Genomic DNA, 57,671 nt, shown 5'->3' on the forward strand with positions numbered 1-57,671 from the left:
TCAAGTCATAATCTTCATTTTTGACTTTTTCAACTCCTTGCAAACCATCTTCTGCTTCTTCAACTTTATACGAATCATTTTCTTCGGAAAGTATTTTTACTAATACTCTTCGAATTGCTGCTTCGTCTTCTATAATAAGGATTTTACTCATTCTTTTTTAGGTTAGAAGTTTATGAGGTTATAAGTTTAAGAGGGTTTCGAAAACTTTTAAACTCCTAAACAATAAACTTTTAAACTTACTTTAATATTTCAACCATTTAAATAATTCTTTCCAACTTGGTTTTTTCCCGTACATTAAAATACCAACTCGGTAGATTTTTGCGGCAAACCAGACTACAAAGATAAACGTTCCGTACAATAAAACGATAGAAAGTGCTAATTGCCATAATGGCACTCCAAATGGAATACGCATTAACATTACAATTGGCGAAGTTAACGGAATTAAAGAAAATACAACTGCTACCGTTCCGTGTGGATCATTCATTACGGTTAAAAACCCAACATAAACTGCCAACATTAACGGCATGATGATTGGCATTAAAAATTGTTGAGAATCGGTTTCAGAATCAACTGCGGCTCCAATAGCTGCATAAAATGAACTGTATAAAAAGTAACCTCCAATAAAGAAAATTACAAATGAAACCACAATAGTTAGAACTGGAATTTCAGCAATATAAAGTTGAAGCTTATCAACAAAACTCATTGCTACCTCAGCTTGTTCTGCTGAAACTTGAGCGGTAGTGACAGCTTCTTGTTGACCACCTAAAACTGCGGATAAGGAGAACATTAAAATAACTCCGAGTACAATCCAAATTAAGAATTGTAAAATTCCTGCTAATGAAGTTCCGATGATTTTTCCCATCATCAATTGGAAAGGTTTTACCGAAGAAATAATAATTTCAATAATACGATTTGTTTTTTCTTCGATAACACTTCGCATTACCATATTTCCGTAAATGATGATGAACATCATGATTAAATATCCGAAAGCAAAACCAATTCCGATTTTGATTTCATTTAAGAATTTCAATCCGTTTTCACCTGAAAACTTTGCAAATTGTACTTCCGATTTAATTTTAGCTTTTTCAATTTTTTCAGCATCAAAACCTAATTTTTTCAGATTTTCTTTGTTTAATTTGGTATCGATAACTTTTTGCAAATTCATAAGAAAATCCATTTTTGGACTATCATCTGAAATGTAGGTTGTTTTAGTGGCCAATTCTTCTACATTTTGAACTTCTGGCACATAAATTAATCCTTCAAAAGCGTTGCTTGCCGAATCTTTTGCCTTATCATAAGACAAATTGGAAAGATTCACATATTTAATATCTTCTGAATTTTTGAAATCGTTGACAAATATATTGGCTCTGTCGTGAACTCCAATTGTTTTAATATCGCCTTTATTTACACTTGATAAATACGCAATTAAAAACGTCATTCCCACAATCAATAACGGACCTAAAAAAGTCATTACGATAAATGATTTATTGCGCACTTTTGCAATAAATTCTCTCTTGATAATTAAAGATAATACGCTCATGATTATTGACTTACGGTTTGAATGAATATATCGTTAACAGTTGGGATTTTTTCCATAAAATGAGTCACTTGACCAAATTGTGTTAAAATGGAAATTAATTCATTTGAAGAATGATTTTCTAAATGAACTTCTAATTTCAAATCATCATTTAACGACTTGAAGTTGGTTTGACCAATGGTAAATTTCTGAGTTAAACTTACCATTAAACCTTCAATATTATTCGTTAAAATTCCAACTTGATAAATATTAGTACGATGTTGACGTTTTACATCATCTAATTTTCCTTCGATAAGCTTGTTAGACTTGTGAATCAATGCAATATAGTCGCACATTTCTTCTACCGATTCCATTCGGTGCGTAGAAAAAATTACCGAAGTTCCTTTTTTATTCAATTCGATGATTTCGTCTTTAATTAAATTCGCATTCACTGGGTCAAAACCAGAAAAAGGTTCGTCTAAAATCAACAACTTAGGTTGGTGTAAAACTGTTACAATAAACTGAATTTTTTGCGCCATACCTTTAGAAAGTTCTTGGATTTTCTTATCCCACCAACCTTGAATTTCGAACTTTTCAAACCAATATTTTAATTGTTTTTTTGCTTCTGCTTCGGGCATACCTTTTAATTGTGCCAGATACAAACATTGTTCACCCACTTTCATGGTTTTATACAAACCACGTTCTTCTGGCATATAACCAATATGCTTTACATGATCTGGATTTAACTTTTCGCCATCTAAAAAAACAACACCACTATCAGGCATAGTAATTTGGTTGATAATACGAATTAAAGATGTTTTTCCAGCACCATTTGGCCCTAAAAGTCCATAAATACTACCTTTTGGAACTTGAAGTGAAACATTATTTAAAGCGGTGTAATCACCATATTGTTTCACTACATTTTGTACTTCAAGAATATTGCTCATATATAAAAAGTAAGATTTTGTGTTGTTAGTAAGTAGTAAATATACGGATTTTGTTACAAAAAAAACCCACCCTTTATTGCTAAAGGATGGGAAAAATTGCTATGAAAAAGAAAAACTCACTTCCCTAAGAAAGTGAGTTTCAAATGTATTAATATTTATTTAATTATGAAAACATATCTTTAACTTTTTCAAAAAAAGATTTATCCGACTTTTCTGGTTTGGGGATAAAGTTTTCATCTGTAAGCATTTTCTCAAAAAACTGTTTTTGTTCTTTATTTAACGTTTTTGGTGTCCAAACATTAACGTGAACGAGCAAATCTCCATTACCATAAGAATTTAGACTTGGAATTCCTTTTCCTTTTAAACGAAGAATTTTACCTGATTGAATTCCTTCTTCTAATTTAATCCGAACTTTTCCAGAAACGGTATCAATTTCTTTAGAAACTCCTAATGCTGCTTCTGCAAAACTGATGTATAAATCGTAATGTAAGTTTTCGCCTTCACGTTTTAAAGATTCGTGTTCGATTTCTTCAATAGCTACAATTAAATCTCCTGGAATACTGTTTGTACCTGGTGCTTCATTACCTTTTCCAGCCACTTTTAATTGCATTCCATCCACTACTCCAGCTGGGATTTTGATTGAAACTGTATCGTCTTCTAACAACATACCTTGAGCATCTGCTCCAGCAGGTTTTTGATCTAAAATTTGACCAGAACCGCTACACACATGACACGTAGTTGCCGTTTGCATTCGACCTAAAATCGTATTGGCTACTTTCATAATTTGTCCTGAACCATTACAAGTTGGACATGTTCTGTAAGTAACACCTTTAGCTTGAACTTTACGTTTAACTTTTACTTTCTTTTCAACTCCATTTGCAATCTCTTCTAAAGTCAATTTTACTTTGATTCGAAGATTACTTCCTTTAACACGGCGTTGGCCACCGCCACCAAAACCACCTCCAAAGCCAGAGAAACCTCCACCTCCAAAAGCACCTCCGAAAATATCACCAAACTGGCTGAAGATATCATCCATATTCATGTGATGACCTCCACCAAAACCACCATTTTCAAATGCTTGATGCCCATATTGATCATAGCGAGCCTTTTTGTCAGGGTCGCTCAATACTTCATATGCCTCAGCTGCCAATTTGAAATTTTCTTCAGCTTCTTTGTTACCAGGATTTTTATCTGGGTGAAATTCGATTGCTTTCTTGCGGTACGCTTTCTTAATTTCCTCAGGTGTAGCACTTTTAGTGATGCCTAATATTTCGTAAAAATCTTTTTTCATTATAACTTTGATTAAAATTAGACGCGATAAATCGCATCTGTACAGTAAAAATTATTGTCCGATTACAACCTTTGGAAAACGGATGATTTTATCACCTAATTTGTAACCCTTTTCAATTACATCAACGATTTTACCTTTTAAATCTTCTGATGGAGCTGGAATTTGAGTAATTGCCTCAGCAAAATCAGCATCAAAGGCATCACCAACTTTTACTTCTACTTCTTCTAATCCTTTAGAAACTAAAGTTGATTTTAATTTATCATGAATCAATTGAACTCCTGTTAATAAAGCTTCTTCCTGTGTTTTAGAAATTTGAGCCCACGCTCTATCAAAATCATCTAAAACGGGCAACATAGCTTGTAAAACCTCTTGATTAGCCGTTCTAAATAAATCAATTCGTTCTTTAGCAGTACGCTTTTTATAATTTTCAAATTCAGCAAAAAGTCTTAAAAATTTATCTTTTTCTTTCGCTAATTCTTCTTGTAATTGCTCTTCAACTGTTAGTTCAGGAGCATTAATCTCTTGATTTTCTGAAACATTCTCAGTGTTGATATTTTCCTTTTCGATGTTTTCAGTACTTTCTTGACTCATATTTTTAAAAATTTTTTTAAACATTTTTACTTTAGTAAATGTGATTGCAAATGTATTGCCAAAAGTTATAAAATGTCAAATTGTCAGCAAATTTATTAAAAGTTAAATTTTAGCAACTTTTTAAGAAAGTATAAAGAACTTAAAAACTAAGTTTGTATAAACCAAAAAAATAAAAACATGAAAAAAAGTATTTTAAGTTTATTAGTTTTGGCTAGCATTTCAATGAATGTGGCTTGTAAAGGAGACAAAAATGAAGCTGGAGAAGCTGGAGAAGTTGCAACAGCATCTGCAGAAAGTACAACTTATGTTGTTGACACAAAAACTTCTGTTATCGAATGGATTGGTTCTAAACCAGCAGGTAAACACAACGGAACAATCAATCTAAAATCGGGAGAAATTGCAGTGAAAAACGACAGCATTCAGAGCGGAAAATTTATAATCGATATGAATTCGATTGTCGTAACCGATTTAAAAGCAGGTGACGGAAAAGAAGATTTAGAAGCGCATTTGAAAGGAACTGGCGATAAAGAAGGAGAAGATCATTTCTTCAACGTAGGTAAATTTCCAGAAGGAATATTCGAAATTACTTCTATAACTTCTGAAAACGGAAAAGCTACTGTAAATGGGAACTTAACTTTAAAAGGAGTTACTAAACCAGTTAAATTTCCTGCAACTGTTAATTACGAAGGAAATAACATGACATTAACTACTGATTCTTTCCAAATCAATAGAACGCATTGGAATGTAAATTACGCTTCTAAATCTATCTTTGATGATTTAAAAGATAAGTTTGTTAATGATGAAATTGAATTGGTTGTGAAATTGAAAGCAACAAAACAATAAAAAAAGAAACCGCCACAAAAATGGCGGTTTTTATTTTAGTAAATCATTCAAAGCTTTGTCAAGAGATGCAAACTTAAATTGAAAATTCAAATCGAGTAATTTTCTACAACTTACATGTTGACTAGAGAATAAAATTTGGTGCATTTCGCCTAACATTATTTTCATAACAAATTGAGGAATATTAGGTAAAAACAAGGGCTTGTTTAATGTTTTAGCAATTGCTTTGGTTAGTTCAGAATTTGTAACGGGGTAAGGTGCAACACCATTGTAAATCCCCTCTAGCTGATTTTGTATTGCAAATTGAAAAATAGCTACCAAGTCTTTAATATGAATCCATGATTGATATTGTTTACCCGAACCAAAAGCAGCACCAACACTCATTTTTATTGGTTTTACCATTTCTTGGAGTGCTCCACCATTTTTAGCTAAAACGATTCCAATTCTAATTTTAGCTACTTTAATATGTAGTTTTTCAAATTGATTCACTTCATCTTCCCATTGTTGTACCACATTACCTAAAAAGGTATCATCTACTTGTAAATCGGTTTCATGATAAATGTAGTTTAAATCGTCAGGGTAAATACCAATAGCCGATGCAGAAACAATATGTTTTACTTGGTGCGAATTTTTCTGAAGAGTTTTGTAAAGCAATCGTGTGGAAAGTACTCTACTTTCAATAATTTCTTGTTTATATGCAGGCGTCCATTTTTTTGCAACACTTGCACCAGCTAAATGAACTATTACATCAACATTTGTTAAAGCATTTGTGTCGATTTCAGCTTTTTTTGGATTCCAATAAAAGCCTTTGTAATTATTCTGTAAAACTAATTTTGATTTTGAAGTAGACAAATAATGAACCGTATATCCATTTTGAAGCAATAAATTAACCAATTCATGTCCAACCAAACCTGTAGCTCCTGTAATTAATACTGTCATTTTCTTTTTCCTTTTTCTCAAATTTACCATCAATAAATTAAGTATGAAAGCAAATTAACTTATGTTTAGGATTAGTTTTAAGTTGGGAGTTAGGAGAAGAAAAGTTAAATCTAGTAATCTAAACTCATTACTCTAACCTCTAACTTTAATTGTCCATTGAAATTGCATTTCAGAAACTTGCTCGTCTTTTTCGTTCTTTCCTATTGAAGTTAACCAAATAGTTTGTCCTTCATGTGTATCGATAGCTTTCTGAATGGTATCTTTTATTAAGTTTCCTTGATTACAAGTAAAAATAATTCTTCCTGTAGCCTTTTTTGTAAAGATGCTTTTATTTTGAGCTACTAACATCGAAATACTTTTGCCGCTTTGTTTGATTTGCAACATGACTAAAGCTCCAGTAGTAAACTCTGCAGCCATAGCTTGCACCGCAAAATACATGGAGTTAAAAGGATTTTGATTGAACCAACGATGCTTTACAGTAACCTCACAAACTTCTGATGAAATTGATTTTACTCTTACCCCACTCCAAAAAGCAGAAGGCAATTTAAAAAACATAAAAGCATTTAATTTTGATGGTGTAAACTGCATATTGTATTGATTTTGTTGTAAAAATACAAAAAATACTATGCATTCCTATTATTTTTTTATTTGTTAATTTTTTGTTAAAAATTAGTACTATGCGTAACATAATACCTGTTTTTAGACTTATCTTTGTATAAGAAAATAATAGGTAATCTAATTTTCAATCATCAAATCAATCAATGCGAAAGCAAAATGAATCAAAAAATGAACAGTCTAATTAAAAAAAACAAGTGGAATTATGAACATTGAAAACACTAAAGCACAAATGCGAAAAGGTGTTTTAGAATTTTGTATCTTATCTGTCTTAAAAGAAAAAGATGCATACACTTCTGAAATATTGGATACGCTAAAGAATGCTAAATTATTAGTTGTGGAAGGCACAGTTTACCCACTTCTAACCAGATTAAAAAACGATGGATTATTAAATTATCGTTGGGAAGAATCAACATCGGGACCACCAAGAAAATATTACGGTTTAACCGATGAAGGCAAAGAATTTTTACAAGAATTAAATGGCACCTGGAAAGAATTATCAGATGCAGTAAATATAATAACAAGTCAAAACTAAAGGTCATGAACAAAACAATAAGTATAAATTTAGGAGGTTTTTTCTTTCACATTGACGAAGATGCCTATCAAAAATTATCGCGTTATTTTGATGCGGTGAAACGTTCACTTTCGCCTGATGGAAGAGACGAAATAATGAAAGATATCGAAAGTCGCATTGCGGAACTTTTTCAAGAACGTTTAAAAAACGAAAAACAAGTTGTAGGATTAAGCGAAATTGAAGATGTAATTGCCATTATGGGACAACCAGAAGATTATAAAATTGATGATGAAAAATCAACTTATCAATCTAGTTCATCATCTTCTACCAATTTTTATTATCCTACAAAAAGATTATATCGTGATAAAGAAAATGGAATGATTGGTGGTGTAATGGCAGGATTAGGTCATTATTTAGGAATTGATGCATTATGGTTACGAATCATTATGGTGATTTTATTCTTCGGGTTTGGAACAGGTTTATTTGTTTACATCGTATTATGGATTTTGGTACCAGAAGCAGTTACTACAACTCAAAAATTAGAAATGAAGGGAGAACCGATAACCATTTCCAACATCGAAAAAAAAGTAAAGGAAGGTTTTGACGATATTGCTTCTAAATTTAGTAATATCGATCATGAGAAAATCGCTAACACAGCTAAATCAGGTGCTACTAGAATTGGTTCAACCATTGAAGAAGTTATCACAACTATTTTTAAGGTATTTGCAAAATTAATAGGCTCTTTCATCATATTTTTCTCAGGAATTGCATTGTTAGCTATCATTATAACGAGTATCATCATGATATTTTCATCAACAATGCCAGAGAACTATATTTTAAATCATATTAATACACCTATTGGTTTAGAAACTCCGCTTTGGGTTCAAGGTATTTTATTATTGCTAGGTTTTGGAATTCCATTATTTTTCTTACTGATTTTAGGATTAAAACTAATGGTAAACAATTTGAAATCAATAGGTAATTATGTTAAATATAGTTTGTTAGCCGTTTGGATTATTGCTATTGGAATTATTATTTCATTAGGAATTAACGAAGCTTCTCAATTAGCATTTGATGGAAAATCGGTTCAAAAAGAAGTAATTGCAATTGGTTCGACAGATACTTTAAAGATTAAATTCAAAAACAATGATTTTTATTCGAAAAGCAATTATAGAAATCATGATTTCAAGATAACACAAGATGAAAACGATAATGAAATTATTTATTCCAATAATGTTAGTATTGAAATTAAGTATACAGATGAAGCAACTCCATATATGTTAATTGAAAAAATTGCTAACGGAAAATCGACTTTACAAGCTAAAAAAAGAGCAGAAAAAATAAAATATAATTACAAGATTGAAGGAAATACAATTATCCTAGACAATTATTTATTAACTGCTGTAGAAAATAAATTTAGAGGTCAAGAAGTGGAAATCTATTTGTACTTACCAAAAGGAACTCTCTTTCAAACCGACGAAAGCTATAGCAATTATGACAGAAGTTATTATGATTTTTTCGATGAAAATGAATACGATACAAACAATCCAGTTTATAGAGTTGATGCTGATAAAGTAAGATGTTTGAATTGCGCATCATCTGAAAACAATGAAATAAGTGTTGAAATTAAGACTAATGACACATCTGCTTCTATTTATTATGACGAGAATGGAGTTTTAGTAAAGAAAAATGTAACTACCAATAAAGATAGCATTCTAAATAAAATAATTCAGGATGAGATTAATAAATCTAAAAAGAAATAACATGAAAACAACACTAAAACTAGTTGCTCTTTTATTTACTCTCATTTTAACTTCTTGTAATGCCAATTTAAATTTAGGTGATGGTATAGATGGAAGCGGAAATATAATCACTGAAAAAAGAAATATTGCAACACCTTTTACGAAAATTGTAGCAAGTTCAGGAATAGAAGTAATCTTAGAGCAAGGAACACCTACTGAAGTGGAAGTAAAAGTAGATGACAACCTAATGGAATACATTGTAACTAGAGTTGAAAACGGAACTTTGATTGTAAAAATTGATAGAAATATCAACACCATGGAAAGCGCAATTGTTCGTGTAAAAACAAATACCATTGAAGGTTTAGAATCATCTAGTGGTGCTAGTATTAAAACAATTAATAAGTTGAGCGGAACAATCATAGCATTAAAAACCAGTAGCGGAAGTACAATTAATGCTGATGTAGAATACGAAAAAGTAAGCTGTGAATCAACAAGTGGAAGCGAAATTAAAGTAAGCGGAAAAGCTTTAACACTAGATACCAAATCGTCAAGCGGAAGCGAAATTGACGCTAAAGATTTAGCCGCTAACGAAATATTTGCCCAATCAACTAGCGGAAGTAGCACGACTGTAAATCCAATTGTATTATTAAACGCAAAAGCATCAAGCGGTAGTTCTATTGACTACGTAAAAGAACCTAAAAAAGTTGTTAAAGAAGAATCTTCTGGAGGAAGTATTTCTAAAAACTAATTGATTTAACAAATAATTAGTATATAATTAACAGCTTTATTTTGAACGTTTTATAAATTTACACTTATTATTACAACTAAAACCCAACGATTATGATCAAGTTAATCATACACCTTGCAGAATTGGTTTTTACCTTTATAGTAAACATCATAGAGTCTATTATATAATAACAAAGCATCAGTTCAAACTGGTGCTTTGTTGTTTTTTTACGATTTGAAATCAAAGGAAATTTATTATTTTCTTATTCTGAAAAAATAAATTTGGAACAAATTTTGTGTATGTTTGTGATATCAAAACATCATAAAAATGACAAAAAAAATATCGTTTCTATTTACACTTTTATTTCTTGCTAGTTTTGCTGTAGCTCAAAAAAAAGAGAAAATTAAAGGTTCAAAAATTGTAACCGTTTCGGTTAAAGAAATCCCTACTTTTGAAAACATTGAGATTAACGATAATTTCGAAGTCTTTCTTGTAAAAGGAGAAAAAGCCTCATTAGAAATTGAAGCAGACGACAATCTTCATGAAATAATTAACTACGAAGTTGCTGGCGGTACTTTAAGAGTTACCTCATTGAGAGAAGCATCTGGAGCAAAGAAATTTGCATTGCGAATTAACTACACATCAGATTTAAAATTAATTACTGCAAAAAACGAAAGTTCTATCAAAGCTCTTGCTGATTTAGAACTTGAAAATGTTACCATAAAAAATTACGACAATTCTAAATCCTTTCTAAATGTCAAAGCCAATTATTTTGCTTTGGTTTTGAATGATAAGTCTGAGGCAGAAATTAATGTTAAAGCAGATAATACTTCGTTAGAACTAAGTAAAAATGCAGAATTAAAAGCATTAGTTACTTCTCCAGAATTTAAACTGGATATGTACCAAAAAAGTAAAGCCGAAATAGAAGGAAATGTTAACAATGCTAAAATAAGAATTGATAATTATGCTGCTTTAACAGCAAAAAAATTAGTAATTTCTACTTTAGACATAGTGTGTGAAAGTTATTCAAAATGTTTTATCAATGTTGCCAACTCCCTAACACTAGCAGCTTCTGGTAAAACCGAAATTGAATTATTAGGTGAACCAAAAATTCAAATTAATAAGTTTACTAATAATACTACTTTATATAAGAAAGAAAAATAATTTTTAATAATAATGAAAGGGATAGATTTTACTTCTATCCCTTTTTGTTTATATACAATTTAAAATTACGCTTTACCAGCCGCAATTAAATTCAATGCTGAACCCGCTATAAACCATCCTATTTGACTTTCATTATACGTATGATTTGCCATAATGATATCTTTAGAACCATCTGCATGAACAAATTCTAATGTTAGCGGTTTCCCTGGAGCAAACTCAGTTAGATCTAAGAAATTAATTGTGTCGTCTTCTTGAATTTTATCATAATCTGCTTCATTGGCAAAAGTTAAAGCTAACATTCCTTGTTTCTTCAAATTAGTTTCGTGAATACGCGCAAATGATTTTACTAAAACTGCTTTTACACCTAAATATCTTGGTTCCATAGCTGCATGCTCACGTGATGAACCTTCTCCATAATTATGATCTCCCACAACTATCGATGGAATTCCGGCTGCTTTGTAAGCCCTTTGTACCTTCGGCACTTCGTCATAAGCTCCAGTCAATTGGTTTTTAACCGAATTTGCTTTATTATTGAAAGCATTTTCAGCACCAATCAACATGTTGTTCGAAATATTATCCAAATGTCCGCGGAAACGCAACCATGGTCCAGCCATCGAAATGTGGTCGGTTGTACATTTTCCGAACGCTTTAATTAGCAATTTTGCTCCTGTAATATTTTTTCCGTCCCAAGCTGGGAATGGATCCAACAATTGTAAACGATCAGATGTTGGAGAAACCACGACTTCCACAGAAGAACCGTCTTCAGCTGGCGCCTGAAAACCAGGATCTTTAACATCAAAACCTTTAGTTGGTAATTCATCTCCAAAAGGCGGATTCAATTTTACAGCTTCTCCTTTATCATTAATTAAAGTATCGGTTATTGGATTAAAATCTAAACGACCTGAAATTGCTAAAGCCGCTACCATTTCAGGAGAAGTTACAAAAGCGTGTGTATTTGGATTTCCATCAGCTCTTTTTGAAAAGTTTCGGTTGAACGAATGCACGATGGTATTTTTTTCTTGTTTGTCCGCTCCTTCTCTATCCCATTGTCCGATACAAGGTCCGCAAGCATTAGTAAATACTTTAGTTCCCATTTTTTCGAAATCGGCAATGATTCCGTCTCGTTCAATCGTATATCGAATTTGTTCTGAACCTGGATTAATTCCAAATTCTGCTTTCGGCGAAATTCCGTGAGCAACTGCTTGTCTTACAATCGAAGCAGCACGCGACATATCTTCGTAAGACGAATTGGTACAAGAACCAATTAATCCCCATTCTACTTTTATTGGCCAACCGTTAGCTTCTGCTTCTGCTTTCATTTTTGAAACTGGTGTTCCTCTATCTGGAGTAAATGGTCCGTTAATATGTGGTTCTAATTCTGACAAATTAATTTCAATGAGTTGATCAAAATATTTTTCTGGATTGGCATAAACTTCGGCATCAGCAGTTAAGTAAGAAGCTACTTTATCAGCTGCATTTACCACATCTTGACGACCAGTTGCTGCTAAATAGCGTCGCATCGAATCATCGTAACCAAATGTTGAAGTGGTCGCTCCAATTTCAGCACCCATGTTACAAATGGTTCCTTTTCCGGTACACGACATCGATTCGGCACCTTCACCGAAATATTCAACAATAGCGCCAGTTCCTCCTTTTACGGTTAAAATATCTGCTACTTTTAAGATTACGTCTTTAGGTGCAGTCCAACCGTTTAATTTACCTGTTAATTTTACTCCAATTAATTTTGGAAATTTTAATTCCCAAGACATGCCTGACATCACATCAACCGCATCTGCACCACCAACTCCAATGGCTAACATTCCCAAACCACCAGCATTTACGGTGTGTGAATCGGTTCCAATCATCATTCCGCCAGGAAAAGCGTAATTTTCTAGTACAATTTGATGTATAATTCCCGAACCCGGTTTCCAAAAACCAATTCCATATTTATTAGAAACAGAGGATAAGAAATCGAAAACCTCTTTTGATTGTTTATTAGCGAAAGCCAAATCAATTTCTGCACCTGATTTTGCTTGAATTAAATGGTCACAATGTACAGTTGTTGGAACAGCTACTGTTTTCTTTCCAGCATGCATGAATTGTAGCAAAGCCATTTGTGCTGTAGCATCCTGACAAGCCACTCTATCGGGAGCAAAATCAACATAATCTTTACCTCTTGTAAAGGCTTGCGTTGGCATTCCTTCCCACAAGTGCGAATACAAAATCTTCTCAGATAAAGTCAAAGGTCGCCCCACCAAATCACGAGCTTTATCCACTCGCTCTGCCATAGTAGCGTAGACTTTTTCAATCATTTCAATATCAAATGCCATAGTAATTTATTTTGTTTGTTATTTAATCCTACTAATTTACAAAAAAATAGACATATAAAAACAAAAAAAGCCCAAGTTAAAACTTGAGCTCTTAGATTTGATATTTAGGTTTACTTATCCTACTAACAATTTGTGTGATGGAGCAAACTTAGTTAAGTTAATGCCTTCTACTGCTTGTTTGTATTCTTCAATTGAAGGTGTTCTTCCTAAAATTGTTGATAAAACAACTACTGGAGTAGATGATAATAGCGATTCTCCTTTTTTCTCTGCAGAATCTTCTACAACACGACCTTGGAACAAACGAGTTGATGTTGCCATTACCGTATCTCCTTTAGACGCTTTTTCTTGGTTCCCCATACAAAGGTTACAACCTGGACGCTCTAAATACAACATGTTTTCATATTCGGTACGAGCAACAGCTTTTGGCGCATTATCATCAAATTCGAAACCTGAATATTTTTGTAATACTTCCCAATCACCTTCAGCTTTTAATTCGTCAACAATGTTGTAAGTTGGAGGCGCAACTACTAAAGGCGCTTTAAATTCGACTTTCCCTTGTTGTTTCTCAATATTTTTCAACATTTGAGCTAAGATTTTCATATCGCCTTTGTGAACCATACAAGAACCAATGAATCCTAAATCTACTTTTTTATCACCTCCGTAGAAAGAAAGTGGACGAATGGTATCGTGTGTATAACGTTTTGAAACGTCTTTATTGTTGACATCTGGGTCAGCAATCATTGGCTCCGCAATTTGATCTAAATCTACTACCACTTCAGCATAATATTTTGCATTTGCATCTGGACGTAAAGCTGGTTTTTCACCTGAACGGATTTCTGCAATACGTTGGTTTGCTTTATCGATTAATCCTTGAAGCACACGGTTTTTGTTATCCATGCCTTTGTCAATCATGATTTGGATTCTTCCTTTTGCAATTTCTAAAGATTCGATCAACGTTTCATCTTCAGAAATACAAATAGAAGCTTTTGCTTTCATTTCAGCAGTCCAGTCTGTAAATGTGAAGGCTTGGTCAGCCGTTAATGTTCCAATGTGAACTTCGATAATTCTTCCTTGGAATACATTTTCTCCGCCAAATTGATGTAACATTTGCGCTTGTGTAGCGTGAACCACATCACGGAAATCCATATAATCTGGCATGCTTCCTTTGAAAGTCACTTTTACCGATTGTGGAATTGGCATAGAAGCTTCTCCAGTTGCTAAGGCTAGAGCCACAGTTCCTGAATCCGCACCAAAAGCTACCCCTTTAGACATACGTGTATGAGAATCACCTCCAATAATGATAGCCCATTCATCAACAGTAATATCATTTAATACTTTGTGAATAACGTCTGTCATGGCATGGTAAACACCTTTAGGATCACGAGCTGTAATTAATCCGAAATCGTTCATGAATTTCATTAATTTCGGGATGTTAGCTTGTGCTTTTTTATCCCAAACCGATGCTGTATGACAACCAGATTGGTACGCTGCATCAACAATTGGAGAAATCACAGTAGCGGCCATCGATTCTAATTCTTGAGCCGTCATCAAACCAGTAGTATCTTGCGAACCAACAATGTTTACGGTAACACGAACATCAGAACCAGCGTGTAATACTTGTTTAGAAATAGTTCCAACAGCATTTTTGTTGAAGATTTTCTCCACTGCTGTTAATCCTTGACCTTCAATGTGAATCTCTTTTGAAGGAGCATATACTAGAGGCGCATCGATTCCTAAAGTTTTAGCAGCAAATGTTTGTAGTTTTTTACCAAAAACGATAGCATAAGAACCACCTGCTTTGATAAATTCCATTTTTTGTGGTGTGAATGATCTTGAAATATCAATCAACTCTTTGTCACCGTTATATAATTTTTTAGTTTTTGTATTGATAGTTAAAACCGTTCCAGTAGCAACTGAATATACTTGTTCTAAAATTGGTTCCCCATTTTCATCACGAACTAATTCACCGTTTGCATCTGTTTTTTTAACCCAGTTTTTCAAATCGATTCCAATTCCACCAGTTACGTCAACTGTAGTTAAGAAAATTGGAGAAATTCCGTTAGTTCCACCTACGATTGGGGCAAAATTTACGAATGGAACATAAGGACTAGCTTGTTTTCCTGTCCAAAGCGCCACGTTATTTACACCCGACATACGAGAAGAACCAACTCCCATTGTTCCTTTTTCAGCAATCAACATTACTGATTTATCTGGATGTTGTGCTTGTAAGGCTTTAATTTCCTCTTGCGCTTGAGGCGTAATCATACATTTTCCGTGTAATTCACGATCAGAACGCGAGTGCGCTTGATTACCTGGAGATAATAAATCGGTAGAAATATCACCTTCCCCAGCGATGAAAGTTACTACTTTAATTTCTTCTGGAACTTCTGGAAGTTTTGTGAAAAATTCAGCATTTGCATAACTTTCTAAAATATTTTTTGCAACTGCATTACCTTTTTCAAAAGCTTCTTTAATTCGAGCCATATCAGCATCGTATAAGAAAACTTGTGTTTTTAAAACTTCAGCTGCTTGAGTTGCAATATTGGAATCATTTCCTAAAGCTAAATCTAACAAAACCTCAATTGATGGCCCACCTTTCATGTGAGACAACAATTCAAAAGCAAAAGTTGGAGTAATTTCAGCTACTGCTTCTTGACCCAAAATAATCTCTTTTAAGAATTTTGCTTTAGCACCAGCTGCAGGAGTGGTTCCTGGCAAAGTATTATAAATAAAAAACTTCAAACAATCTTCTCTGTTGGTGTTGTTTGTATCTTTGATTTGAGCAATGATTTCGTTTAATAAATCAGCACTATCAATTGGTTTTGGATGTAATCCTTGACCTTTTCTTTCTTCGATTTCTTTAATGTATTCGTTATAAAGATTCATTTCAGCAGCTAATGCCATACTATAAATAAGTTAATTAGTGTTTGTTGTATTTTTTTTGTGGCACAAAATTAATAAATCTTAATCAAATTTAAAAATTTTTAATAAAAAGCCTAAATAAAAGAATTATTATTTATAAAGATTCTATTTTAGTATTTATTTTTCAATAAAATAGAGTAAAATGAAAATATATTGAATAATTCGTAATTTAAAATCAAAGTTTTATTAAATTATCAAAAAACGATATCCAATTTTAAAAGAGTATCAAAACGAAGCGACAGAATCATCTTTTATCTCTCCAATTCAGGATTGGTTTTTCATAAAATCTGTACAAAATGTAAGACAATAAAAAAGTTATGACAAGGTAAATAAAAGTAAAAAAGTGATGTTCTGCTGTAGACATCTGTGAAGTATCCATAAAAACCTTCAACAATTGAAGTATAATACTATAATGAAGCAAATAAATAGAATAGGAAATTTTACTAATTAATTCGATTGGGTACAAAATTGCACTAGTATAGGTTTTCCATTCGGAAAAAAAAGGAAGTAAAAATGCAAAAGCGATTGAAGTAATAGGTAAATACAAAACGTTCCAGAAAAACGGATTTTTTTCGATTGTCAAATTCAACGGAAGAATTCCGAACATTAAAAAAAATAAAATTCCAAGTCCTATGAAAGCAAAAACAGTTTTTGAATTCTTCCAAAACTCACTAAAATTCAATGAAATCCAAGCGAATAAAACTCCGATCAAAATAGCATCAATCCTATAAATTAAAACTGATTTTAAATTCAAATTCCATTCTGATATATTCGAAATGTTAAATTGAGAATGATAATAAAATTTATTCATCCAGAAAACTAAAATCAAAGCTACTATTACCAATAAAAATAATTTCGATTTATTTTTTACTTTAATTAATCCCACAAAAAACAATGAAAACGGCAGCAGCAAATAGGTATATTCCTCAATTGACAAACTCCAAGATTCTGGAAAAAAAGCGGGAGATTTTGAATTGAAATTTTGTAAAAAAACAAAATAACTTTCCAAATTTTCAATTGAAAAACCAAGAAAAAAAGCAATTCCGATATTAACAAGCAAAACAAAATAATAATTGGGCAATGTTCGAAACCAGCGCCTTTTTAAAAAATGAAAAACTGATTTTAAAGTATAATTTTCATTTATAAATGATTTATACAGAATTGAACCAATCAAAAATCCACTTAAAACGAAGAAAAGTTCTACGCCCCAAAAACCAAAAAGTTCGAACAATGTTGGGATAAATGAATTACTTTTTGGATAAATCCAAAGCACATGGGAACAAACTACCATTATAATAGCTGTAGCTCGTAATACATCTAAACCGAAGATTCTTTGTTTTAAATTGGGTTCCAAATTGCTTTATTGAATGACTAAAGTAATAAAAAAAAGCTGTTTAAAACAGCTTTTTAATAATATCATCTTCCGAAATTCCTTCGGCGTCGGCTTTATAATTTTTTACGATTCTGTGACGAAGAATTCCAACGGCAACCGCTTTTACATCTTCGATATCAGGAGAAAATTTTCCATTAAAAGCAGCGTTAGTTTTGGCTGCTAAAATTAAGTTTTGGGAAGCTCTTGGTCCTGCACCCCAGTCGATATACGTTTTTACAAATTCGTTTGAAAGTGGGTTATCTGGACGAGTTTTACTTACTAAAGAAACCGCGTATTCAATAACATTGTCAGCTACGGGTAACTTACGAATTACATTCTGAAAATCGATAATTTCTTGAGCTGTAAATAAAGCATTTACTACAGGTTTAAAATCAGACGTTGTTGCTTTTACTACATTTACTTCTTCTTCAAAACTTGGATAATCTAATTTTACGGCAAACATAAAACGATCTAACTGCGCTTCTGGCAACGGATATGTTCCTTCTTGCTCAATTGGGTTTTGCGTTGCTAATACAAAATAAGGTAAATCTAATTTATAATGATGTCCGGCAACCGTTACTGCACGCTCTTGCATTGCTTCTAATAATGCAGCTTGTGTTTTAGGTGGCGTTCTATTGATTTCGTCTGCCAAGATAATATTAGAGAAAATAGGTCCTTTAATAAACTTAAAATGACGATTTTCATCCAAGATTTCACTTCCCAAAATATCAGAAGGCATTAAATCAGGTGTGAACTGAATTCGTTTGAAATTTAACCCTAAAGCTTGCGAAATGGTATTTACCATCAAAGTTTTTGCTAATCCGGGAACACCAATAAGCAAAGCATGTCCACCAGAAAAAATACTCATTACAATTTGATGTACTACTTCATCTTGACCTACAATGACTTTTGCAATTTCTTGTTTTAATGCTTTTTGTCTTTGAACTAATTCCTGAATGGCTGCTACGTCTGACATATTAAAATTTGAATTTAGAATTCAGAAAAGTGAATAAAATTAATAATGTACTAAAATAAGAAAAAAACTCATAAAAAACCCTCTGAAAACTCAAAGGGTAAGTTAATTATTTTTTTAACCAATTGTTTGTGAAATCACAATCTTTATAATCATCTGAAATCTTAATATAGGTTTCTTTGATTTTTTCTTCGCTCCATTTTGCAATTTCTTTAATTTGCTTGTCTCTTAACGCTAATTCTTTGATTTTTAAATAATCTTTTGCAAAATCGGCTTCGTGCTCTTCCGTTCTGTTATTCACAGTGATGATTTTATAAAATTTCCCACCACCACTTTTGTCTTCATCTAAAATAGGCAAAGAAATTTCTCCATCTTTTAATGATGAAACTTGAGCATATAATGCTGGATCCATTTTGGTTAATTCAAAACGAGGCTCCATCGTTCTAGGATTCAACAACACTCCTCCATTATTCTTCGTTTCTTTTTCATCTGATGAGGATTTTGCAGCGTCAGCAAATGTGATTTCTTTATTTAAAATTTTTGCTCTTATAGCTTCAATTTTTGCTTTTGCATCTTTCATTGCTTGATTAGATACTTTTGGAGAAATTAAAATGTGTCTTAATTCTACCTCTTGCCCTCTAATTTTGTCAACCATAATAATATGATATCCAAACTCTGTTTCAAATGGCTCAGAAATTTCACCTTCTCCTAAACTAAAAGCTACTTCTTTAAACTCTTTTACAAAAGAAGTTTTTCGATTGATTTTATAATAACCTCCGTTTGAACTTGATCCTGGATCTTCAGAAAATAAAACAGCTTTACTAAAAAAGCTTGAACCATTTAATACATCACGACGAATTTCATTAAGTTTCTCTACTACTCTTTTTCTTTCCTCATCTGTGATAACAGGTTTTACTACGATTTGAGCTACTTCCATTTCGGCACCAAAGGTTGGAATTTCATCTTTTGGAATATTCTTGAAAAAGTTTCTTACCTCTTCTGGAGTAATTGTAACATTGTCTACAATTTTCTTTTGCATTTGAGAAGTAAGCTTATTCATCTTGATAATTTCAAAGAAGTAAGACTTAAATTCTTCTACATTTTTCTTCTTGTAAAACTTAACTACTTTATCTAATGATCCCACTTGTTGCACCATAGCATCAATTTGCTCATTCATAAAACTGTTCACTTCAGCATCTGTTACTACAATACTATCTTGAATAGCATGGTGTGCATACAACTTATCTTCTAATTGTTTTCCAAATAATTCGCAACGAGTAATGTTTTTTGTATTTATTCCTTGTGCTCTTAACTGAATAATTTCTAAATCGATATCAGAGTCTAATACTACATAATCTCCTACTACACCAATCACTCCATCCACTTTTTCTCTTTTCGACTGAGCAAAAACAGTTGTGGATACTAAAATGAAAAGGGAAAAAAGGATTTTTTTATTTATAAATTTCATACTTGTTGTCTTTGATGGCGTCATTCGTAATCTCTTTTTCTATTGTATTTATTAAATCTAACTTTCTATTATTAATGATAATTTGTTTTATTGTGGGTTTTAAAAATTCTAATGGCGTTGGGCTATCTTTTGGTAAAACATTATTTACTTTAACTAACCAAATCGTTGTAGAATCAGGATATTGAAAATTCATTCCACTTGAAATATATTTTTGCTTATTCTCTAAATTGATAAACGGAATTTTCTCATAAACCTGATTGATATCTACCCATATAGAATCATTAAAAGCATAACTTTTGAATTGAACTGCAAGCTGTTCTAACTCTTTTCTATCTTTTTTGGTAAAGGAACTAAACTTTGATTTAATTTTTGCAAATTTTGGATTTTCTTTAACTAAATTAATGTAACGCAACTTGACTAATTCTGATGAATTTTTGAAATATTGTTTATTCTTAGCATAATATTCTTCAATTTGCCCATCTGTTACTACCGTGTCTATTTGTCTGACTACCAAACTTTCAATATAAGCTTTCGTATATAGATCTACCTTATACTGATCAATTAGCATATTAAATTCTGCTACTTTATCTTTTCCAATATTACGCTCAGCAGCTTCAAACAATAATTTTTGAGTTGCCCATCTGTCTATAAAAGATTTTACAATAGCAATACTATCTTTTTTAGAAGTACCCTTAGGTACTAAATCAACTATGTCATCTTGGAATAAATAATTTTCACCTAAACGCGCAATAGCTTTTGGTTTCTTTGGCGCTCTAAAATAATCGCACGAAAGAACCATTGTGGAAATAAAAAATATTGTTATCCAATACTTCATATTATTTAACTAATTGCTGTTTTACTTTTGCAAAAACGTCATTATTTACGCTGATTTGGAATTCTTTTTTTAATTCATCTACCCAATTATTCTCTAGGTATTGTTGGTAATCGCTAATAACTTTCCCTTTACAATCGATAAACTCTTTTGGTCCCGCTTCTTTCGTATCTTTAACATTAACCACAAAATAGTATTTATCTTTATTAACAATTGAAGTTACGCCTGGTTTAACATTTGAATATTGAGACAAAACATCATAATCTTCTTCATACAAACCTGATTTTGCCATAACATTGACTTTCCCATCTTTATTTAACTTCTCTTTAATATAATCTATAGACTTACCTTTTTTAAGAAAATTTTGTGCTTTTTCAATAGTTACTTTATCTGTTGATGATAAAATATCTACATTATATCTTTTTTTCCATTGATATTTATCAAGGTTTGCTCTGTGATAGCTCATTAAACCAGTTGTATCTGATTTTGCTCTGTTCCAAATTTCTTTTTCCATCAAATCAAATAACAACAAACCATCGCGATATTCATCCATAACATAACGGAATTCTGGAAATTCGTTTTCTAAATTCTCATTGTAGTAACCAATCAATTGCTCATCGGTAAATTTCTCAAACAATTCATCTACTAATTTAGTTAATGGCTTTGTTTTGATATTAGATTTTTGTTGCGAATACACAAAATTTAAAAATACAAGAGTTGAAACTTTATAAGTTTTATTAATCGTTAAAATGGTTATATTACCATCTTTTGTATTAGCAGGTACTTCCCACGTTTGAGAATAAAATGCATCGGTTACAACTTTTTTTACTTGTGCCAATGCTTTTGCATCTTTAGCAATAGTATATTTATTTCTAAGTTTTTTGGCTAATGAATTGGTAATTAGTAAAGAACGCTCATCTTTTCTGATTTTATCTTCTAATTCTGCTTTCATATCATCTAACGAACGTACAGGATGTTTATCAATTAACTTTACAATATGCCATCCAAATTGCGATTGAAAAGGTGCTGAAATATCATCTTTCTTAACCAAACTAAAAGCTACATTTTCAAACTCTTCAGAACTTAATTGACCTGACCCAAAACGTTGTAAAACTCCACCTTTTGAAGCTGATGATTTATCTTCAGAAAATTGTTGTGCTAAACTTTCAAAACTTTCTCCTTGTTGAATTTTTTTATAAATATCATCAATTGTTGCTTTGGCTTTTTCATTTTGAGCAGCATCTGAAACATTTGGTTTAACAATCATAATGTGTGCCACTGTAACTTCTCCTCTATTTTGTCTCTTATCTACCACTTTTACTAGGTGATATCCAAAACGCGTACGGAATGGTTTTGAAACCTGACCCACTTTAGTTTTATAGGCTGCATTTTCAAATGGATACACCATTCTAAAAGCAGAAAAATAACCTAAATCACCATTATTTTCTTTTACTGATGGATCTTCCGAAGTTTGTTGTGCTATCGCAATAAAATCTTCTCCGCTATCCAATCTTTTTTTAATTTCGATAATTCTGTTGTACGCCTTTAAAGTATCCTGAGGTGATGCCCCTTCATCCACCAATATTAAAATATGAGAAGCTCTTACTTCTTGTTGCAATCTATCATAAGCTTCACGAACCAACTCATTTGTAACCTTAGAATCGTTTAAATAATTTTTTGACAATTGATTTCTGTATGATTTCAATTCGTTTTGGTAAGTAGTACCATACTGCAAACCTAATTTGTTTGCTTTTTCAACTTTTAATTTATAACCTAAAAATAATTCCAAATACTTGTCTAAATCTTTCTGAGAATCATCTTTAACCAAATCTAAATTTTTATTATAAACTCTTGTAAATTCATCAGTGTAATACGGATGATTGTCAATCGTAAATAAAACTTCTTTTGTTTGGGCAAACAAAAATGATTGAACAAGTAAAAAAACAAAAATAAGTAGGCGATTAATTTTCATATTAATTTATACATTTTAAGTTGTAATCGACAAAAATAACAATTCATCACTATTCCACAACATTTATAAACGACTATTAACAGAAAATTCTACAAAAAAAGTTACTTTTGCACAAAATTTTGAATAATGAGTTTTAAAGAAGAAATAGCAAGAAGACGAACTTTTGGAATTATCTCCCATCCTGATGCCGGAAAAACAACTTTAACTGAAAAATTATTGTTGTTTGGAGGTGCTATTCAAGAGGCTGGAGCTGTAAAAAGTAACAAAATTAAAAAAGGAGCTACTTCCGATTTCATGGAGATTGAAAGGCAAAGAGGAATTTCGGTAGCGACTTCTGTCTTGGCTTTTAACTACAAAAACAAAAAAATCAATATTTTAGATACACCAGGTCACAAAGACTTTGCAGAAGATACCTTTAGAACTTTAACCGCTGTGGATAGTGTTATTGTGGTTATCGACGTTGCAAAAGGGGTTGAGGAACAAACCGAAAAATTAGTGGAAGTTTGTAGAATGCGAAACATTCCAATGATTGTTTTCATTAATAAATTAGACCGTGAAGGTAAAGATGCCTTTGATTTAATGGACGAAGTGGAGAAAAAATTAAAACTTCGCGTTACGCCATTAAGCTTTCCAATTGGAATGGGATACGATTTTCAAGGAATTTACAATATTTGGGAAAAGAACATCAATCTTTTTGAAGGCGATAGCCGTAAAAACATTGAAGAAACAATTGCATTTAACGACATCAACAGTCCGGAACTAGAAGGAATTATTGGAGAAAAACCTGCAAATCGATTAAGAGAAGAATTAGAATTAATTGACGAAGTATATCCTCCATTTGATAGAGAGGAATATTTAGCTGGAGATTTACAACCGGTTTTCTTTGGTTCTGCTTTGAATAATTTTGGAGTTCGTGAATTATTAGATTGTTTCATTGAAATTGCTCCAACACCTAGAGCAAAAGAATCAGACACTAGATTAGTTCAACCAGACGAAACAAAATTCAGTGGATTTGTATTTAAAATCCACGCCAACATGGATCCAAAACACCGCGATCGTTTGGCTTTCATTAAAATTGTTTCGGGAACATTTGAAAAAAACAAACCGTATTTGCATGTACGACACGGAAAAAACATGAAATTCTCGAGTCCTAATGCGTTTTTTGCGGAGAAAAAAGAGATTGTTGATATTTCCTATCCTGGAGATATCGTAGGATTACATGATACTGGTAACTTTAAAATTGGCGACACTTTAACCGAAGGCGAAGTAATGAATTTCCAAGGAATTCCGAGTTTCTCACCAGAACATTTCAGATATATTAACAACGCCGATCCACTAAAATCAAAACAATTAGAAAAAGGAATTGACCAATTAATGGACGAAGGTGTAGCCCAATTATTTACATTAGAAATGAACGGAAGAAAAGTAATTGGAACTGTAGGAGCACTTCAATACGAAGTTATTCAATACCGCTTAGAGCATGAATATGGTGCGAAATGTACATATGAAAATTTCCCTGCTTTTAAAGCGTGTTGGGTAAAACCACAAGATCCTAAAAACGAAGAATTTGCAGAATTCAAACGTGTGAAACAAAAGTTTTTAGGTCATGATAAATATGGTCAATTAGTGTTCTTAGCCGATAGTGATTTCTCTATTCAAATGACACAACAGAAATATCCAACAGTAGAATTATTCTTTACTTCGGATTATCAGAAGAGATAAAAGAAAAGCCATTTCAAACGAAATGGCTTTTTTATCATATTTTATCGAAATTTATTCTTACATATTAAGTACTTACATATTTCATCTTTATTTCTTAAAATAATCTTTTCACTTTCTAAACTTTCTAACGTATAGTGTGACAAATTATTATCAGACCGATATTTTATTATTTCTTTTAAAAACAAATCTATTACTTCTTTCTCTTGAAATGTGAGTTCATTTGGACTGAGATTAGTTATTCCTAGAATCCAAATATCAGTATATTCTTGTTTAAATTTGTATAGACTTGATAATTCATTTGAAAACTTTAAAAACAAATCATTATTTGTTAACACAACCAAAGTTGGTCTAGAAATACTATAGCTTGAATTTACAAATTGAAATGTTGAATATTCAACTTCATTATGTTTAAGAGAAAAATTAGAAATTTGAATATTGACATTTTGTCCAAAGAAAATTTGAACCTTAAATAAGATTAAAAGAAAAATGATTTTTCTCATTAGTATAAATTTTTCCGATTTTTCGTTGAAATAAATTACTTACTCCTAATATACAAATTTTAATAAAAAAGACCTGAAAAATTTCAGGTCTCTAATTATTTATTCTTTTATTATCTATTTCTCTTCTGCTCTCTTGCTAACAAAGTGTTTTTTAACAACATTGCAATGGTCATAGGTCCAACTCCTCCTGGAACTGGTGTTATGTAGGATGCTTTTTTAGAAACATTTTCAAAATCTACGTCGCCTACAATTCTATATCCTTTTTCAGTAGTTTCGTCTTCAACTCTTGTGATTCCTACGTCGATTACCACTACATCGTCCTTTACCATTTCTGCTTTTAGGAAATTTGGAACACCTAGTGCAGAAATAATAATATCGGCTTGTGAAGTAATTTGGTTGATATTTTTAGAATGACTGTGAGTAACTGTTACCGTTGAATTCCCAGGAAAACCTTTTCTTCCCATTAAAATCCCCATAGGACGACCAACAATGTGACTTCTTCCGATAACTACGGTGTGTTTACCATCAGTTGGCACATTATAACGTTCTAATAATTCTAAAATACCAAAAGGTGTTGCTGGAATAAAAGTTGACATATCCAACGCCATTTTTCCAAAGTTTTCAGGATGGAAACCATCTACATCTTTACTTGGATCAATAGCTTCAATGATTTTTTGGGTATCGATTTGTTTTGGCAACGGCAACTGAACAATGAATCCGTCAATATCATCATTTTCATTCAGTTCTTTGATTTTTTTCAACAATTCAATTTCTGTTGTTGTACTTGGCATTTTAATCAAAGTGGATTCAAAACCTACGCGCTCACATGATTTTACTTTGCTTCCTACATAAGTCAAACTCGCTCCATCGTTACCCACAATAATGGCAGCTAAATGTGGTACTTTTTCCCCTTTTGCTTTCATTTGAGCTACCTCAGCAGCGATTTCATTTTTAATATCTTCCGATACTTTTTTTCCGTCTAATAATTGCATTTGTTTTTTGTTTGTTGTGTTGTTTTTATATGCTATAAAAAAGACGCGATGAATCGCGTCTTTACAGTTTATCTCATGCCTTTCATTCCACCCATGGCTTTCATAAGGTTTTTACCTGCACCACCTTGCATCATTTTCATCATTTTGCTCATTTGGTCAAATTGCTTCATTAATTGGTTTACTTCTTCAATTTTTCTACCCGAACCTTTCGCAATTCTCGTTTTACGTTTCACATCAATAATAGATGGTTTGCTTCTTTCTGCAGGCGTCATCGAGTGAATGATAGCTTCAATATGTTTGAAAGCATCGTCTTGAATTTCTACATCTTTTAATGCTTTTCCAGCGCCAGGAATCATTCCAACAAGGTCTTTCATATTACCCATTTTCTTGATTTGCTGGATTTGCGCTAAGAAATCGTCAAAACCAAATTCGTTTTTAGCGATTTTCTTCTGTAATTTTCGTGCTTCTTCTTCGTCGTATTGTTCTTGTGCTCTTTCTACTAAGGAAACAACGTCTCCCATTCCTAAGATTCTATCTGCCATACGAGAAGGATAGAACACATCGATAGCTTCCATTTTTTCACCTGTACCGATGAACTTAATTGGTTTATTTACTACCGATTTAATCGAAATGGCAGCTCCACCACGCGTATCACCATCTAACTTCGTTAAGATAACTCCATCAAAATTCAATCGATCGTTGAACGCTTTTGCTGTATTTACTGCATCTTGTCCGGTCATTGCATCTACCACAAATAACGTTTCTTGTGGTTGAATTGCTTTGTGAACATTCGCAATTTCGTTCATCATTTCTTCATCCACAGCCAAACGACCAGCGGTATCGATAATGACTACGTTGAAACCGTTTGCTTTTGCATGCTTGATAGCGTTTTGAGCAATTTCAACAGGATTTTTATTTTCAGGTTCTGAATATACTTCAACCCCAATTTGTCCACCCACTACGTGCAACTGATTAATTGCGGCAGGACGATAGATATCACAAGCAACCAATAAAGGTTTTTTACTTTTTTTAGTCTTTAAAAAGTTGGCTAATTTTCCAGAAAAAGTAGTTTTACCAGAACCTTGTAAACCCGACATTAAGATTACAGAAGGATTTCCAGATAAATTAACTCCAGCGGCATCACCACCCATTAATTCGGTTAATTCGTCTTTAACGATTTTAACCATTAATTGTCCTGGTTGCAATGTAGTTAATACGTTTTCACCAATAGCTTTCTCCTTTACTCTTGTGGTAAAATCTTTAGCAATCTTGAAGTTTACGTCGGCATCTAATAAAGCTCTACGAACTTCTTTAAGAGTATCGGCAACGTTAACATCGGTAATTTTACCGTGTCCTTTTAATATATGAAACGCTTTATCTAACTTATCGCTTAAATTATCAAACATAATGCTGTTTTTGTTTAATGAGGTGCAAAGATAAGATAAAGTTATAAAGTTGCAAAGCAAGAAAATGGGTTTGTTTTAAATATAAAAAACCAGCTCTAAAAGCTGGTTTAATAAATATTTTTAAGCAAATTAATTTTTTTCAAAAGTCAAATAATCTGTACCACCATTTCCTCCGCTCACATCAACTAACTCAATTTTAGTTGCAGTATAACTTACTATATCCCAATCATCTGACAAATCATCCACAAAAGAAGCTGGAGCAGGCGTTGTAAACAAAATATTAAAATCTAAATCACTATCTGGACTATCATCAGTACTATTATCTGCTGTTACCGACCAAGCACCTGTAAAAGTTGTAGTATTAGCAGCTGTTAATACACCATTTGGCCCGAATGTAAAAATATAATTTGAATAATTTGTAGTTTCATTTACACCTGAATCTTCATATAACGTAATTCGCCATGTGCCTTGACTTACTATATTAATAACTGAAGAAGGATCTGCAACATTATTATTGTTATCATCATCATCGCTACACATAGAAGCCACATTTATCACAAAAACTAATGATAAAATAGAGATTAATTTAAACTTTTTCATAATTAAGGTTTTTATTTAAAAACGCTAAATTATAAAAAATAGTACTTATTAATCTTGAATCTTAAATACTTTTCTTAAAATATCTTCCATTAAACACCATTTGGTAATGGAGGATTGCAATAAATTAACTCCCACAAATAAGGTAAACCAATACCAATTTTCGTTTACATACATCCCTAAAAGAACACTTAAAATAATAAAAGTTCCGGCTACTGCTCTTACAATTCTATTTATCATGATTTCTATTTTTAATTATATTTTTCTACCGAAAAAACGGCTAAATGAACTTTTGAATTAGATTCTTGTTTTTTATTAAATGCTGTTACTTCTTCAAATAAAGCATCTAGATTATGTTGCAAGATAAAGGCGTAAAACATTACGGAATCCGTTTCATTCATTTCTGAACCAAACCAATTATTCTCTACACTTTCTTCAGAAGCATCTCTAAAACCTTTTACATCTCGGTAAGAATACGATTTTACTTTGGCTTCTTTTAGCATCTTTTTGACATCTTTTTCAAACTCTGCTATTGCGGTGATTAATACTAATTTCATATTTTGGCCCCACCTAACCTCCCCAATGGGGAGGAAACTATCGAGGTAAGTTTTTTTATGATTAAACATTTTTATTATTTATTATTCTCCCATTTTTTGCGTTCGGTGATGTAGTAAATCAAAGGAACAACTATTAATGTTAATAAGGTAGAAACAATGGCACCTGCTACTAACGAAATCGCTAACCCTTGGAAAATTGGATCAAACAAGATGATGGATGCTCCAATAACTACTGCTCCTGTCGTTAATAAAATTGGGGTTGTTCTAACGGCTCCAGCTTCAATAATAGCTTGCTTCATTGGAATACCATCATTCAATCGGATTTCGATAAAGTCAATTAATAATACTGAATTCCGAACCATAACTCCTGCCAAAGCAATCATTCCGATAAATGAAGTTGCGGTGAAAAACGCTCCTAAAACCCAATGTCCTAATACAATTCCAACTAATGATAAAGGAATCGCAACCATCATTACAATTGGTGTTTTGAAATTTTGGAACCAACCTACAATCAACATATAAATAATAATGATTACCACTAAGAAAGCCGCTCCTAAATCACGAAACACTTCTAATGTAATTTGCCATTCTCCATCCCATTTTACCGTAAAATCACTTTCATCTGAAGGAGAATCCATATACAATTCGTTTACTTTATAACCTTTTGGTAATTGCATTTTTTCTAACTTCTCATTCATTCCCAAAATAGCATAAACCGGACTTTCTAGTGCTCCCGCCATATCGGCTAGAACATAAATTACGCGTTTTTGGTCTTTTCTGTAAATCGTATTTTGTAATGTATCAGTTCTAACTTTTACCAAATCACTTACAGGAACTACATTACCACGACTTCCTTTGATTTTCAAATTTTGAATATCTTGAATCGAAGTTTTGTCTTTGTCTTCTAATGAAAGAGTAATACCTACTGGATTATTTGAACGCTCATCATACAAGTTAGAAACTGGCATTTCTCTTAATAAATAGGTCAAATTACCAACAACTTGTTGAGGGGCGATTCCGTTTAACATGGCTTTTTCTCTATCCACCTCCAATTTGTATTCTACCTGTGGCGCTTCTACCATCCAATCGGTATCTACTACATCAGTAGTAGTTTCTAAAATGGTTTTTACTTGATTTGCTACTTTGATTTGCTCTTCGTAGTTTGGTCCGTAAACCTCAGCAACTAAAGTTGATAATACGGGTGGTCCTGGTGGGACTTCAACAATCTTAACATTCGCTCCATATTTGTTTGCAATTTTTTGCACTTCTGGACGCACTACTTTTGCAATATCATGACTTTGTAAATCTCTATCTTCTTTGTGTAATAAATTCACTTGAATGTCCGCCATATTGCTTCCGCCACGCATATCGTAATGACGAACTAAACCATTGAAAGTTATAGGAGCAGAAGCGCCAATATAATTTTGGTAATCCACTACTTCAGGAACTGTTGAAAGATATTGCGCAATTTCTTTTGTAACCGCTGCCGTTCTTTCTAAAGTAGTTCCTTCTGGCATATCAATTACCACTTGGAATTCGTTTTTGTTATCAAAAGGCAACATTTTTACCGCTACTGATTTCGTAAAGAACATCAACACGGAACCTAATAAAAGTACAATCGTAACGATGAACATTAGATTACGTTTCTTCGAATTATCTAAAAGCGGTTGCTCCACTCTTTTATAGATTTTATAAATCCAAGAAGTCTCTAACCCTTGTTCTTCTTTATGTTCTTGCTCGTCTTTTTCGTGTAATAAATGATATCCCAAATAAGGTGTTACAGTCAAAGCTACAAACAATGACAACATCATGGCAATAGAAGCACCAATAGGCATCGGACTCATGTATGGTCCCATCATTCCGGATACGAAAGCCATTGGTAAGATAGCTGCAATTACTGTAAGCGTTGCTAAAATCGTTGGGTTACCCACTTCGTTAATCGCATAAATCGCAGCTTGTTTAAAGGGTAGTCGTTTCATTTTGAAATGACGGTGCATGTTTTCGGCAATAATGATACTGTCGTCCACAACAATACCTACTACGAATACCAAAGCGAAAAGCGTGATTCGGTTTAAGGTATATCCTAATAAATAGTAACTAAATAAAGTTAAAGCGAAGGTTAAAGGAACTGAGAAGAAAACCACTAATCCACCTCTCCAGCCCATAGCTAACATTACCAAAACCGTTACCGCAATGATTGCAACACCTAAGTGTAATAATAACTCACCTACTTTGTGCGATGCAGTTTCTCCATAATTTCTAGAAACCTCAACGTGTACATCTTCCGGGATAATATTTTTCTTTAAAGTTTCAACTCTCTCTAATATTTTCTCTGAAATCTGCATCGCATCGGCACCTTTAACTTTTGCTACCGAAATAGTAACAGCAGGATATTCCGAATTAAATTTTGAGAATTTTTCATTCGCTTTCCCGTATCCAAAAGAAACATAATTCTTAGGTGTTTGTGGTCCGTCTTGAATAGATGCGACTTGTTTTAAGTAAACTGGCATGTTGTTATTTACACCTACTACCAAGTTTTCTACATCTTCTGAAGTAGATAAAAACTTACCTGTTGTAACTAAATACTCCGTGTCATTTTGAACAAAACTTCCTGATTGTGAACTTCCGTTATTAGCCTGAATCATTTGCATAATGCTCAATGCATCCACACCATTTTCAGCCATTTTATCCTTATCTAAAACTACTTTTAGTTCGCGGGTTCTTCCACCAATTTCTTTCGTAATAGCAACGTCTTTTACTTTTTCAATTTCCGAAGTAACTTCTTCCGCAATTTGACGTAATTGGAAATCATCATATTTTTCACTCCAAAGCGTTAATCCCAACATTGGAACATCGTCAATCGAACGCGTTTTTACGATGGGTTGCATTACTCCTTCTGGGAACATAGTACGATTTTTCATCAATTCGTCGTATAATTTTACATACGAATCTTCGCTGTTTTCGCCTACATAAAATTGCACTACCAACATCGAATAGCCATTCATCGCCATACTGTGAATATGCTCAACACCTTTGATATTTCCAATGATTTTTTCTAATGGTTTTACTACTCTACTTTCAATCTCAGACGGACTTGCGCCAGGATACATGACCATAACATCGGCCATAGGAACGTTAATTTGCGGTTCTTCTTCCCTAGGAATTAAGAACGAACTGTAAGTACCAATAATCATCAAAGCCACCATTAATAAAATGGTTAGTTTTGAGTTGATAAAAAAATTGGCTATTTTACCTGATATACCTTCTTGCATGATTTTAGCCCCCTTACCCCCAAAGGGGCAAATTGTTGGGGTGAAATTAAATTAAACATTATTTTACTGTGAGTTATTCAACTCAAACTTTGCCTACGTATTTTCTCCTCCCCTTTGGGGAGGTTGGGTGGGGCTTACTGAACACTAACCTTAGCTCCGTTGAATAATTTTCCTTCTGCAGAAACAATATATTGCTCATCAGTTGATAATCCTGATAACACTTCTACTTGATCTCCGTATGTTTTTCCAATTCGTAACCATCTTAAAATAGCGAAATTACCACTTCCAATAGTATAAATTCCTGTCAATTGACCTTGTTTTACTAAAGCGCTTTCTGGTATTAGAACCACATCTGATTTTACAGTAGTTGTTTCTTTTTTAGCCGTTGGAAATTGCACATTTACAAACATTCCAGATAAAATTTCTTTATCCATTTTATCCAAAGTCACTTTTACCAAATATTGCCCACCTGTATTTTTTGCAGACAAACTCACTTCAGACACTTTTCCAGTAACTTCTTTATTTAATGATTTCACATTGATTTTTACTGGCATTCCGTTTTTTACATTGGAAATATCACTTTCTGAAACCATTGCCGTTACTTGTAATTTTGAAGCGCCTTCTATACTTACTAAAGGCATTCCTGGATTGGCCATATCACCTTCTTTTACGAATGTATTGGTTACCGTTCCTGAAAATGGAGCTGTAATGTTGGAATAAGAAAACTGCGCCATCACTTCATTTCGTATTTGTTTGGCGGCTTCTAAACCTGCTTTTGCCATTTCGTAGCGTGCTGTCATATCGTCCAATTCTTTTTGCGAAGCCGATTGTTGTGCAAATAAATTCACAAAACGATCATAATCTTTTTTCGCATTGTTGTACGCTGCGGTAGCTTGTGTTATAGAAGCGTCAACTTGTGCTTTTTTCGCTTGTAAATCGGTGTTATTGATGCTTACCAAAAGTTGTCCAGCCGAAACATTTTGTCCCACTTTTACATTTACTTTGGTTACATAACCCATCATTCTAGTGCTTAGATTCGCACTATTCTCTGATTCAATTTTCCCACTTGCTGTTATGTATGGATTATTAGAATTATCTGAATTTCCAGCAACTTTTACTGAAATTGCAGGTAAATCAGCAATATTTTCTTTTTTATCACTTCCACAAGAAGTTAAGATTAGTGATGATAAAGTGATGATTGTTATTATTTTTTTCATGTTGTTATTTTTATTTTTTATTTTTTGGAACTCTGATTTAAGAAATTTGAGAAATCTAAAAATCTGATTTAATTATACTTTGTCTTAATTCTTAATACTTAAATCTTAATTCTTACTTGGTTAAAAATTGTAAGTATTGTTTAGTAAAGTTATATTCGAAAACGGCATGCAAATGTTCTAATTCTTTTTGCGCCATTTGCGTTTCCGCCATTAATAAATCGGTTGTTTTTTCTAAACCTTGAGTGAATCTGTTTTGACGAATTCTGTAAGCTTCTTGTGATTGTTCGAAAGCTAATTTGGATAAATTCACTTTGTTTTCCGCATCAATCAATTGACGATTGGTTTTACTCAATTCTAACTGACTTTGTTTTTTGTATTGTTCAGTTTCAACCGTTGCTTTTTCAAAATCAGCTTTTGCTTTTTGTGTTTTTCCGATGTTTTTATAACCATCAAAAACATTCCATGATAATTGTGCTCCTACTAAATACCCTTTTGCTGAAGTTTGAAAAATATTTTGGTCATACAATTCATAACTTCCAAAAGCATTTAATCGAGGTAAGAATCCAAATTTAGATGATTGAAACATTTTTTGATACGCTTCTGTTGATTTTTGCATCGCTTGAATATCTTTTCTAGAATCAGAAAGTATAATATTCATACTTTCAATAGCAATTTTATTATCTAATGTTTCAGCTGGTTTATAGGTTTTTCCAGCCATATCTTCGTTTAATAAAAACGCTAAATAATCCGAAGCGTTTTGCACATTCGATTTGGCATATTGCAATTGATTCGCAATTTCATTTACTCGAACTTGGACATTTAATAAATCGGTTTTTTGTAACATTCCGTTTTTGAAATAGTTGTCTACCAATTTTAGATTTCCTTGTGCTGTTGTATTTGCTTTTTCTAAAACTTTTACCGCTTTATAAGCCAATTGCAATTGCATATACGCTTTTGAAACTTCAAGTTCTAAATATTCTTTAGTGCGCTCTGTTTGCAATTGAAAAGCATCCATTTTAGCTTTTGCAGCTTGTCTTCCATACAAACCATCTAAATTAATTAGAGGTTGTTGTACTTCTATTTTAGTAGCAAAATTTTGCGTCTTATCAGGATCATTTAACAATGCTGGATTAAAATCAGATGCTGTTAAAATTTCCTGATTTAATTTCGAACCAAAAGCCATTAATGGATTGGTAGTCGTTATTCCAGTATGCGAAACATTGATATTAGGAAGAAAAAGTGCATTTGATTGACGATAATCTGCTCTTGCCGATTGAAATGATTTTTCTGCAACTTTAATTTGAAGATTATTTTCCGTGACTTTTTGTATCAAATCATTTTTTGAAATCGTCAAAGTATCTTGTGCAAAAGCTACACTTGTTACCATTCCTAATACGATTAATAAATTGACTTTTTTCATAGGATAGTTTTATTCATATTTTACGATACAAATGTACATTCGTATAAAAAGGTAGTCGGTAACAAGAGTTACATAGCTTTGTGACAATTGTTACAAATAGAAAGAGCGCCTGTAAAGACGCTCTGACTAACCAATAAAACTAAAACAATCATCAATTTCTTAATGAATTGTTTACCAAAATTATGACTTTATAAAAACTCATTCAGTTACATTTGTTACATAAAAAAAAACGCCCCGATTAAATCGAGGCGTTTCAAATTTATTTTGAATAAAATTATTCTGCTTTTTTCTCAGCAGCTTTTTTTGATGAGCAACATCCTCCTGATTTAGCTTCTGAGCCACAAGATTTTTTTTCTTCAGTTGAACAAGATTTTTCAGTTTTAGCTGTTTCTTTTTTTGCTTTTTTCTTTGGCTCTTGAGCGTTAACATTCATTGATAACATAAAAGCAGCAACAGCCATAATAGAAACTAATTTTTTCATTTTTTGTATTTTTAAATTGTTATTTATTCTTTTTTGTTTGTATTGTACTATTACAAATATATATAATTTTAGAAATAGCACTCTTAATTTTTTATTAAATTAACATTTATTACTTTTTAATTACTTTTTGAGAAACATAAAATTTATCATCAAATATAAAAGTAATGATTACCATTTTTGAGTTTACAGGCGAAATATCAAAGCTCATAACATTTTTACCTATTTTAGCATCTTCAATTTCACCTTCTTCTACTAACTTACCGTCTAAACTTGTAAGCATATAATTGAGTTTAGCTGCATAAGGCATGTCAAATTCTATACGAACAGTATCGTTAGATGTTGGATTAGGCGAAACCGTAAAAGAAAATGGATTGTTACCATTTATTTGAGGAGAACTTAACATAGAATTCCTCACCAACTTCACTTCGTAAATCGTAGGATCAGCACTTGTTAAATTGGTTTGATTATCTGTAAAAGCTGAAGGAGACGAACTCTGAATGCCACCAAACAAATGTCCAATTACAAATTCATTATCAGTAATATTTGATAATTGAATTACTTCATTTGAATAATGCGGTAAATTTTCATTTGGGATAAATTCGGCTCCAGCTCCTTTTAAATTAGGCATTTCAATAGGTAATTGATATTCAAGTAAACTTCCATCTGCAAAACGAGTAGTTCTACTGATAGTTTTCACAAAAGGAACGGTAGCATCTTGAATTAAATTTCCAGCTTGATAAAAATACTGACTCATACCGCCAAAAAACAAATTGTGCATTCTGTTATTAGTAGCGTCATACAAACAAGCTTTTCCGCTGTGATAATTACTCAAATATTGATTGAATTGCGTTTGCGGAAAATAACCGCTTGCTTTGATATCTACCGGATACAAAAATGGTAAATCAACCGCAATTTGAAAAACTCCAGACGAAATGGTGTAACCTAATTCTCCATTAGGAAATACTTGAGGCAACAAATTATAATCGCGACGATGCAAATGAACCGCATCTACGATTTCTTCATAATTTGCATAACTTAAATTACTTCCTGAATTATCAATAGTGAATTTTCTGATGGCATTCGAATAGGTTTGAGTAAAGGTAGGGTTATTCATTGGATTGTATCGACCATCAAAACGATGTCCACCCACCAAATAAAATGTATTCCCAATTTTACCCAACTGTCCACCTGTAATCGCAAAAATATTATTTGAAATTTGCTTGAAATATGATGTTATTGGTGTTCCAGCAATAATAGCATTAATTAAATTAGGCACATCAACCGAAGTCAAATTATTGAACGTTTTATGATCAGCAGTAGTTGCTGAATAAGCGTATCCTCCAATGATAAACAAAGCATTCCCATCTTGATAAAAATTCATGTTAGTCGATTGCAATTGCTCTTTAATTCCTGTTGGAAGCGAATTCAATGAAGCTGACCAAGATTGCTGTGTAGCAATATCAACTACATAAATATCCTTATTATTTTGAGCATCTGGGAAGGCATTAAAAGGTTGGCGCGCATGAACACCATCTTTTCTTCCGCCAATAATTAACCACTTCCCATTGTGTTGCGCAAAAGCATAGGAATGCAACCCTGGTAATCCCGTTACCGATACAGGTGTTAACACCACATCATATTCAAAGGTGTTTTGTGCTGTTGTTGACTGAAAAAAAGCCAACAAAAACAAGATTAGTATATTTTTCATTTTATTCCATTATAAATTAAGTCTGTGCAAAAAACACAAACGTAAAAATCAACTTTTCTTAGTTAGGAAATGGAAAAATTAGGCGGATGCCAAATAGAATGTTGGTATTTAGAAATAAAGATTTTTTCGTAGTTTGATTGTTCTTTTTCGATTTGAAATTCAGAAAAAGTAATTTCTGGTTTAAAATCCAATTCATCTACAAATTGAACGGGACTAAAATTCAAGCTCATGATGATTTTTCCCTTCTCACAACCTGAAGATTCTGAACCTGATTTATGACAGGTTTGCTCGCAATTTTCACTCATTAGCATTTTTATTGCTCTAACCGATGGTAAAGCCACCAAAAGCAATAAATAAAAACATATTATGTGACCAAAAAATTTCATTTAACAAATGTATACAAACTTTAAAAACATTTGGTAACATTTGTTACATAAGAAATTAAGATGGTTTCTTTTTAAAGAAATCGCTAATCATATTAAAAAGCAATCCACCTAAAACACCACCATAAAGAGAACTGTTTAAGGGTTTTGACGTAATAGAACAAGTTCCGGAAACACATCCAACATAATGGTAATAAGCATAACCCGAAATTAATCCGATTACAACACCTATTGAAGTAATAATAATTATTTTCCTATCCATTTTATTTTCGAAATCTATTTGAATGAGCAACAATTACTTAGAAATCCAAAGTTTTAGATTTTTGAATGTAACTGATTCTACATGTCCCATATCTTTTTCATCTTGAGCAACTAAATGAACATGCAAATTTGTATCGTGATGTGTAAAAACCGCATGATGATGAGCTGAATAAAATCCGATTAAATTTGCTTTTCTATCTTTTAAAATATAGTTTACTTGTCCTTGATGTGCTTCATCATGACTGCTAACGGTTTTGATATGCTTTGGCAAATTCACTACATGAATATCGGTTTCTTCAACTTCTGCTTCAATTTTAAAAGCAAAAGGTTTTTCATCTGAATTGGGTAATGAAGCTAAAAAGGTTTCTAAAGAAATTAAATCCACTACACTTTTCGGAACTTCAAGCGAAGCCCAATTTTCAACATTGGCATACACAAAAAAAGGTGCTTTCACATCAAAAGTTTGAGATACTACCATAGTCGAATCAGCATTCACTCTTGAAACATAACTCTTGCCATCAAAAACAGTGATTTCTCCTGATAAATACTCAATTGGTCCTAAACCGTATAAGTGTTTTTTATTGGCAATTGTATCTAAATGAATGGTCCCGAACAACTCCCCTTTCTTCATTACATTTTTCATCGCACCCGACCATTTCACTTCTGAAACGGTTGACTTTTCAGATGAACAACTGAATAATAAAGGTAAAAGTCCGAATAGAATAAACTTCTTCATGAGTTATTTTTTTTTCAAAACTAGTAAATTGGATTTTACTAAGCGTAACAAAAGTTACTAAAACTGAAAATAAATAAATGGTTGCGTATCGGCAGAAGCTGTTGCATACACTACCCAATAAATCAACCCTAACAATACAGCTTTCGCAACTAACGGCAAAGTTGAAAATGTTTTTTGCATACCAGCTAAAGTTTTCACTGGAATAAAATGCCAAACTACTCCAATTGCAATTAATAAAAAGACATTTTTATAACCTAAAATAATGGTTTGCCATTGATTTAAATCGAAAGTTAATTTGGTTACATTATCAGCAATTTGAAATGCCGTTGCAAAGTCTTTTGCTCTAAAAAACAGCCAACAAAATACTACAAAATGGAAAGTCAAGATAACTTGAATGGTTCTTACGAAAACATTTTTAGGCAATTTAATAAACTGACCAAAGAATTTCTCAACCACTAAAGCCAATCCGTGTAAAACGCCCCAAACCACAAATTTCCATGAAGCGCCGTGCCATAAACCTCCTAGCAACATGGTCATAAATAAGTTGAAATAGGTTCTGATTTTTCCTTTTCGGTTTCCACCTAAAGAAATGTATAAGTAGTCTCGTAACCAACTCGAAAGTGAAATATGCCATCTTCTCCAAAACTCGGTAATAGAACCAGATTGATAAGGCGTTCTAAAGTTATCAGGCAACCAGAATCCCATTAATAAAGCCAATCCGATTGCTATATCAGAATATCCAGAGAAGTCACAATATATTTGAATGGCATAACCATAAGACGCCATTAAATTCTCAAAAGCAGTATAACTATTTGGGGCATCAAAAACGCGATCAACGAAATTAGATGAAATATAATCTGAGATAACTGCTTTTTTTAGCAATCCACCAATAATTAGAAATAAAGCACGATTGAAATCTTCTTTCGTCAACTTTAATTTCTCATAAATCTGAGGAATGAAATCACTTGCTCTAACGATTGGACCCGCTACTAATTGCGGAAAAAACGACACGAAGAACAAGAAATCCATAAAGCTTTTCGTGGGTTCTAATTCTCTTCGGTAAACGTCAATTGTGTAGCTTAAGGTTTGGAAAGTGTAAAAAGAAATACCAACAGGAAGAACAATATCTTCAAACTTCATATTTCCATCAAAAAGGGAATTGTAATTGTCGATGAAGAAATTAGTATATTTAAAGTAAGCCAACATTCCTAAGTTAATCACCAAACTTAAAATCAGATAAAACTTGCGATAGAATTGTTGGGCTTCTACATAAATTAATCGAGAAAGCGAATAATCTACTACCGATGAAAATATCAAAATCCAAAAATAAACACCACTTGATTTATAATAGAAAAACAATGAAAACAACACTACATAAGTTATTCTGAAATAATGTGTTTTTCGAGATAAAATATAAATGAAGTAAAAGATTAAAAACAAACCTAAAAACAAAGCGCTATTGAATAATAACGGTTGTTTTGGATTGTAAACAAACCAATTTTCGATTGTTTTTAAATCGATATTCCCTACATTTTCAAAAAACCAATTTTGTATGCTAAAAAGTGCTTTCACTACTGCTTTGCCGATTTAAATAATTCGTATGATTGTAAAAATGCATCAAAAAACAATTCGCCTTGCTTTTCATATCCAGCTTTTGAATAATGCACTTTATCTTTTGCCATATAGCCTTTAGCTGCAATTCGGCTAATGGATTTATTTCCACCAAAAACATCTAAAAGATTCCATACCGCGTAATTTTTAATATGCGCATTATCTTCTATAATTTCAGCGTATTTTTCAATAAATGTGTTTTTATATTTTCGATGTAAAACCGAAGGTGGCGAAGTCATTACTAAAACACAAGTTTGCGGATTTTTTTCTTTAATTCCTTGAATCATTTGACTCAAGCTAGCATAGTATTGTTCACCCGATTGTTTGTCAAAACTTTCATTAGTTCCTAAAGAAATAATTACTAAATCAGGATTTAAAGCTGGCAACTGTTCATTAAATAATCGGAACTTATTGTAATCTGAAGCTTTTGCACCATTAACCCCAATACTATGATAAATAACACCCGAATTATCGTTTTCTAAAACCAATCCGTTTAAAGCAAAATCATCAATTTCTTGATTCGGAACTATAGCAATTTTATCTAAAGGAGTTTCCGAAATATAATCGTTTGAAAACAAAGAAGGTTGTAATTCGATAGGAACATATTCCGTTTTTGTTGTGGTTTTGGATTGTGTTCCATGGGTTGGAATCGTTAAAACTTTTCCATCTCGAATGATATCACTTTTTAATCCATTTGCTTTTTTAAGAGCTTTTAAAGAAACATCATATTTGTTAGCAATTCCTCCTAAAACTTCACCTGGTTTTACTTTATGTGTAATTTTTTTTGGAACTTTTTTCTCAATAACAATACTTTTATTAGAAATCGAAACATCAAACAAATTGACATTTTGCGGTGTAATTACTTTTAATTTTGTAAAATAATATTGAGCATCTTTCACGTTCAATTGAATCGCAAAATCTTTTGAATTGGTTTCCATAGAAAAACCACTCAAACCAACGGGTCTATTAGCATCGGCATATAAATTTCTAAAACTTTGAAAATTGCCAGAGGCTGAATAACGAATTGGTGAACTGTTATTTGTTTTTGCTACACTATACGGGAACGTAAAACCAAATCCTCCATTACCATAAACTTTTTGAAACTGAGCACGAATTTTTGCTGTGAACAAATCCGCTTGAATATGCGAATCGCCAATATGCACAATATTTATCTTACCCAATTTACTTTGCTCTAATTGGTACATTTTTTCATAAAATGACAAAAGTGCATTAGGGTTATGAATATCATTTCCTGTGAAAGTAACTTCGATAGAATCATTAACTGGAAGATCGACATATAACGAATCCATTGGTACTAACAACGTATCTTGAGCAAATCCAAAAAAAGAAAATCCCAATAAAAACATCAAAATTTTATTCTTCATATACTGAATCTTTATTGGTGATTATACTATCTTTTTTAATGGGAACAGCAGGTTTTTTACGCTTTTTTCTCAATTCTTTATACATCTCATAGCCTTGATTTAACTGGGTAAAAATCAAATTAGCAGCTTGCTTTGCACCTCTATGATTAAAATGGGTATAATCTTTATTGGCTCGAGCTGGTTCTTGCTCTACCCACTGAATCATCGAACCATCGCCTCCCATTAAAGTAAACATATTTACAAATCCAGATTGGGATTTAATGGCATAACGCTTTTGAGCCGTATTTAATGGTACAACAGCAGAATCTGTTTTCATTTCCATATCATACTTGGTAGATTTATCTGCCGTAGAAACAATTAAAATTGCCACACCTGGAAAACATTCTTTTAAATGAGCTACCACTTTTTCCATTCGTTTTTCGTACCAACCATAGTTCAATGAACCATAATTTAAAACATTAGCTCCATATTGCAACACGATTAAATCATAATCTAACTTTGCATGAAAACCACGCATTGTTGCAACATCAAAACTACCAATAGGCAAACCTGAATTTCCTCTATTCGAAAAATTATCTACATGAACGCCTTTTCCATCATCAAAATTGAATCCGTAAATTGGAATTGAATCGGCTTTTTTGAAATTAACTTTCAAGCTTTTTAAATTACTCTCAGAAAGTAATAAAGTGTTAACTACTGAATTTGGCGCTAACTTTTTTGAAATCGTATCCGTTCCAATAGTGTATTTAATTTTACCATTCTTATTTTTAGAACTTCCGTAAAATAAGGTTGGTTGAGGCAATTCAGTAGCAAATTTTGTATTATTAGCTTTATATTTTACCCACGCCACATTAGCGGTATCATTAGCAAAAAACACATGTCCGTTAACACCAAAAGGCTTTGATGGATGTTTTACTTTTAAATACGATTGGGTTTTCCAATTTCCCGAAAATTCATGTGTAATAGAACTTCTTGAACTTGCTGATTCTGATGTAATATTAACAAATCCTACTCCTTGCCCACCAAATTTTTCTTGCAAATACGTTCTAAAATCTTTTACAATTAAATCGCCATCGGTCATGGAATCTCCAAAGTAAGCAATGCGAACATTACCTTCTTTTTTGGTTTCTAATTGAAACAACTTTTCAAAAAAAGTTGCTAAATATTGATTTCCCGTATATTCTTCAAAGGTTTCTGGTGGAAATTGAATCCCATTAACTACTTTGTAATCAATAATGGTTTTTGCCATAGAATCTTCAGACGTTACGCCTTCATCTTCTGCAATAGCCTCTAAAAGCAAACTATCAACCACTACATTTTTAGAACTAAGCGTATCTTGGGAAAGTAGTTTCTTTGGTAAAAACGTTTTGAATGCTAAAAAAGACAATCCAGAAACGATTACCACAATTAAAGTTTGAAAAAAATATTTTGATGTATTCATTTATTAAATTTCAATTTCAAGTACAATCCCGAAGCTTCGGGACAAAAATCAAGAATAAGTTCTAACTCGTAACTTTAAACTCGTACTCGCTTACATTCTTTCTGGAACTTCAATTCCTAATAATTGAAATGCATTTTTAATTGTATTCCCAACAGATTTTGACAATTGTACTCTAAATACTTTTTTATCTTGATTTTCTTCTCCCAAAATAGAAACTTGTTGATAAAACGAATTGAATTCTTTTACCAAATCATACGTATAATTCGCAATCAAAGCTGGACTATGATTTTGTGCCGCATTTTGAAGAACTTCAGGGAATAATTGTATTTGCTTGATTAATTCTTTCTCTTTTTCATGTATCTCGACTTCGCTTGAAGTGACAACATTTTCAATATCAAAATCTGCTTTTCTTAAAATAGATTGAATACGTGCATAAGTATACTGAATAAACGGCCCCGTATTTCCATTAAAATCAACTGATTCTTCTGGGTTAAACATCATTTGTTTTTTTGGATCTACCTTTAACATATAATATTTCAATGCGCCTAAACCAATAACTTGATACAATTTCGCTTTTTCATCATCATTATATCCGTCTAATTTTCCTAGTTCTTCAGATATAGTTTGAGCGGTTGTTGTCATTTCTGCCATTAAATCATCCGCATCTACAACGGTTCCTTCACGCGATTTCATTTTTCCAGAAGGTAATTCTACCATTCCATACGATAAATGATATAAGCTATCCGCCCAATCAAATCCTAACTTTTTCAAGATTAGAAACAATACTTTGAAATGATAATCTTGCTCATTTCCTACGGTGTAAACCATTCCTCCAACATCTGGAAAATCTTTAACACGTTGGATGGCGGTTCCAATATCTTGCGTCATATAAACCGCTGTACCATCAGAACGAAGTACGATTTTTCTATCTAAACCATCCGCAGTTAAATCAATCCAAACCGAACCATCTGGGTCTTTCTCGAAAATGCCTTTTTCTAAACCAAATTGTACTACTTCTTTTCCAAGTAAATACGTGTTGGATTCATAATAATAGCTATCAAAATCAACGCCAAGATTTTTGTAGGTTTGTTCAAAACCATCATAAACCCACTGATTCATGGTTTTCCATAATGCTACCACTTGTTCATCACCAGCTTCCCATTTACGCAACATTTCTTGTGCTTCTAAAATAGAAGGAGCTAGTTTTTTTGCTTCATCTTCAGTTTTACCTTGAGCAATTAATTCAGAAATTTCTTTTTTATATTGTTTGTCGAATTCAACATAGAAATTCCCAACCAATTTATCTCCTTTCAATCCTGATGTTTCTGGCGTTTGTCCGTTTCCGAACTTTTGCCACGCTAACATCGATTTACAAATATGAATTCCTCTATCGTTGATGATTTGGGTTTTGTATACTTTTTTTCCAGAAGCTTTAATAATTTCAGCAACTGAATATCCTAATAAATTATTTCGAATATGACCTAAGTGCAACGGTTTATTAGTATTTGGTGAAGAATATTCTACCATAACCGCTTTTTCTCCTTCTTTTGGAGCTACAAAACCAAATGTTTCGTTGTTTTTAATCGAATTGAAAAATTCTATATAAAAAGCATCCGAAATTACGATATTTAAAAATCCACCTACCACATTAAACTTAGCCACTTCACTTGCGTTAGCAACTAAGTAATTTCCTATCTGGTTTCCAATTTCAACAGGATTACCTTTTAAGGTTTTCACTAAAGGAAAAACAACCATAGTAATATCACCTTCAAACTCTTTCCTAGTAGCTTGAAATTCAACTTTTTCAATAGAAATATTGAACAATTCTTCAACTGCTTTTTGGATGTGTTTTGTTAATGTGTGATGTAATGTCATTTTACCTTATTTTTTTGAACGTGCAAAGGTAAGAATTTTGACAATAGGATGATGAAATAAAATTTCAGAAATCGCCTTCAAATGTTAAAAAAAATAAAAAACACAAAAATGCTGTAACATTTAACAAATGTTGAAGTCTACTAAACACAATCATCAATCATTTTAATAAAAACAAACAAATGAAATTAAAACTAATTATTACCTGTTTTTTGTGTGCTATGTCTTTTGGTTTTGCACAAAATTCAGGAAGCATTAAAGGAAAGGTAATTGACAAGAAAACTAATGAAGCATTGCCTTATGTTAACATTACAATAAAAGACAATGGAAAGATAATTACTGGAGCTGTAACATCAGAAGACGGAAATTTCACTATCAATAAATTAGCCCTACAAAAATTTACAGTTGAAATTCAATATATTGGCTTTACTACAGTAGTTAAAAATATTGATTTAACTACAGATGCTAACCAAAACTTAGGAATAATAACTATTTCAGAAGATGTTGCAGAATTAAAAGATGTTGAAGTGGTAGCAGAACGTTCAAACATGGTGCAAAAAATCGACAGAAAAGTAATCAACGTAGGAAAAGATTTAATTGCTTCAGGAACTACTGCTTCTGAGATTATGAATAACATTCCCACAGTTAGCATTGATCCTCAAACAAAAGAAATTAGTATGAGAGGTAACAGTAATGTACGTGTGCTTATCGACGGAAAACCTTCAAATGTTTCTGTAGAGCAATTATTACAACAAATTCCTTCGGCTTCAATTAAGCAAATTGAGTTGATTACCAATCCATCGGCTAAATACAATCCAGAGGGAATGAGCGGAATCATCAACATTATTTTACATAAAAATTCTCAAGATGGTTTTAATGGTTCATTAAATACGGGCGTAACTTTTGGAATTACACCAAAAACAAATTCCGCTTTAAACATGAATTACCGTGTGGGGAAAGTGAATTTTTATTCCAATTATGGTTTTAATCACGGAATAAATGCTAATCATGGGTTTATAGATAGCGAAAGAACGAATCAAGAGAATCGTCAAGATTTTAATTTTAGTAATAAAAACAGTTCTCATTTATTAAAATTTGGAATGGATTATTACATCAATGACAAAAACACGTTATCGGCTTACACTAATCAAAGTTTCACTTATGGTAGTGGCGATGGAGCAACGGTTGTAATATATGATGACCCAGTTTCAAACAGAAACACCAATCAGCTTTTTAATAGTCGAAGTAATAATAAAAACCAAACCTACGATATGGTTTTTAAACATGATTTTGAAAAGAAAGGAGAGAATTTAGAACTTCAATTAAACTATTCTCATACAGTAAATGATGAGAACACCACTTATGACGAAACGGTGTATAATCCTACTGTAAATTATGACAGAACTAACATAGTTAATGGAACTACCGATTATTTTCAATTTAATGCCGATTACATCAATCCTTTAACAGAAAGCTCTAAATTAGAATTGGGTGTTGAAACGAGAATTCAAAATTCAGGTAATCGTTTTAATGATATTAATCCAAGCTTTACTAGTGCAAATAATTCGTTTGAATTTGGAAGAAATATATATTCTGCTTATGCCAATTTAGGAAAACAAATTGGAAAATGGAGTGGTCAAGTTGGTGTTCGTTTGGAATATTTCAACTTAGATGCCGATTTTGCAATAAATGAAACAAATCCAAGTTTTAATGATGCACAAAAAATTTCAGACGACTTGTTTACAGCTTATCCATCAGCATTTTTAACTTATACAGCTAACGATAAAAATTCATTTAATTTCAATTATTCAAGACGTGTTGACCGACCAAGTATTGGACAAATTAGCCCAATTAGAGAATGGACAACACCATTAGTTGAATCAAGAGGAAATCCAGGTTTAGTTCCACAATTTACCAATTCGTTTGAAGTAAATTACACAAGAACTACAAAAATTGGTTCTATTACAAGTGGAATATTCTACAGAAGTATTTCTGATGAAATTTCTAGAACGGTTTTCAATGATCCAAACAATCCAAATCGTAATATTTTATCATACGCCAATTTTGCAAACAATGACGCATTTGGAATTGAAGCTTCAGCAAATTTAAAATTCACCAAATGGTGGGCGGTTAATGCTAGTTCTGATGCATATTTTAAAACTGCAAAAGGAACCGTACAAAATGCAAACACAAATGCGTTAGAAAATGCCGAAGTAGATGTTGTTACTTTTAACACAAGAATTAATAACACTTTTACCGCAACTAAAGATTTACGTTTTCAATTATTTGGAATGTATAGAGGAATAGATAAAGGTTTACAATACGACAGAAAACCCATGTATAAAATGGATTTTGGAGCAACTTATAACATCTTAAAAGGTAAAGGAACTATAACAGCTCGTTACAACGATGTATTTGAAAACATGCGTTTTGCATTTGATGGAAATATTCCATACAGACAACATGGAGCATTTTATTGGGAAAGTCAAACATTCTATGTAGGATTCAACTACATGTTTGGTGGTGGAAAAAACAGAGCTTTAGCAAGAAAACAAAGAGATGCAAATGAAACACAAGGCGGTGGCGGAATGTTCTAGACCCAATTAACCTTCATAAAAAGAAATTTAAAAACTATAAAAAAGCGCTCTTAGATTTTCAGAGCGCTTTTTTTATTTTCTTTTGTAAAAAACATAATCTGTTATCAAAGGTTTTAATCCTAAACTCTTTAATTCTGAATTAATTTGCGCTCTATGATAATTGGAATGATTAATAACGTGAAACAATAAATCTTGAATTGAATTTGAATAATTTTCACCTGTAGATGTTACATAATCCACAATTACATCTAACTCTTTAGATTCTAATATTGAAACAGAAACTTCATGATTATTTTTATCAATGTTCATCATTTGCTCCCAATTTTGCAATTGCCAAACTCCAAACTGAGTAGGAACTTTTAAAATACGTGTATTCCAAATTTCATGTGCATTTAAAATATGAGAAACTAAAATATGTATCTTTTCATTTAATTCCTTTTGATGCTCAACTAAATATTGAATCATCTGTTGATTTTTATCCAAATTATATTGGAATTTATCTAAATAAAATGTTCTCATTACCATCTAATTATTGCGCTTCCCCAAGTAAATCCAGAACCAAAAGCAGCTAAAACCACTAAATCTCCCGATTTAATTTTACCTTGTTCCCAAGCTTCTGTTAATGCAATTGGAATTGATGCCGCCGTGGTATTACCATATTTTTGAATGTTATTAAATACTTGGTCATCTTTTAAACGGAATTTTTGTTGAATGAATTGCGAAATTCTCAAATTCGCCTGATGAGGCACTAGTAGATTAATATCTGAAACTTGTAAATTATTCGCTTGTAAACCTTCGTTAATAACTTCGCTAAAACGAACTACTGCATTTTTAAACACAAATTGTCCGTTCATATAAGGAAAATAACTTTCATCATTTGGATCATTATCTGCAATGATATCGGTTACCCAACGTTTTCCCATTCCTGGAGCAATTAAAGACAACTCCTCTGCATGTTGTCCTTCCGAATGCAAATGCGTTGATAAAATTCCTTTAGATAAATCTTCTTCTCTTGAAAGCACTGCTGCTCCTGCTCCATCACCAAAAATTACCGAAACACCTCTACCTCGAGTAGTCATATCTAAACCAGTAGAATGCAATTCTGAACCTATAACTAAAACATTTTTATACATTCCCGTTTTGATGTATTGATCAGCAATTGAAATTGCATACACAAATCCCGAACATTGATTACGAACATCTAAAGCACCAACGGTTCTTAAACCTAAATCGCGTTGTACTAAAACACCTGGTCCTGGAAAATAATAATCGGGACTCAACGTAGCGAAAATAACAAAATCGATGTCTTCTTTAGCAAGTCCTGAACGCTCAATGGCAATTTTAGCGGCTTTAACACCCATTGTAGTAGTCGTATCTTCCCCTCGGATTACATGGCGACGTTCTTGAATTCCTGTTCGTTCTTGAATCCATTCGTCATTGGTTTCCATTATTTTTGATAAGTCGTCATTGGTTACAATATTATTGGGCACATAATAACCTAATCCTGATATTTTTGAGTGGTACATATATTTCGAATTTACATTTTGTTAAAGCAAAAATACTAATTTTAATTGTCTCTATTAGACATAAAAAAGTCCAACCTAAAACAAGTTGGACTTGATAACATTTCTACTATTAATTTGTCTGATCATCAACGGTTGCATCTGGAGCATTCTTCATTACAGAAGCAATTCCATTATCTCTAGCAGTTGTACTTTCATACATTTCGCTAGTTCCAATAATTTGACCATTTGTAGCTTTTAGATTAAAATATGGTTTTCCATTTTTAGCCTCTAACTTATCAAAACGTGCTTCGATTTGAGAGTTTTTCTTTACCGATTCAATTCCATTTAAACAAGCTGCTTTTGTAGTATAACCTTCACTACCTAAGATTTCTTGACCATTACTTGCTTTTAAGCTAAATTGAAATTCTCCATTTTTTCTGGTTGTAATTACAAATTTTCCCATGAACTCTAATTTTAAATATTAAGAAATTATTTATAAGAGGGCACATAAAGTTACAAAAAAAATTAACATATAATTAAAAAATTATACCATCTAAAAATTTAATTTTAGGCAAAATATTCAAACTAACCATCATGAAATTAAGACTGCTATCAGTTGTTGTGTTCTTAGGTACTTTTTTCAGTACTTCAGCACAAGAAAATGTTACGTATCAAAAACCTTCACCAGAAATCCTTGCACTAGCGGATTACGAAAGAGCACCATCTGTAAGTATGGATACGAAAAAAGAGTACATGCTTTTAAGTTATCGAAACACTTACAAAACATTAGACGATTTGAATCAAACCGAAATGAAATTAGGCGGATTACGCATTAATCCTGTTACCAATATTTCAAGCACAGTTACTTACATTAACAATTTGAAGATTAGAAAAATCAAAGAAAAAAACGAAATTCAAGTTAGTGGATTACCCGCAAATGCCAGAATTACCAACATTGCGTGGTCGCCAAACGAAAAGAAAATCGCTTTTACTAACACAACAAACCAAGGCGTTGAACTTTGGGTAATTGATGTAGTAACAGCAAGTGCTAAAAAACTAACTTCTGATAATTTAAATGCAAATTTAGGAAGCCCTTTTAATTGGATGAAGGACAATGAAACTTTATTGGTAAAAATGTTACCAAAAAATCGACCTGCTTTAATCGATAGTAACAAAGATGTTCCTAAAGGTCCAACAGTATCAACTAGTGATGGCTCAAAATCTCAAAACAGAACTTTTCAAGATTTGTTAAAAAACAAAACAGATGAAGCTAATTTTGATGTATTAGTAACTTCAGAATTATATAAAGTTAATCTTGCTGGAAATACAACTTTATTTAAAACGGCTGACATTTATGCGGGAGAAAGTTTCTCTCCAGATGGCAACTATTTAATGGTTACAACAATCCAAAAACCGTATTCTTACATTGTACCCATGAGTCGTTTCCCTCAAAAAACTACAGTTTATGATGTAAATGGAAAAGAAATTAAAGTAGTAAATGAAGTGCCGTTAACGGAAATCATGCCAAAAGGTTTTTCATCTGTAAGAAAAGGAAAAAGAAGCATGGGATGGAGAGCAGACAAACCCGCTACTTTATATTTTGTAGAAGCATTAGATGGTGGTGATCAAGCGGTAAAAGTAGATTTTAGAGATGAAGTTTTCTTATGGGAAGCACCTTTTACATCAAATCCAACCAGCTTAATTAAAACACAACAACGTTATGCAGGAATTATGTGGGCAAATGATAATATTGCGATTGTAGCGGATTCTTGGTATGATACCAGAAACACAAAAGCGTATTTATTTAACCCTTCAAATTTATCAGTTGCTCCAAAAATTATTGAAGATAGAAATTCGCAAGACATTTATTCTGATCCCGGAAATTTCGAAATGAAGAAGAATACATTCGGAAGATATGTCATTGCAATTGAAAACAACAAAGGGTATTTAATGGGTGCTGGACACACAAAAGAAGGACAATTTCCTTTTATTGATGAGTTTGATTTCAACACCTTGAAAAAAACACGTTTGTATACCTCGAATATGAAAGACAAAAAAGAAGATTTAATGTCAATTGAAGATTTCAAAAAAGGGGAAGTTTTAGTGATGATTCAATCTAAAAATGAATATCCAAATTACTACTTTAGAAACATCAAATCAAAAAACAAATTAACCCCAATTACAACTTTCAAGAATCCATTTGAAAGTATTAAAAACGTTCATAAAGAAGTTATCAAATACAAAAGAAATGATGGAGTTGAACTTTCTGGGACTTTATATTTACCAGTAGGATATGACAAAACTAAAAAAGAGAAATTACCATTATTAATTTGGGCATATCCAGCAGAATACAAAGACAAAAATTCGGCAGGACAAAGTGACAAAAATCCAAATGAATTTACTTTCCCTAGCTACGGGTCTTTTATTTATTGGGTAACTAAAGGGTATGCTGTTTTAGATGATGCTGCTTTCCCAATTATTGGAGAAGGAACTACAGAGCCGAACGACACTTTTATTCCACAATTAGTTGCTAATGCTGAAGCTGCTATTAATGCTGTGGATAAATTAGGTTACATTAACCGTAAAAAAGTAGCAATTGGAGGTCATTCTTATGGTGCTTTTATGACGGCAAACTTATTAACCCACTCTAATTTATTTGCTTGTGGAATTGCTAGAAGTGGTGCTTATAACAGAACCTTAACCCCATTTGGATTTCAAAGCGAGCAACGTAATTACTGGGATGTACCAGAAGTTTATAATACAATGTCGCCTTTTATGAATGCAGAAAAAATGAAAACCCCATTACTATTAGTTCATGGTGAAGCCGATAACAATCCCGGGACTTTTACATTGCAATCAGAGCGCTACTTCCAAGCGTTAAAAGGATTAGGTGGGCCTGCAAGATTAGTAATTTTACCTAAAGAAAGCCATGGCTATGTAGCTAAAGAAAATATTTTACATTTACTATGGGAACAAGATCAGTTCCTAGAGAAATATTTGAAGAATTAGTAAAAAGAATATATAATAAAGAAGATAGACCTTTGAACGATTGTTTGAAGGTCTTTTTTTTACATCCCCCTAGCCCCCTTCGAAGGGGGAACTTAGTCTACTAATCACAATTCAGTTCTTTAATTTTCGCAGATAACTCGCTTAAGACGTGATTACTATAGTTAAATACTTCATCATTTGTAAACCTTAAAAAAACAACTCCTTGTTCTTCTAATTCTCCTTGTCGTTTTGTATCCTCCAAAAAAGAATTATCATGAATAGTTCCATCTAATTCAATTGCTAATCCAATTTCATGACAATAAAAATCCACAATATAATTTAACATTGGAACTTGTCTATGAAATTCTACACCTAGAGATTTACCCTTCACCATTTTCCAAAATACAATTTCAGCTGTTGTACTATTTTTTCTTAATTCCCTAGCTAATTCTTTTAATTTTGGATTGTATGGAATGATTTTATTTCTCTTAATTTCTTTCATAACTTATTATAATCCCCCCTTTGAAGGGGGTTAGGGGGATGTTACACTTTTTTCAAATAAACCATTTCTCCATTCTCCAATAACACATCATTTTCAAAAAACAAAATTTGATTTCCAAATTTGGCTTCTATCAAGTAATGACTTCCTCTGAAATAAGAATTCATAATTTCAACTTTCAAATCAGAATTCAATACAACTTTTAATTCATGCGGATAAACAAATTTAGGTTCACCCTTGATTTCAATTTCGTTGACATCACCAAAAAGTGAAGCTATATATTTATCTTTTGGATTATCGTAAATATAGTTTGGAATACCTCTTTCTATAATTTTTCCATCTTTGATAATTGCTACTTCATCAGCAAAAGCTAAAACATCAGTACTATCGTGAGTAGCCACTATACATGTAATTTTTTGCTGTTTTAAATAACCAAAAAGCTTTCTTCTCAAAGTGTTTTTTCTAAAATTATCAATGTGACTAAAAGGTTCGTCTAATAATAAAACTTCTGGTTCTAAAGCTAAAACTCGGGCTAAAGCCACACGTTGCATTTGGCCACCACTTAAAAACTTAGCTTTCACATTGGCATAATCTGTCATTTCTACGATTTCAAGCAATTCTGCTATTCTTCTTTTTTTCTCTTCGGGATAGAAATTAGAGAGATGTTTTCCTACGTTCTCTGCAACTGTGATGAAAGGCATTAAATCGAAATCCTGAGCCAAATATTTCATAAAAGTCATTCCTGGGATCAAATTAAATTTCGGACCTAAAACCTCAATGTCATTCCAATAAATTTGACCTTCATCTAAATCATATAAGCCATAAATAAGCTTTAGCAAAGTGCTTTTACCGCAACCACTTTCACCAATTAATGCTAAATTTTTTCCTTTAGTTAAAGAAAATGAAACCTTTTTAACAACTGGTTGTTTAAGGTATGAAAAGGAAATAGCATTAACTGACAACATGACAAATTTTTTTTTCAAAATTACAAATAAAAAAGCTGCCCAAATGAGCAGCTTCATTATATTTCAAACATATTCTCATAATTGCCTGATTCTTTTTTAGCATCATTAATCATTTTCTGATTAGCCACAATAGCAAACTCAACTCTTCGATTTAATCGTCTACCTTCTTCCGTATCATTTGATTCTATAGGTTCCGCCTCACCCATACCCACTACAGAAAATCGAGAGGCCATCAAACCTCTTCCTGAAAGATAGGATTTAACAGCAGCTGCTCTTCTTGATGACAACTCTAAATTATAATCTTCTGAACCTTTACTATCTGTATAACCATATATTTTAATATCAGTATCTGCATAATCTTTAAAAACGGGTACTAATTTATCTAGATTTTGTTTTGCAGTTGTTGTTAATGTAGCTTTATTGAATTCAAAATTTACAGAATTTTCTCCTAACACCAAATGAATCCCTTCACCTACTCTTTGCACTTGAGTTCCAGGAAGTGCTGTTTCAATTTCGCGCGCTTGTTTATCCATTTTGTTACCTATTAGGCCCCCAACCGTTCCACCAACAACTCCACCGATTACTGCTCCTAAAGCTGTATTGCCACCTTTACCTAAATTATTTCCTAAAATACCTCCAATAATGGCACCAGAACCAGCACCAATCACAGCTCCTTTTTGAGTATTATTCGCATTTTTTGTTGCTTGACAACTTACCAATGTTGAGGTAAAAACTATTATTACTACCCAACTTAAAACAATATATTTTTTCATAATTTTCATTTTTAATTTAACCTATTAAACTGATAAACTAAAGTAGTTTGCTTACCAGCAACCTCAACAGTGTCTAACAATTGAAATGTATTAGAAGTCAAATTTGCTACTTTTAACACATAACCTTCTTTCACTGATTTAGCTTTTGCATCAGCACCAATAAACTTTAAAACCAAATTTCCTTCTTGATTAACATACCAAGTAATAGCGCTCGAAAACGTTGAACAGCCAACCTTATTTAAAGCCATTTCCCCTTTGTTATTATTTGAAACAAAACGCCAAGTACTTTTTTCAAAACACTGGGAATCGGCAATACCAAAAGAATTAATTTTAATGTATGAAGAAGTTGGATAAGAAACGGAAGTCAATTCCCAATTTCCTTTTAAACCTACTTCTGTCTTGTTGTCTAATTTTGTAGAGGGATTGGATTTACAACATAACATCAAAAAAAACAAACTAACAATAACTATTTTTTTCATAACAAATTGTTTTATAGATGATTATACTTACAAAGATACCACTTCTTGATTGGGAAAATGTTAATTAAAACCCAATTCTTATATCCGACAATTTGTCACTCAACTCATTTTGGTATTTAATTTGAAAGGGAAATAACAACAATAGTTTAACTAAAAAATTTTAAAATATGGCATCAGGAAAAATTAATGTTTCAGTAGAAAACATCTTTCCCTTAATTAAAAAATTCTTGTACAGCGATCACGAAATTTTCTTGCGTGAATTAGTATCGAATGCAACAGACGCTACTTTAAAATTAAAACATTTAACCAGCATTGGTGAGGCAAAAGTTGAGTATGGAAATCCTAAAATAGAAGTTAAAATCGATAAAGAAGGAAAAAAACTGCATATTATCGACCAAGGTTTAGGAATGACAGCCGATGAAGTTGAAAAATACATCAACCAAATCGCGTTCTCTGGAGCAGAAGAATTCTTAGAAAAATATAAAGATTCTGCCAAAGATTCAGGAGTAATTGGTCACTTTGGATTAGGATTTTACTCGGCGTTTATGGTAGCCTCTAAAGTGGAAATCATCACCAAATCATACAAAGACGAACCAGCAGCATATTGGACATGTGATGGTAGTCCAGAATTTACTTTAGTTCCTCATGACAAAACCGAAAGAGGAACCGAAATTATCTTACATATTGCAGATGATTCTGTAGAGTTTTTAGAAGAGTTCAAAATCCGTGAATTGTTGACCAAATACAACAAATTCATGCCAATTCCGATTAAATTCGGAACCAAAAAAGAAGCGCTTCCAAAACCAGAAGATGCTCCAGAAGATTACAAAACAGAATACATTGACGTAGATAACATCATTAACAATCCAAATCCGGCTTGGACAAAACAACCAAGTGATTTATCGGATGAAGATTATAAAAATTTCTATCGTGAATTGTATCCAATGCAATTTGACGAACCATTATTCAACATCCATTTGAATGTAGATTATCCGTTCAACTTAACTGGAATTTTATATTTCCCAAAATTATCTGCGGATTTACAAATTCAGAAAGATAAAATCCAATTGTACCAAAATCAAGTTTTCGTAACTGATAATGTAGAAGGAATTGTTCCTGAATTCTTGATGATGTTAAAAGGTGTGGTGGATTCGCCAGATATTCCATTAAACGTATCGCGTTCGTACTTACAAGCCGATGGTAATGTAAAGAAGATTTCAAATTACATTACTCGTAAAGTAGCGGATAAATTAAAATCGTTATTCAACGAAAACCGTGAAGATTTTCAACAAAAATGGAACGACATCAAAGTGGTATTGGAATATGGTATGCTTTCAGAACCAAAATTCTATGAAAAAGCAGGCGATTTCGTTTTATATCCAACAACAGATGACAAATATTACACGCTAGCAGAATTAAAAGAAGCTATTGCACCAAATCAAACCGACAAAAACGGAAAATTAGTGGTGCTTTATGCATCAAATAAAGACGCACAACATAGTTACATTGATATTGCTAAAGAAAAAGGCTACCAAGTTTTATTGTTAGATTCGCCTATTGTTTCGCATTTGATTCAAAAATTAGAAGCGGATAATGAGAATTTAACTTTTGCTCGTGTAGATGCCGATCATATCGATAAATTAATTCAGAAAGAAGAAGAAACGATTTCTAAATTATCAGATGAAGAAAAAGAAAAACTAAAAACGTCTATTGAAACGGTGGTTCCAAAAGAAAACTATACCGTGCAATTAGAAAATTTAGACAGCAATGCAGCACCATTCATTATTACCCAACCAGAATTCATGCGTAGAATGAAAGAAATGAGTGCGACTAGCGGTGGCGGAATGTTTGGCATGGGCAACTTCCCTGATATGTACAATTTAGTAGTGAATACAAATTCAGAATTAGCGACTACAATTTTAAACAGCTCAGAAGACGCACAAAAAGACTTAGTAAAACAAGCTTTAGATTTAGCGAAACTTTCTCAAGGTTTATTAAAAGGAGAAGAGTTAACAGCTTTTGTGAAGAGAAGTTTTGAAACGTTGAAATAATCCAATTGTCATTCTGAACTTATTTCAGAATCTATTATAAATCCTGACAGGTTTTTGAAACTTGTCAGGATTTATTATATTTGATAATATGAAAGACAAACCTCTACTATATTTTAAAAATCATATTGAATGGCGCAATTGGTTGCATGAAAATCATGAAACACATTCTGGTGTTGAATTAATTTTCTACAAAGTAAATAGCGAAATGGAAAGCATGCGTTGGGAAGAAGCTGTAAAAGTTGCTATTTGTTATGGTTGGATTGATTCAACTGTTCGTAAATTAGATGATGAAAGAAGAAAACAAATGTTTACTCCAAGAAAAGACAAAAGCGTTTGGAGTAAAGTTAATAAGGACTATATTATTGAATTACTGGAAAACGGATTAATGCACGAAAGTGGATTGAGAAAAATTGAAATTGCAAAACAAAATGGTTCTTGGGAAAGTTTAGATGCAGTTGAAAGTTTAGAAATACCTGAAGACTTACAAATTGAATTCAACAAAAATAAAATTGCATTTGAAAATTATACTAATTTCAGTAAAACATATAGAAAAAGTTATTTATATTGGCTTAATCAAGCCAAAAGATTAGAAACTAGACAAAGCAGAATTAGGGAGATTATTTCTTTGTGCGAAAAAAATTTAAAATCAAGATAATCTCATGCTAATAAATCATTTTGAATTCATTCTCTGCGTTTCTAATCAAGAAAAAAGCCGTGACTTTTATCAAATCCTTTTTCAACAAAAGCCTAGTTTAGATGTTCCCGGTATGACGGAATTTACTCTTAACGAATTTGTAAAAATTGGGTTAATGCCAAATGACGGAATTGCAAAAATCATATCACCAGTATTACCTCATCCAACTTCCGGAAACGGAATTCCAAGATGCGAATTGTATCTCCAAGTTGAAAATATTGAATCTATTTTTGAAGAAGTCAAACAAGCTGGCGCAACAGAAATTAGCCCTATTACCTTGAGAGATTGGGGCGATTACGTAGGTTATCTTGCCGACTTTGATGGGCATGTTATTGCATTAGCTTCAAAAAGTATTCGTAACTTTGAGTATTAAACCAAGAAATTATGAAAAATCTAATATTCGAAATCGAGATAAACGCTCCAGCTGATAAAGTTTGGAACGTCATGTGGGAAGAAGAAAATTATAAAAAATGGACTTCCGCTTTTTGCGAAGGTTCATATGCAAAATCTACATGGAAAGAAGGGGAACGCATTCACTTTTTAGATCCAAACGGAAATGGAATGTACAGCGAAATTTCCACTTTAGTACCAAATGAAAAAATGTTTTTTACTCACATTGGAAACATCAAAGATTTTGAAGAACAACCTCTTGATGAGGCTTCTAAATCATGGACAGGTGCGCAAGAAAATTACACTATAATTTCAAATGGAGAAACTTCAAAAGTAGTAGTAACATTAGACATTGTAGATGAATATGCGAACTTCTTTTTAGAATCTTTTCCAAAAGGATTGGCAACCATAAAA

At 32.3% G+C, this 57,671-nt stretch carries 51 protein-coding genes (2 of these 51 cut by a window edge); 12 read left to right on the forward strand and 39 right to left on the reverse strand.

The features are described from left to right. The 5 genes from V7P59_RS02560 to V7P59_RS02580 form a co-directional block, all read right to left on the reverse strand. Positions 1-151, reverse strand: partial view of a sigma-54-dependent transcriptional regulator gene (locus V7P59_RS02560; RefSeq protein WP_333808512.1) — the beginning only. It extends 1,013 nt beyond the left edge of the window; the window shows 151 of its 1,164 coding nt (coding positions 1-151); its start codon is at positions 149-151; the stop codon falls past the left edge of the window. Positions 152-241: 90 nt separating this feature from the next. Further along, positions 242-1,540 (reverse strand): ABC transporter permease, encoded by a 1,299-nt coding sequence (locus tag V7P59_RS02565; protein ID WP_333808514.1) that lies wholly within the window; start codon positions 1,538-1,540, stop codon positions 242-244. Between the two features lie 2 nt (positions 1,541-1,542). Next, positions 1,543-2,463 (reverse strand): ABC transporter ATP-binding protein, encoded by a 921-nt coding sequence (locus tag V7P59_RS02570; protein WP_333808516.1) that lies wholly within the window; start codon positions 2,461-2,463, stop codon positions 1,543-1,545. Positions 2,464-2,626: 163 nt separating this feature from the next. Beyond that, positions 2,627-3,754: a molecular chaperone DnaJ gene (gene dnaJ, locus V7P59_RS02575; protein ID WP_333808517.1), complete on the reverse strand. Its 1,128-nt coding sequence runs from the start codon at positions 3,752-3,754 to the stop codon at positions 2,627-2,629. Between the two features lie 51 nt (positions 3,755-3,805). Continuing rightward, a complete protein-coding gene (locus V7P59_RS02580; protein WP_442902410.1) occupies positions 3,806-4,345 on the reverse strand; it encodes a nucleotide exchange factor GrpE in 540 nt (179 codons plus the stop codon). Between the two features lie 177 nt (positions 4,346-4,522). Between V7P59_RS02580 and V7P59_RS02585 the strand changes: the two genes are divergently transcribed. Further along, a complete protein-coding gene (locus tag V7P59_RS02585) occupies positions 4,523-5,188 on the forward strand; it encodes a YceI family protein (RefSeq protein WP_333808522.1) in 666 nt (221 codons plus the stop codon). A 30-nt stretch (positions 5,189-5,218) separates the two neighbouring features. On the opposite strand, the gene V7P59_RS02590 is transcribed toward V7P59_RS02585, so the two are convergent. Together V7P59_RS02590 and V7P59_RS02595 are read right to left on the reverse strand one after the other, a co-directional pair. Next, positions 5,219-6,124, reverse strand: coding sequence for a TIGR01777 family oxidoreductase (locus V7P59_RS02590; RefSeq protein ID WP_333808523.1), 906 nt, complete (start codon positions 6,122-6,124; stop codon positions 5,219-5,221). A gap of 132 nt (positions 6,125-6,256) precedes the next feature. Next, on the reverse strand, positions 6,257-6,712 hold the full coding sequence (locus V7P59_RS02595; RefSeq protein ID WP_333808525.1) for a DUF4442 domain-containing protein: 456 nt from the start codon (positions 6,710-6,712) through the stop codon (positions 6,257-6,259). Positions 6,713-6,944: 232 nt separating this feature from the next. Between V7P59_RS02595 and V7P59_RS02600 the strand changes: the two genes are divergently transcribed. The 4 genes from V7P59_RS02600 (at position 6,945) to V7P59_RS02615 (ending at position 10,886) form a co-directional block, all read left to right on the forward strand. Further along, on the forward strand, positions 6,945-7,274 hold the full coding sequence (locus V7P59_RS02600) for a PadR family transcriptional regulator (protein WP_026724567.1): 330 nt from the start codon (positions 6,945-6,947) through the stop codon (positions 7,272-7,274). A gap of 5 nt (positions 7,275-7,279) precedes the next feature. Continuing rightward, positions 7,280-9,016: a PspC domain-containing protein gene (locus V7P59_RS02605; protein ID WP_333808529.1), complete on the forward strand. Its 1,737-nt coding sequence runs from the start codon at positions 7,280-7,282 to the stop codon at positions 9,014-9,016. A gap of 1 nt (position 9,017) precedes the next feature. Continuing rightward, entirely contained in the window at positions 9,018-9,743 is a 726-nt protein-coding gene (locus V7P59_RS02610) for a head GIN domain-containing protein (protein WP_333808531.1), read from the forward strand. A 306-nt stretch (positions 9,744-10,049) separates the two neighbouring features. Further along, the gene (locus tag V7P59_RS02615; RefSeq protein ID WP_333808533.1) at positions 10,050-10,886 is read left to right on the forward strand and encodes a GIN domain-containing protein; all 837 of its coding nucleotides are present in this window, start codon (positions 10,050-10,052) and stop codon (positions 10,884-10,886) included. 65 nt (positions 10,887-10,951) lie between these two features. Here the strand turns inward: V7P59_RS02615 and V7P59_RS02620 are convergent, their stop codons facing one another. From V7P59_RS02620 to V7P59_RS02650, 7 genes are all read right to left on the reverse strand, one after another. After that, positions 10,952-13,216 carry an aconitate hydratase gene (locus tag V7P59_RS02620; RefSeq protein WP_333808535.1) on the reverse strand — a complete coding sequence of 755 codons (2,265 nt, stop codon included), beginning with the start codon at positions 13,214-13,216 and terminating at the stop codon, positions 10,952-10,954. A 114-nt stretch (positions 13,217-13,330) separates the two neighbouring features. Beyond that, positions 13,331-16,102, reverse strand: coding sequence for a bifunctional aconitate hydratase 2/2-methylisocitrate dehydratase (locus V7P59_RS02625; RefSeq protein WP_333808824.1), 2,772 nt, complete (start codon positions 16,100-16,102; stop codon positions 13,331-13,333). 280 nt (positions 16,103-16,382) lie between these two features. Continuing rightward, a complete protein-coding gene (locus V7P59_RS02630; RefSeq protein WP_333808537.1) occupies positions 16,383-17,492 on the reverse strand; it encodes an acyltransferase family protein in 1,110 nt (369 codons plus the stop codon). Between the two features lie 40 nt (positions 17,493-17,532). Continuing rightward, positions 17,533-18,486 carry an AAA family ATPase gene (locus V7P59_RS02635; protein ID WP_194094863.1) on the reverse strand — a complete coding sequence of 318 codons (954 nt, stop codon included), beginning with the start codon at positions 18,484-18,486 and terminating at the stop codon, positions 17,533-17,535. 106 nt (positions 18,487-18,592) lie between these two features. Further along, entirely contained in the window at positions 18,593-19,951 is a 1,359-nt protein-coding gene (locus V7P59_RS02640; protein ID WP_333808541.1) for a peptidylprolyl isomerase, read from the reverse strand. Continuing rightward, entirely contained in the window at positions 19,935-20,750 is an 816-nt protein-coding gene (locus tag V7P59_RS02645) for a hypothetical protein (RefSeq protein WP_333808543.1), read from the reverse strand. The genes V7P59_RS02640 and V7P59_RS02645 overlap by 17 nt, the downstream gene beginning before the upstream one ends. A 37-nt stretch (positions 20,751-20,787) precedes the next feature. Next, positions 20,788-22,755 carry a peptidylprolyl isomerase gene (locus V7P59_RS02650; protein ID WP_333808544.1) on the reverse strand — a complete coding sequence of 656 codons (1,968 nt, stop codon included), beginning with the start codon at positions 22,753-22,755 and terminating at the stop codon, positions 20,788-20,790. 126 nt (positions 22,756-22,881) lie between these two features. Here V7P59_RS02650 and V7P59_RS02655 point away from each other — a divergent pair, with 126 nt between their 5' ends. Further along, complete coding sequence (locus V7P59_RS02655) at positions 22,882-24,477, forward strand: peptide chain release factor 3 (RefSeq protein ID WP_333808546.1); 1,596 nt, start codon at positions 22,882-22,884, stop codon at positions 24,475-24,477. Positions 24,478-24,518: 41 nt separating this feature from the next. Here V7P59_RS02655 and V7P59_RS02660 read toward each other — a convergent pair whose 3' ends face one another. From V7P59_RS02660 to argS, 18 genes are all read right to left on the reverse strand, one after another. After that, positions 24,519-24,977, reverse strand: a complete 459-nt coding sequence (locus V7P59_RS02660) for a hypothetical protein (protein WP_333808548.1) — start codon at positions 24,975-24,977, stop codon at positions 24,519-24,521. Between the two features lie 110 nt (positions 24,978-25,087). Then, positions 25,088-25,969, reverse strand: a complete 882-nt coding sequence (locus tag V7P59_RS02665) for a bifunctional 5,10-methylenetetrahydrofolate dehydrogenase/5,10-methenyltetrahydrofolate cyclohydrolase (RefSeq protein ID WP_333808549.1) — start codon at positions 25,967-25,969, stop codon at positions 25,088-25,090. 68 nt (positions 25,970-26,037) lie between these two features. Then, complete coding sequence (gene ffh, locus V7P59_RS02670; RefSeq protein WP_333808551.1) at positions 26,038-27,375, reverse strand: signal recognition particle protein; 1,338 nt, start codon at positions 27,373-27,375, stop codon at positions 26,038-26,040. A 129-nt stretch (positions 27,376-27,504) separates the two neighbouring features. Then, positions 27,505-27,975, reverse strand: a complete 471-nt coding sequence (locus V7P59_RS02675) for a hypothetical protein (RefSeq protein WP_333808552.1) — start codon at positions 27,973-27,975, stop codon at positions 27,505-27,507. Positions 27,976-28,023: 48 nt separating this feature from the next. Next, complete coding sequence (locus V7P59_RS02680; protein ID WP_333808553.1) at positions 28,024-28,212, reverse strand: YgaP family membrane protein; 189 nt, start codon at positions 28,210-28,212, stop codon at positions 28,024-28,026. Positions 28,213-28,223: 11 nt separating this feature from the next. Next, positions 28,224-28,529: a hypothetical protein gene (locus V7P59_RS02685; RefSeq protein WP_333808555.1), complete on the reverse strand. Its 306-nt coding sequence runs from the start codon at positions 28,527-28,529 to the stop codon at positions 28,224-28,226. A 74-nt stretch (positions 28,530-28,603) separates the two neighbouring features. Beyond that, on the reverse strand, positions 28,604-31,801 hold the full coding sequence (locus V7P59_RS02690; protein WP_333808557.1) for an efflux RND transporter permease subunit: 3,198 nt from the start codon (positions 31,799-31,801) through the stop codon (positions 28,604-28,606). Positions 31,802-31,935: 134 nt separating this feature from the next. Continuing rightward, a complete protein-coding gene (locus V7P59_RS02695; RefSeq protein ID WP_333808559.1) occupies positions 31,936-33,018 on the reverse strand; it encodes an efflux RND transporter periplasmic adaptor subunit in 1,083 nt (360 codons plus the stop codon). A 112-nt stretch (positions 33,019-33,130) separates the two neighbouring features. After that, positions 33,131-34,438 carry a TolC family protein gene (locus tag V7P59_RS02700; RefSeq protein WP_333808561.1) on the reverse strand — a complete coding sequence of 436 codons (1,308 nt, stop codon included), beginning with the start codon at positions 34,436-34,438 and terminating at the stop codon, positions 33,131-33,133. A gap of 274 nt (positions 34,439-34,712) precedes the next feature. Further along, positions 34,713-34,919, reverse strand: a complete 207-nt coding sequence (locus tag V7P59_RS02705; RefSeq protein WP_333808563.1) for a hypothetical protein — start codon at positions 34,917-34,919, stop codon at positions 34,713-34,715. A 109-nt stretch (positions 34,920-35,028) separates the two neighbouring features. Beyond that, positions 35,029-36,627, reverse strand: a complete 1,599-nt coding sequence (locus tag V7P59_RS02710; RefSeq protein WP_333808564.1) for a hypothetical protein — start codon at positions 36,625-36,627, stop codon at positions 35,029-35,031. 62 nt (positions 36,628-36,689) lie between these two features. After that, positions 36,690-36,932 (reverse strand): hypothetical protein, encoded by a 243-nt coding sequence (locus tag V7P59_RS02715; RefSeq protein ID WP_333808565.1) that lies wholly within the window; start codon positions 36,930-36,932, stop codon positions 36,690-36,692. A 136-nt stretch (positions 36,933-37,068) separates the two neighbouring features. Beyond that, entirely contained in the window at positions 37,069-37,272 is a 204-nt protein-coding gene (locus V7P59_RS02720; protein WP_333808566.1) for a DUF6132 family protein, read from the reverse strand. Positions 37,273-37,305: 33 nt separating this feature from the next. Beyond that, the gene (locus V7P59_RS02725; RefSeq protein ID WP_333808567.1) at positions 37,306-38,007 is read right to left on the reverse strand and encodes an acetolactate decarboxylase; all 702 of its coding nucleotides are present in this window, start codon (positions 38,005-38,007) and stop codon (positions 37,306-37,308) included. 57 nt (positions 38,008-38,064) lie between these two features. Further along, positions 38,065-39,579 carry an MBOAT family O-acyltransferase gene (locus V7P59_RS02730; RefSeq protein ID WP_333808570.1) on the reverse strand — a complete coding sequence of 505 codons (1,515 nt, stop codon included), beginning with the start codon at positions 39,577-39,579 and terminating at the stop codon, positions 38,065-38,067. Next, the gene (locus V7P59_RS02735) at positions 39,579-41,003 is read right to left on the reverse strand and encodes a GDSL-type esterase/lipase family protein (RefSeq protein ID WP_333808572.1); all 1,425 of its coding nucleotides are present in this window, start codon (positions 41,001-41,003) and stop codon (positions 39,579-39,581) included. Before V7P59_RS02735 ends, V7P59_RS02730 begins: the two co-directional genes overlap by 1 nt. Continuing rightward, a complete protein-coding gene (locus V7P59_RS02740; RefSeq protein ID WP_333808574.1) occupies positions 40,993-42,444 on the reverse strand; it encodes a hypothetical protein in 1,452 nt (483 codons plus the stop codon). Before V7P59_RS02740 ends, V7P59_RS02735 begins: the two co-directional genes overlap by 11 nt. Before the next feature lie 90 nt (positions 42,445-42,534). Next, on the reverse strand, positions 42,535-44,319 hold the full coding sequence (argS, locus tag V7P59_RS02745; RefSeq protein ID WP_333808576.1) for an arginine--tRNA ligase: 1,785 nt from the start codon (positions 44,317-44,319) through the stop codon (positions 42,535-42,537). A gap of 179 nt (positions 44,320-44,498) precedes the next feature. Between argS and V7P59_RS02750 the strand changes: the two genes are divergently transcribed. Next, positions 44,499-46,913, forward strand: a complete 2,415-nt coding sequence (locus tag V7P59_RS02750) for a TonB-dependent receptor domain-containing protein (RefSeq protein WP_333808577.1) — start codon at positions 44,499-44,501, stop codon at positions 46,911-46,913. 72 nt (positions 46,914-46,985) lie between these two features. On the opposite strand, the gene V7P59_RS02755 is transcribed toward V7P59_RS02750, so the two are convergent. The 3 genes from V7P59_RS02755 to V7P59_RS02765 form a co-directional block, all read right to left on the reverse strand. After that, positions 46,986-47,432 (reverse strand): DinB family protein, encoded by a 447-nt coding sequence (locus tag V7P59_RS02755; protein WP_333808579.1) that lies wholly within the window; start codon positions 47,430-47,432, stop codon positions 46,986-46,988. Continuing rightward, positions 47,432-48,439 (reverse strand): 3-oxoacyl-ACP synthase III family protein, encoded by a 1,008-nt coding sequence (locus V7P59_RS02760; protein WP_333808581.1) that lies wholly within the window; start codon positions 48,437-48,439, stop codon positions 47,432-47,434. Before V7P59_RS02760 ends, V7P59_RS02755 begins: the two co-directional genes overlap by 1 nt. 109 nt (positions 48,440-48,548) lie before the next feature. Beyond that, positions 48,549-48,881 (reverse strand): YegP family protein, encoded by a 333-nt coding sequence (locus V7P59_RS02765; protein WP_333808583.1) that lies wholly within the window; start codon positions 48,879-48,881, stop codon positions 48,549-48,551. A gap of 131 nt (positions 48,882-49,012) precedes the next feature. Between V7P59_RS02765 and V7P59_RS02770 the strand changes: the two genes are divergently transcribed. Then, positions 49,013-51,427: a S9 family peptidase gene (locus V7P59_RS02770; RefSeq protein WP_333808585.1), complete on the forward strand. Its 2,415-nt coding sequence runs from the start codon at positions 49,013-49,015 to the stop codon at positions 51,425-51,427. A 100-nt stretch (positions 51,428-51,527) separates the two neighbouring features. Here the strand turns inward: V7P59_RS02770 and V7P59_RS02775 are convergent, their stop codons facing one another. From V7P59_RS02775 to V7P59_RS02790, 4 genes are read right to left on the reverse strand one after another with little or no spacing between them, the layout of a single operon-like run. Beyond that, a complete protein-coding gene (locus tag V7P59_RS02775; RefSeq protein ID WP_333808586.1) occupies positions 51,528-51,908 on the reverse strand; it encodes an endonuclease domain-containing protein in 381 nt (126 codons plus the stop codon). Positions 51,909-51,949: 41 nt separating this feature from the next. After that, on the reverse strand, positions 51,950-52,870 hold the full coding sequence (locus V7P59_RS02780) for an ABC transporter ATP-binding protein (RefSeq protein WP_333808589.1): 921 nt from the start codon (positions 52,868-52,870) through the stop codon (positions 51,950-51,952). Between the two features lie 56 nt (positions 52,871-52,926). Continuing rightward, entirely contained in the window at positions 52,927-53,643 is a 717-nt protein-coding gene (locus V7P59_RS02785; RefSeq protein WP_333808591.1) for an OmpA family protein, read from the reverse strand. 11 nt (positions 53,644-53,654) lie between these two features. Beyond that, positions 53,655-54,122 carry a lipocalin family protein gene (locus tag V7P59_RS02790; protein ID WP_333808593.1) on the reverse strand — a complete coding sequence of 156 codons (468 nt, stop codon included), beginning with the start codon at positions 54,120-54,122 and terminating at the stop codon, positions 53,655-53,657. Positions 54,123-54,289: 167 nt separating this feature from the next. Here V7P59_RS02790 and htpG point away from each other — a divergent pair, with 167 nt between their 5' ends. The 4 genes from htpG to V7P59_RS02810 all read left to right on the forward strand — a co-directional run. Beyond that, complete coding sequence (gene htpG / locus V7P59_RS02795) at positions 54,290-56,173, forward strand: molecular chaperone HtpG (protein WP_333808595.1); 1,884 nt, start codon at positions 54,290-54,292, stop codon at positions 56,171-56,173. Between the two features lie 88 nt (positions 56,174-56,261). Continuing rightward, complete coding sequence (locus tag V7P59_RS02800) at positions 56,262-56,828, forward strand: YdeI/OmpD-associated family protein (RefSeq protein WP_333808597.1); 567 nt, start codon at positions 56,262-56,264, stop codon at positions 56,826-56,828. A 4-nt stretch (positions 56,829-56,832) separates the two neighbouring features. Continuing rightward, complete coding sequence (locus V7P59_RS02805; RefSeq protein ID WP_333808599.1) at positions 56,833-57,240, forward strand: VOC family protein; 408 nt, start codon at positions 56,833-56,835, stop codon at positions 57,238-57,240. A gap of 11 nt (positions 57,241-57,251) precedes the next feature. After that, a protein-coding gene (locus V7P59_RS02810; protein ID WP_333808601.1) for an SRPBCC domain-containing protein crosses the window boundary here: on the forward strand, positions 57,252-57,671 show its 5' portion. It continues 18 nt past the right edge of the window; 420 of the gene's 438 nt are visible here — the first part of the coding sequence; the start codon lies at positions 57,252-57,254; its stop codon lies beyond the right edge, outside the window.

This window comes from Flavobacterium sp., from assembly GCF_036782315.1.
In the GTDB taxonomy this organism is placed as follows: Bacteria; Bacteroidota; Bacteroidia; order Flavobacteriales; family Flavobacteriaceae; genus Flavobacterium.

Coding starts and splice junctions, on each gene's coding strand:
- V7P59_RS02565 (WP_333808514.1), bottom strand. CDS start 1,540: ATGAGCGTATTATCTTTAATTATCAAGAGAGAATTTATTGCAAAAGTG.
- V7P59_RS02570 (WP_333808516.1), bottom strand. CDS start 2,463: ATGAGCAATATTCTTGAAGTACAAAATGTAGTGAAACAATATGGTGAT.
- dnaJ (WP_333808517.1), bottom strand. CDS start 3,754: ATGAAAAAAGATTTTTACGAAATATTAGGCATCACTAAAAGTGCTACA.
- V7P59_RS02580 (WP_442902410.1), bottom strand. CDS start 4,345: ATGAGTCAAGAAAGTACTGAAAACATCGAAAAGGAAAATATCAACACT.
- V7P59_RS02585 (WP_333808522.1), top strand. CDS start 4,523: ATGAAAAAAAGTATTTTAAGTTTATTAGTTTTGGCTAGCATTTCAATG.
- V7P59_RS02590 (WP_333808523.1), bottom strand. CDS start 6,124: ATGACAGTATTAATTACAGGAGCTACAGGTTTGGTTGGACATGAATTG.
- V7P59_RS02595 (WP_333808525.1), bottom strand. CDS start 6,712: ATGCAGTTTACACCATCAAAATTAAATGCTTTTATGTTTTTTAAATTG.
- V7P59_RS02600 (WP_026724567.1), top strand. CDS start 6,945: ATGAACATTGAAAACACTAAAGCACAAATGCGAAAAGGTGTTTTAGAA.
- V7P59_RS02605 (WP_333808529.1), top strand. CDS start 7,280: ATGAACAAAACAATAAGTATAAATTTAGGAGGTTTTTTCTTTCACATT.
- V7P59_RS02610 (WP_333808531.1), top strand. CDS start 9,018: ATGAAAACAACACTAAAACTAGTTGCTCTTTTATTTACTCTCATTTTA.
- V7P59_RS02615 (WP_333808533.1), top strand. CDS start 10,050: ATGACAAAAAAAATATCGTTTCTATTTACACTTTTATTTCTTGCTAGT.
- V7P59_RS02620 (WP_333808535.1), bottom strand. CDS start 13,216: ATGGCATTTGATATTGAAATGATTGAAAAAGTCTACGCTACTATGGCA.
- V7P59_RS02625 (WP_333808824.1), bottom strand. CDS start 16,102: ATGAATCTTTATAACGAATACATTAAAGAAATCGAAGAAAGAAAAGGT.
- V7P59_RS02635 (WP_194094863.1), bottom strand. CDS start 18,486: ATGTCAGACGTAGCAGCCATTCAGGAATTAGTTCAAAGACAAAAAGCA.
- V7P59_RS02640 (WP_333808541.1), bottom strand. CDS start 19,951: ATGAAATTTATAAATAAAAAAATCCTTTTTTCCCTTTTCATTTTAGTA.
- V7P59_RS02645 (WP_333808543.1), bottom strand. CDS start 20,750: ATGGTTCTTTCGTGCGATTATTTTAGAGCGCCAAAGAAACCAAAAGCT.
- V7P59_RS02650 (WP_333808544.1), bottom strand. CDS start 22,755: ATGAAAATTAATCGCCTACTTATTTTTGTTTTTTTACTTGTTCAATCA.
- V7P59_RS02655 (WP_333808546.1), top strand. CDS start 22,882: ATGAGTTTTAAAGAAGAAATAGCAAGAAGACGAACTTTTGGAATTATC.
- V7P59_RS02660 (WP_333808548.1), bottom strand. CDS start 24,977: ATGAGAAAAATCATTTTTCTTTTAATCTTATTTAAGGTTCAAATTTTC.
- V7P59_RS02665 (WP_333808549.1), bottom strand. CDS start 25,969: ATGCAATTATTAGACGGAAAAAAAGTATCGGAAGATATTAAAAATGAA.
- ffh (WP_333808551.1), bottom strand. CDS start 27,375: ATGTTTGATAATTTAAGCGATAAGTTAGATAAAGCGTTTCATATATTA.
- V7P59_RS02675 (WP_333808552.1), bottom strand. CDS start 27,975: ATGAAAAAGTTTAAATTAATCTCTATTTTATCATTAGTTTTTGTGATA.
- V7P59_RS02680 (WP_333808553.1), bottom strand. CDS start 28,212: ATGATAAATAGAATTGTAAGAGCAGTAGCCGGAACTTTTATTATTTTA.
- V7P59_RS02685 (WP_333808555.1), bottom strand. CDS start 28,529: ATGAAATTAGTATTAATCACCGCAATAGCAGAGTTTGAAAAAGATGTC.
- V7P59_RS02690 (WP_333808557.1), bottom strand. CDS start 31,801: ATGCAAGAAGGTATATCAGGTAAAATAGCCAATTTTTTTATCAACTCA.
- V7P59_RS02695 (WP_333808559.1), bottom strand. CDS start 33,018: ATGAAAAAAATAATAACAATCATCACTTTATCATCACTAATCTTAACT.
- V7P59_RS02700 (WP_333808561.1), bottom strand. CDS start 34,438: ATGAAAAAAGTCAATTTATTAATCGTATTAGGAATGGTAACAAGTGTA.
- V7P59_RS02705 (WP_333808563.1), bottom strand. CDS start 34,919: ATGAAAAAATTAGTTTCTATTATGGCTGTTGCTGCTTTTATGTTATCA.
- V7P59_RS02710 (WP_333808564.1), bottom strand. CDS start 36,627: ATGAAAAATATACTAATCTTGTTTTTGTTGGCTTTTTTTCAGTCAACA.
- V7P59_RS02715 (WP_333808565.1), bottom strand. CDS start 36,932: ATGAGTGAAAATTGCGAGCAAACCTGTCATAAATCAGGTTCAGAATCT.
- V7P59_RS02720 (WP_333808566.1), bottom strand. CDS start 37,272: ATGGATAGGAAAATAATTATTATTACTTCAATAGGTGTTGTAATCGGA.
- V7P59_RS02725 (WP_333808567.1), bottom strand. CDS start 38,007: ATGAAGAAGTTTATTCTATTCGGACTTTTACCTTTATTATTCAGTTGT.
- V7P59_RS02735 (WP_333808572.1), bottom strand. CDS start 41,003: ATGAAGAATAAAATTTTGATGTTTTTATTGGGATTTTCTTTTTTTGGA.
- V7P59_RS02740 (WP_333808574.1), bottom strand. CDS start 42,444: ATGAATACATCAAAATATTTTTTTCAAACTTTAATTGTGGTAATCGTT.
- argS (WP_333808576.1), bottom strand. CDS start 44,319: ATGACATTACATCACACATTAACAAAACACATCCAAAAAGCAGTTGAA.
- V7P59_RS02750 (WP_333808577.1), top strand. CDS start 44,499: ATGAAATTAAAACTAATTATTACCTGTTTTTTGTGTGCTATGTCTTTT.
- V7P59_RS02755 (WP_333808579.1), bottom strand. CDS start 47,432: ATGAGAACATTTTATTTAGATAAATTCCAATATAATTTGGATAAAAAT.
- V7P59_RS02760 (WP_333808581.1), bottom strand. CDS start 48,439: ATGTACCACTCAAAAATATCAGGATTAGGTTATTATGTGCCCAATAAT.
- V7P59_RS02765 (WP_333808583.1), bottom strand. CDS start 48,881: ATGGGAAAATTTGTAATTACAACCAGAAAAAATGGAGAATTTCAATTT.
- V7P59_RS02770 (WP_333808585.1), top strand. CDS start 49,013: ATGAAATTAAGACTGCTATCAGTTGTTGTGTTCTTAGGTACTTTTTTC.
- V7P59_RS02775 (WP_333808586.1), bottom strand. CDS start 51,908: ATGAAAGAAATTAAGAGAAATAAAATCATTCCATACAATCCAAAATTA.
- V7P59_RS02780 (WP_333808589.1), bottom strand. CDS start 52,870: ATGTTGTCAGTTAATGCTATTTCCTTTTCATACCTTAAACAACCAGTT.
- V7P59_RS02785 (WP_333808591.1), bottom strand. CDS start 53,643: ATGAAAAAATATATTGTTTTAAGTTGGGTAGTAATAATAGTTTTTACC.
- V7P59_RS02790 (WP_333808593.1), bottom strand. CDS start 54,122: ATGAAAAAAATAGTTATTGTTAGTTTGTTTTTTTTGATGTTATGTTGT.
- htpG (WP_333808595.1), top strand. CDS start 54,290: ATGGCATCAGGAAAAATTAATGTTTCAGTAGAAAACATCTTTCCCTTA.
- V7P59_RS02800 (WP_333808597.1), top strand. CDS start 56,262: ATGAAAGACAAACCTCTACTATATTTTAAAAATCATATTGAATGGCGC.
- V7P59_RS02805 (WP_333808599.1), top strand. CDS start 56,833: ATGCTAATAAATCATTTTGAATTCATTCTCTGCGTTTCTAATCAAGAA.